The following is a 41,382-nucleotide window of genomic DNA, read 5'->3' on the forward strand; positions in this document are numbered from 1 at the left end:
TACAGTTTGTACAGGATAGGCGGGAGCCATTGAAACCGGAGCGCTAGCTTCGGTGGAGGCGCTGGTGGGATACCGCCCTGACTGTATTGAAATTCTAACCTACGGGTCTTATCGACCCGGGAGACAGTGTCAGGTGGGCAGTTTGACTGGGGCGGTCGCCTCCTAAAGTGTAACGGAGGCGCCCAAAGGTTCCCTCAGAATGGTTGGAAATCATTCGTAGAGTGCAAAGGCATAAGGGAGCTTGACTGCGAGACCTACAAGTCGAGCAGGGACGAAAGTCGGGCTTAGTGATCCGGTGGTTCCGCATGGAAGGGCCATCGCTCAACGGATAAAAGCTACCCCGGGGATAACAGGCTTATCTCCCCCAAGAGTCCACATCGACGGGGAGGTTTGGCACCTCGATGTCGGCTCATCGCATCCTGGGGCTGTAGTCGGTCCCAAGGGTTGGGCTGTTCGCCCATTAAAGCGGTACGCGAGCTGGGTTCAGAACGTCGTGAGACAGTTCGGTCCCTATCCGTCGTGGGCGTAGGAAATTTGAGAGGAGCTGTCCTTAGTACGAGAGGACCGGGATGGACGCACCGCTGGTGTACCAGTTGTTCTGCCAAGGGCATAGCTGGGTAGCTATGTGCGGAAGGGATAAGTGCTGAAAGCATCTAAGCATGAAGCCCCCCTCAAGATGAGATTTCCCATAGCGTAAGCTAGTAAGATCCCTGAAAGATGATCAGGTTGATAGGTTCGAGGTGGAAGCATGGTGACATGTGGAGCTGACGAATACTAATAGATCGAGGACTTAACCATATAATATGTAGCAAATGTTATCTAGTTTTGAAGGAATATGCCTTCATAGTTTGGTGATGATGGCAGAGAGGTCACACCCGTTCCCATACCGAACACGGAAGTTAAGCTCTCTAGCGCCGATGGTAGTTGGGACCTTGTCCCTGTGAGAGTAGGACGTTGCCAGGCTAATATTATTCCGCAGTAGCTCAGTGGTAGAGCTATCGGCTGTTAACCGATCGGTCGTAGGTTCGAGTCCTACCTGCGGAGCCATTATGCTTCCATAGCTCAGCTGGTAGAGCACTTCCATGGTAAGGAAGAGGTCACCGGTTCAAGCCCGGTTGGAAGCTTGGGAATAGGTTTAAAACTTTTTTGGCCCGTTGGTCAAGTGGTTAAGACACCGCCCTTTCACGGCGGTAACACGGGTTCGAATCCCGTACGGGTCACCACTTTTGGAGGATTAGCTCAGCTGGGAGAGCACCTGCCTTACAAGCAGGGGGTCGGCGGTTCGATCCCGTCATCCTCCACCATATATATTTAAAATGTCGGAGGGGTAGCGAAGTGGCTAAACGCGGCGGACTGTAAATCCGCTCCTTCGGGTTCGGCAGTTCGAATCTGCCCCCCTCCACCATTTTCTTTAAAATAACCTGAGAGGGTTTATTTTTTTGAAAAGATAACCATACTAGTAAATATTAATGGGCTATAGCCAAGCGGTAAGGCAACGGACTTTGACTCCGTCATGCGCTGGTTCGAATCCAGCTAGCCCAGCCATTTACGAGCCATTAGCTCAGTTGGTAGAGCATCTGACTTTTAATCAGAGGGTCGAAGGTTCGAGTCCTTCATGGCTCATCATTTTTGCGGAAGTAGTTCAGTGGTAGAATACAACCTTGCCAAGGTTGGGGTCGCGGGTTCGAATCCCGTCTTCCGCTTAATTAATAAGGGGCCTTAGCTCAGCTGGGAGAGCGCCTGCCTTGCACGCAGGAGGTCAGCGGTTCGATCCCGCTAGGCTCCATCTAAATAAAAAAGCTTACATCATACGATGTAAGCTTTTTTTGTGTTTAAAAAGACAACTTTTATACTTGTCGTTTAAAATGAAGAAAACGTAAAAATAAGGGATGGGGAGATAATTGTGAAAGTTGTTATTGCATCTGATTCATATAAAGAAAGCCTAAAAGCTATAGAAGTATGTGGAGCTATTGAAAGAGGTTTTAGAGCAATTTTTCCTAATGCAGAGTATGTGAAAATACCAATTGGAGATGGAGGAGAAGGGACGGTTGAATCACTTGTTGATGCTACAGGGGGGAGAATTATATCAATTAGTGTGACAGGACCGCTTAGAGAAGGTATACAAGCTTTTTATGGCATTTCTAAAGATAAAAAGACAGCGTTTATTGAAATGGCAGCAGCATCAGGATTACAGCACGTTCCAGTTGAAAAGCGCAACCCACTTATTACAACGACAAAAGGAACAGGAGAACTTATATTACATGCGCTAAATCAAGGAGTGGAGTACATAATTTTAGGACTTGGAGGAAGTGCTACAAATGATGGCGGGGCAGGTATGTTAGCGGCTTTAGGAGTAAGGTTTATAAATGGTAAGGGTGAAGTAATAGATCCATCTGGAGGCACATTACACTCGATTGTTACTATTGATTTTTCACGAATGGACCCACGCTTAAAGGGGGTAAAGATAGAAGCGGCATGTGATGTGGATAATCCATTAGTCGGAATGCAGGGAGCATCTTTCGTATTTGGGAGACAAAAGGGTGCAAATATAGAGATGATGAAAGAGCTAGATGAAAATTTACAACATTATGCGAATATGCTTAAACGATATGTATCTTTTGATGTATCTGAAATACCTGGTGCAGGGGCAGCGGGAGGAATGTTAGCGGCTGTTATTTCAGTGTTAAAGGGAGACTTGCGTAGGGGCATTGAAATTGTATTAGATTATACAAATTTCGATAAACATATAGAAGATGCAAATCTTATTATAACTGGTGAAGGTAGAATAGATAAACAAACTGCATATGGAAAGGCTCCTGTGGGTGTTGCGGGGCGTGCAAAACGTTTTTCTGTGCCTGTAATTGCTATTGGAGGGTCTGTATCATCTGATTATTCAGCTGTGTACGAGAAAGGAATAGATGCGGTATTTAGTATTACAACGAGACCGATGACACTAGAAGAAGCATATAAAGTAGCAGAAGAAAATATTGAAATGACAACGAAGAATATTGCAACAGTATGGAAAATAGCATCAGAAAAACACTTCTAAATATAGGAGTGTTTTATTATTATTTAATAATAGTGATTGCGATTGTTTCATTAAGTTAACTTTATACATAGAATAGTCTTAAAATTTGGTTTTCAACGTGAATATAAGTGAATAAATTGTATATCCATACAGAAAAATGTCGAGTTGAGTCAGACTATATAAAAGATTTAAAATATTTAGTGAAGGCATAAAAGGGGGATACTATCTATGAAAAAAGAAATCTCAGTTATTGGAGTTCCAATGGATTTAGGACAGATGCGTCGTGGAGTTGATATGGGACCGAGCGCGATCCGTTATGCAGGGGTAATTGAAAGAATTGAAGAAATTGGATATGACGTTAAAGATATGGGAGATATATGTATAGAGAGAGAAAATGAGATAGATGAAAATACAAAATTAAGAAACCTTACACAAGTTGCAACTGTATGTAATGAATTAGCAAGTAAGGTGGATCATATTATAGAAGAAGGTCGTTTTCCACTTGTATTAGGTGGTGACCATAGTATTGCTATCGGTACATTAGCTGGTGTAGCAAAACATTATAAAAACTTAGGCGTTATTTGGTATGATGCACACGGTGATTTAAATACAGAGGAAACTTCACCATCTGGAAATATTCATGGTATGTCACTTGCAGCAAGTTTAGGTTATGGACATTCTTCACTTGTAGATTTATACGGAGCATATCCAAAGGTGAAAAAAGAGAATGTCGTAATTATCGGTGCGCGTGCATTGGATGAAGGAGAAAAAGATTTCATTCGCAATGAAGGTATTAAAGTGTTCTCAATGCATGAAATTGATCGTATGGGGATGACGGCTGTGATGGAAGAAACAATCGCATATTTATCTCATACCGATGGTGTACACTTATCATTAGATTTAGATGGTCTTGATCCTCATGATGCACCAGGTGTTGGAACACCTGTAATTGGCGGTCTATCTTATCGTGAAAGTCATTTGGCGATGGAAATGTTAGCAGAAGCTGATATTATCACATCTGCTGAATTTGTTGAGGTAAATACGATTTTAGATGAGAGAAATAGAACGGCAACAACAGCAGTTGCTTTAATGGGTTCTTTATTCGGTGAAAAACTAAAATAAATGTAAGAAAAGCAACTGAGAAGTTGCTTTTTTTATTTGAAAATAAGCGTATAATAATGATTTATATTATACTGTACAATAAAAATGTTTGACATCTTACCAATTTGAGCTAAAGGGGGTTGTTTGTAATTGTCGTTTGTTTCATGTATGGTATAATTAACTAGTTGTTGGAAATACATACAGATAGAGCATAAAACAATATTTCAATATATGGATAGAATTGCTCGTAAGTAGGAGGAAGGGATAGCATGCCTTTTGAAGATACGACCATTTTGAAATATCTTAGTACGGCATTAGATATTGCCATTGTATGGTTTATTATATATAAGCTAATTCTTATAATCCGAGGGACGAAAGCTGTTCAACTTTTAAAAGGGATTACAGTTATTATCGTCGTTAAGATGATCAGTATTTTCCTTGAATTGCGTACGCTATCTTGGCTAACTGAACAAGTATTAACGTGGGGATTTTTAGCCGTTATTATTATCTTTCAGCCAGAATTGCGAAGAGCACTTGAGCAGCTAGGGCGCGGGAGTTTATTTTCGCGTGTTGGAACGCATGAGGATGATGAACCTGAAATGGTTGCAACAGCGATAGCAAAAGCAACCGAATATATGGGGAAACGTAGAATTGGTGCATTAATTACTTTGTCAAAAGAGACCGGTATGGGTGATTATGTGGAAACGGGTATTCCGCTTAATGCAAACGTATCATCGGAATTACTTATTAATATTTTTATTCCAAATACACCTCTTCATGACGGAGCGGTAATTATGCAAGGAAGTACAATTAAAGCAGCAGCATGCTATCTTCCATTATCAGAAAGTCCGTTTATTTCTAAAGAATTAGGAACTAGACATCGTGCTGCAATGGGAGTTAGTGAAGTTACTGATAGTATTACAGTAGTTGTGTCTGAAGAAACTGGTCAAATTTCTTTAACGAAAAATGGTAAGTTGCATCGTGATTTGAAGACAGAACAGCTGAAAGATATGTTATTAGCTGAATTTAGTGGAAACGAAAAAACGACTTCTTCGTCTTTATGGAATTGGAGGAGAAAGCGTCATGGATAAGTTAATGGAGAATCATTGGTTTTTAAAAGGGATCTCATTACTATTGGCGTGTATGCTTTTTATGTCAGCGACGTTAACTGAAAAAAATACGACATCAGGTATATTACCTTTTGCAAATGATACGAAAGAAACATTAACTAATTATGCTATTAATCTTAAGTATGATGAGGAAAAATATATTGTAAGTGGTATTCCGGCAGAGGGCGTTAAAGTAAAATTAGAAGGCCCAAAAGCATCAGTTGCTACAGCAAAAGCAAAAAAACAATTTGACATACCGGTTGATTTGCGAGATAGTCCAAAAGGAACTTATGAGATTTCTTTAAAAACGAACGGGCTTCCAGATGATGTGAAAGGAACAGTTCAGCCATCAACAATTAAAGTTACTCTTCATGAAAAGGCGAGAAAATATGTTCATGTAGATCTGAAATTATCAAATGAGGATCAGATGCCAGCGGGGGCTACTCTAGAAAAATCAAGCCTTAAACCGGATACTGTTGAGGTAGTTGGGACGAAAGAAGAAATTGAAAGCATTTCATCTGCCAAAGCGTATGTTGATTTAAAAGGTGTTAATAAAACTGTTACAAAAACTCCCGAAGTTACATTATACAATAAAGAAGGAAAACGTTTAAATGTAAGAACAAGTCCATCTAAGATTAGTGTAACGTTGAATGTGGCAACGCAAACTACAGCCAATAATACTGAAAAAACTGTTCCTGTAACGTATACGAAGAAGGGGAGTTTAGCAGAAGGATTGGCGGTTACAAATATCAGTGTTGAACCGAGAGAAGTAACGATAGCTGGTCCAAAAGATATTTTGGATAATATACAATCTCTAGAGGGGGTCGAAGTAGATCTTAGTCAATTGACAGAGTCTACAACATTCGATGCCGCTGTTTTATTACCCAAGGGTGTAACAAGTGCAAAACCGAATCAAGTGAAGGTTTCGGTGGGAGTGCAAAAAACAAAACAAACGAAAACAAAAACGATTGATGGTATCCCAATCCAGAAAAATGGACTGTCTAAAGATGTTACTGCTCAGCTACTTTCGCCGCAAGATGGAAAGATAAGTGTTGATATTTCAGGAGAAGCAAGTATAGTAGATAAAATAACAGCTGCTCAAATAACAGCGGTAATTAATCTGCAAAATGTATCCTCAGGGACGAAAGATATTTCCATTCAAGTGAGCGGTCCTGGTAATATTTCAATAGAGCCAAAACAAAAAAGTGCTAAAGTTACTATTGTGAAGAAAGAAAAACCAGATAAAGAAGTACAGGGTAACGGTCAACAACCGGATTCAAATACGGATCAAGAAAATCAAAATGAGAAACCAAAAAATCCTGAACCTGATTCAGAAAAAGAACAGGAAAAGAATCAAAACCAAAATCAAAATCAAGATAAAGATAAAGAAACGAGTCAAGAACCAACAGTAGATAATCAAAAAGAGCAAGAAAAAGGAGCGAATCATAATGGGTAAATATTTTGGTACAGATGGAGTACGCGGAGTTGCAAATAAGGAGTTAACACCTGAATTAGCTTTCAAAATTGGACGTTTTGGTGGTTATGTATTAACAAAAGATACAGATCGTCCAAAAGTAATTATCGGTCGTGATACACGTGTATCTGGTCATATGTTAGAAGGAGCTTTAGTAGCAGGCCTATTATCAACTGGAGCAGAAGTAATGCGCCTTGGCGTTATTTCTACACCGGGCGTTGCTTATTTAACAAAAGCACTAGATGCACAAGCGGGTGTTATGATTTCTGCATCTCATAATCCAGTACAAGATAACGGTATTAAATTCTTTGGTTCAGACGGCTTTAAATTAACAGATGAGCAAGAAGCTGAGATTGAAGCTTTATTAGACAAAGAAGTTGATGAACTACCACGTCCGACAGGTACTAATCTTGGACAAGTGAGCGATTACTTTGAAGGTGGACAAAAATATTTACAGTACATTAAACAAACTGTTGAAGAAGATTTCTCTGGCCTACATATCGCTTTAGATTGTGCACATGGTGCAACTTTTTCTCTAGCTCCATACTTATTTGCAGACCTAGAAGCTGATATTTCAACAATGGGAACTTCTCCAAACGGTATGAATATTAATGAGGGTGTAGGATCTACACATCCAGAAGGCTTAGCTGAATTGGTAAAAGAAAAAGGTGCGGATATCGGACTTGCTTTTGATGGCGATGGCGACCGTTTAATTGCTGTAGACGAAAAAGGAAACATCGTTGACGGTGATCAAATTATGTTCATTTGTGCGAAATATATGAAAGAAACTGGTCAATTAAAACATAATACAGTTGTTTCAACTGTTATGAGTAACTTAGGTTTTTACAAGGCACTTGAAGCAAATAATATTACAAGTGATAAAACAGCAGTTGGTGACCGCTACGTAATGGAAGAAATGAAGCGTGGGGGTTACAACCTAGGTGGAGAACAATCAGGCCATATTATCTTACTTGATTACATTACAACTGGTGATGGAATGTTAAGTGCACTTCAACTTGTAAACATCATGAAAATGACGAAAAAGCCATTATCTGAGCTTGCAGGAGAAATGACGAAATTCCCACAATTGTTAGTAAACGTTCGTGTAACAGATAAAAAATTAGCATTAGAAAATGAAAAAATTAAAGAAATTATTCGTGTTGTAGAGGAAGAAATGAACGGTGATGGCCGTATTCTTGTTCGTCCATCTGGAACAGAGCCACTTATTCGTGTAATGGCAGAAGCACCAACACAAGAAGTTTGTGATGCATATGTACATCGCATTGTAGAAGTTGTGAAAGCCGAAGTTGGCGCTGAATAATTAGCTGAATTTATATGAAAAAGGAGCACAAAAAGTGCTCCTTTTTCATATGTTTTATAGACGATGAAAAAAATTTCATTGACGGTTTATCCATGTTTGTTATAAGATGGTCTTGTTCTTTTTCTCAAAGGAAATATTGTAAATTATAAAAGCGCCAGAACTACAAATAGTGTAGTTGACGAGGTGGGGTTTATCGAGATTTCGGCGGATGACTCCCGGTTGTTCATCACAACCGCAAACTTTTACTTAAATCATTAAGGTGACTTAGTGGACAAAGGTGAAAGTGTGATGAGAGAAGAGGAACGGATGAAAACTAGCTGTATAAGTATATACGGACTTAAACCCAATCGAGAGGAAGGTGAAAGCCGTTACAAGCTTACAGGGCTAGCAATATGTAATCCGTTTTTTAGTATAAATAAAAATGGTATCGGACTATGTCGTTACATGTTCGCAGAGCAGTGTAAGCATTTGTAACGGCGACTAAACATGTGTGGAATCGTAGGATTTATTGGAGAGCAAGATGCAAAGGAAATTTTATTAAAAGGTTTAGAAAAGCTAGAATATCGTGGATATGATTCAGCAGGTATTGCAGTACAAGCAGAGAACGGTGTTGTTGTATACAAAGAAAAAGGCCGTATCGCAAAACTTCGTGAAATCGTAGATGAGAACGTAGCAGCAAGCGTAGGTATCGGACACACACGCTGGGCTACACACGGTGTTCCAAGTAAGGTAAACGCGCATCCGCATCAAAGTACATCAAAACGCTTTACATTAGTTCATAACGGTGTAATTGAAAACTATGAATTAGTGAAAAAGGAATATTTACAAGATGTAACGTTCGTAAGTGAAACAGATACAGAGGTTATCGTACAGCTTATGGAACAACAAGTGAGCACAGGATTAAGTGTAGAAGAAGCGTTCCGTAATACGCTATCTCTTTTACATGGCTCTTATGCAATCGGATTACTTGATGCTGAAAATCCAAACATGATTTATGTTGCTAAAAACAAAAGCCCGCTATTAGTAGGTGTTGGTGACAACTTTAATGTTGTGGCAAGCGACGCTATGGCGATGTTACAAGTTACAGATCAATTTATTGAGCTAATGGATAAAGAAATCGTAATCGTAACGAAAGAAAGTATTACAATTAAAAACTTACAAGGTGAAACGATTGAACGTGCACCGTTTACAGCGGAATTAGACGCAAGTGATATTGAAAAGGGAACATATCCTCATTTCATGCTTAAAGAAATCGATGAGCAACCACTTGTAATCCGTAATATAATTCAAAAGTATCAAGATGAAAATGGCGAAATTGAATTAAATCAAGACATCCGCAATGCGATTTTAGATAGCGATCGTATTTACATCATTGCATGTGGAACGAGTTATCATGCAGGTCTTGTTGGAAAACAATTTATCGAGAAGTTTGCAAAAATGCCAGTTGAAGTACACGTGGCAAGTGAATTCTCTTACAACATGCCATTATTAACAGAAAGACCATTCTTCATTTACATTTCACAAAGTGGTGAAACAGCTGATAGCCGTGCAGTACTTGTGCAAACAAATGAAATGGGCCATAAAGCATTAACAATTACAAACGTGCCTGGTTCTACGCTTTCTCGTGAAGCTGATTATACACTTCCGTTATACGCTGGACCAGAAATTGCAGTTGCATCAACGAAAGCTTACACAGCACAGCTTGCAGTACTTTCAATTTTAGCGGCTGATATTGCTAAAGCAAAAGGTGAAGTTCTTGATTTCGATTTAACACACGAACTAGGACTTGTAGCAAATGCAATGATAGAACTTTGTGATCAAAAAGAAGAAATGGACGCATTAGCAAAACAATTTTTAGCGACAACGCGTAACTGTTTCTTCATCGGACGTAGCGTAGACTTCTACGTAGGATTAGAAGGTGCGTTAAAACTAAAAGAAATCTCTTACATCCAAGCAGAAGGATTCGCTGGAGGAGAGTTAAAACACGGTACAATCGCTTTAATCGAAAATGGTACACCAGTTATCGCACTTGCTACACAAGAGCACGTAAACCTTGGAATTCGTGGTAACGTGAAAGAAGTAGTAGCACGCGGGGCTAACCCATGTATCATTTCAATGAAAGGCTTAGAAATGGAAGGTGACAGCTTCGTATTACCAGCTGTACACGAAGCGCTAGCACCGCTAGTAGCAGTTATTCCATTACAACTTATCTCATACTACGCAGCACTTCACCGCGAGTGTGACGTTGATAAGCCACGTAACTTAGCTAAGTCTGTTACTGTTGAGTAGGAGATTGGTAGGTTAATAAGTATAGTTATACGTTTGAAATAAATTAAAACTAAGAAAAAACTCTGTAAAAATCATTTTACAGAGTTTTTTTAGTTATTTATTGTTTTACATAACAAATTGTTACTTGTTCGTCTATGTGGAAAATCTGTAACGCTTTACCATCTAAATTTTTAACCTCATATGATGAATAAATAGGTCTTTCTAATTTCACTTCTTGACCATTTTGAGTTCCTTTTTCCACCATTAGCGTTAACTGATGGGAAGAAACGTCTGCTTGGTATGTTCCTGTTAAGTAATTATCTTTATTTGGATAAGAACCATTTGCATATGTTTCAAATGTCTTATCTGCTTTTAGGACTAACGTAGTTTTGACTCCGTCTCCGTAATCAATACCCCAATTACCTACAAGCTCTGTACCGTCTTTATAGTTGTTCTGTACATTCTTAAACTTAGCGGAATCCTCGTCTGGTGTATCAATTTTTCCTTTGAATATACCAGTTTTATCTTGGGTACTGTATGTTTTAACTGTATTACCACTAGATAAACTCGGTGAGTTAGAAGAACTAGTACCACTTGTTGTAGAAGTAGTTGTTGAACCACCCTTAGCTTCCGCTTTTAACTTATTAAATACAGGTTTCCAAATGCGTTTTGCTTCATCTAATTTATTGTTTGCTTTATCTATGATTGCATCATCCGTATCTTTAAGTGTTTTAGAGTAATCAAATAACTTCGATACTTCTTTGAAAGATTCTTTTAACTTTTGAACAGCTTTTACAATTTCCTTATGATCTTCTTTGTATTTTCCTGGTGCATCTATACGCTCTATTTTATTAAATACTTTATCTAAGTCTTTAATACTATCTCGTACCTCTTCATTTGACTTACTTCCCTTTTTATTATCCCTCACAGAAGCATCATAGTAATCTAGACGTCTTAATAAGTCTTCTTCAATGTCTACCATAAGTTGTGGGTAATCCTCAGGCAAAACCATAATCATCTTAACATCTTTACTTTCTTCTTTTGAGTTAGTTGATTTTTCCTTTGTTTCAGATGATTTACCTTCTGACTTAGTTGGATTTGTTCCTTCTGTCTTAGTTTCTTTACTTTCTTGTTTACCAGATTCAGTATTTGTTTTTTCTTTTTCTCCAAATAAATTTGTTACACTACAAGCTGACATAGAAACTACTAATCCGGATGCTAGTAAAATTTTACCTGTACTCTTTTTGAAATTCTTCATATGATTTTTCAATTCTCCCTTTAAAAACATAAAATAGATGTGCTTTAGCCCCTTTAAAACTAAAAAACATACCCCTTCTATATTTATTTTATAATACCTTTCTACGTATAATATTTTACAATTAATTACAGATACGGTCAAAGTTTATCTTAGTTTAACGATGTTCACAAAAAAGATGCGAAGCTTTATTCCTTCAAGTAAAGATTCTAAGTGAGTTTGGATTAAAATTTTTTTATAAAAATCTCATACTTAGTTAAAAAGAGTGATTCTATTTTGATCAATCGTTTTTTCAAAATGAATTTTTTTGTTGTTAAATAAAGATTTGTGACTTCATTTTTATCAAATTTTATTCTAAACCAACATATAGTTATAGCTTTAAAATAAATTTACAAATTTGTATCTAAAAGGGGTGTTTTTGTGTCGAAAAAGAACATCTAGAATTGGTAAGTGGATAGAACTCCATAGATTAAAGTTTTACTTTATCGACTTCACTTTTATTTATCTGAATTTTCCGTTATCATTTTAAGTATTCGTGAACAATTTCCTTTATTACGGCAAAAAGAGATGAGAGATTTATGGACATTTCAAGGGGGTATATTGATGAAAGTGAATGAAAAAACATATCTAAGTATAGAAGAGATTATTTCATTACCAACCGTATCAAGTACAAACATAAGTGATGATGGTAAAAACGTAGCATTTGTTAAGAAGACGGCTGATTGGAAAGACAATACATATAGGAATCATGTATGGATATATGAAAAAGATAAGAAGCAGAGTTACCCATTATCAAATGGTGATATAGATAGTACACACCCATTATGGTCTCCAGATGCTAGGTGTATCGCATATCTTAGTCCAGTTGGTGATGGGAAAAATCAGATATTTGTTAAGTCACTAGATGGTTATAGAGAGGTTCAAATTACCGATGAGAAAGAAGGAGTCAGTACATTCAAATGGGGTCATACTGGCAAGGGTCTTTATTATGTTACGCAGTCAAAAGAATGTGAGGAGATAAAGAAACGTAAGGACCTATATGGAGATTTTCAACATATAGGTAAGGAACACCAGAATAATTGTTTATATTACATTGAAATAGAGAAGGTGATACAGATGAACACGAGAACAGAGTCGTTTATCAATTAACGGATGGTAAGGATTTTCATATCCATGAATTTGATATTTCAAATGATGGTAAAAAGGTTGTATTTATGGCGACACCAAGCTCAAATATGGCAGATTATATAAATGGAGATCTATACATACTCCATATTAAAACTGGAGAGCTACAAAAGCTGAATGTGGATAAGTTGTTGGGAGGGAGTGTTTGCTTTTCTCCTGACGGCAGTAAAATATGTTACACAGCAAGCATAAGAGAGAAGGATTACTATAGAAACCACATACAAGATAGTACTTTAGAGATATATGATATAAATACCGGAGAGCTAATTCAACCTGTAACAAATTTTGATAGTACGGTTATGCCATTACAGTGGACAGCTAAAGGGGTTTTAATTAGGTGGCAGAATAAAACGAATTATCTTATTGGTTTGCTAGCCGAAGATGGCACTGTGGAAATATTAAGCGAAAAAGTAGATGGCTTTATAATGGATGCTTCTATAACAAAGGATGGCAAACATATATCCTACAATAAGGCAATAACAAATGAAACCTTTGAAATCTATTTAGACGATAAAAAAATAACGGATGAAAATAGCTTTTTCAAAGGGAAACTTAGAAGTAACAGGGAAATCATCTCATGGAAAAGTAGCGATGGTCTTGAAATAGAAGGTGTTTTATCAACGCCAGTAGAGTTTGACACTAATAAAAAATATCCTTTATTAGTAGTAATTCACGGCGGTCCGGCTTGGGCATCTTTTCCGATATTTTCAGACTGCTTCAATGAGAAATATCCGATTGAACAGTTTGTTGAAAAAGGCTTTATCGTTTTAGAGCCAAATTACAGAGGAAGTTCAGGTTATGGTAATGAATTTTTAAAAGCTAACTATAGAAAACAGGGGATTGCTGACTACGGTGATGTTATATCTGGAGTGGATGAACTAGTAGAAAAAGGGATGGTAGACAAGGATAGAGTAGGAGTTATGGGATGGAGCAACGGTGGATATGTATCAGCTTTCTGTTCTACGTTTAGTAGTCGGTTTAAAGCTATTTCAGTTGGCGGTGGAATCACTAACTGGAGTACCCATTATGTAAATACAGATATACCTTACTTTATTAGAATGTATTTAGGAAATACTCCATGGAATGACCCAGAGATATATACGAAGACATCACCTATGACGTATATTAAATCAGCTTGTACGCCTACCTTAATTCAACATGGGGAAAAGGATGCAAGAATTCCAATTACAAATGCATATGATCTATATCAAGGATTAATGGATATGGAAGTTGATACAGAATTAATTATATTTAAAGGAATGGCATATAGTTCTGACCAACCAGGAGTTCATGTGGCTATTATGAAGCAGAACTTGATGTGGTTTTCACACTATATTCTTGGAGAGAGTATGGAGGGTTTTAGGAATTTGTAAGGGATGTTTGTACAAGGCATAAGGTTGAAACGGTCTTCATATTGAGATGATTTATTATAAAATATATACTTAAACTACTATCAGTACATAAATCAGGGAGGACTAATATGACAGGAAATAAAAATGACTTACTAGTAGAAAAACGTGAAGAGTTATTGAAAGTATTGCAAGCTCGTTTTGAGAAAAACATGAACCGCCATGAAGGTCTTGAATGGGCTAAAGTTGAAGCGAAGCTGACTACTAATAATGAAAAAATGTGGTCACTTAACGAAATGGAAGTAACTGGTGGTGAACCGGATGTTGTTGGTTATGATGAAGAAAAGGACGAATATACTTTCTATGATTGTTCAAAGGAGAGTCCTAAAGGCCGCAGAAGTCTTTGTTATGATCTTGAAGCGTTAGAATCAAGAAAAAAACATAAACCAGAAAATAACGTTATTGATGTTGCCAATGCTATGGGCATTGAGTTATTAACGGAAGAACAATATCGAGAGTTACAACAACTTGGAGATTTTGATATGAAATCATCGAGTTGGGTACAAACACCTTCAGATATTAGAGAGCTTGGTGGTGCTCTATTTTGCGATTATCGCTTTGGACATGTTTTCGTGTACCACAATGGAGCAGACTCTTACTATGCTGCCAGAGGTTTTCGTGGTTCGTTAAAAGTTTAAATTAGGATAAATAAGAAAAAGAGCCTATATTCAGGCTCTTTTTCTTATTTATATTTTAAAAGTAAATTGTTACTACGCAGTTTTACTTAATTTATATGTTCTGTGGTTGTTTTTACGGAAAAGTTTAGGGAAAACATAGCCATCTAATCCAATACGTCCAGCGTTCTGCCCTGCAACTAAAATGAACATAGTCAAAATAAGCAGGTTTGGGTTTACACTAACAGTTCCACTTAATAAAAATGAAAGATTCATTATGATTCCGAAAAATGCAGCTGTTTTTGTTAATCCGCCTAAAATCAAACCTAGACCTACTAAAATTTCTCCCCATTGAACTAAAAAGCTAAATAGGTCTGCGTTTGGAAGGACAAAATGTTGAAGAAAATCTGCCCACCAACTTTGTACTGCAGGATGGTCACCTGATGCTTGAGCAATAGCACCCTTTAGAAAACCGCTTGCGTCAAAAGATTGTCCGAAGACTTTGCCTATCCCAGCAGCGAGCCATGTATATCCTATGTAAAGCAGTAAAAGTAATAATATGAAAGTAGCACGTTTATCAGTTCTTAAAAAATTGATAACCATTGAAATCCCTCCAATATTGTATTTACAAGTTTATTATATATCCATTGTGAATAAATTCACAATGGATATAATGTGAACAAGTTTATGATTTTTTATTTGTAAAATTGTACATAAAGCATTTTGAAATTTATTTTTGGAAGGTGAAGAATAAATGTGGTATGGGAGCTATCTATTTTAGTAGAGAGCTCCCATAGTAAACAGATTCATGTAGTTTTTTTAGTGTATCTGGGCATTATGTATTATTTCTCTGGCTTTATATAAGGAACAACTTGCGCAGTCACCCCTACAGAAGCACCGCGAATAAAATCTTGGTTTTCTAATGCTTTAAAGTTTTCCGTTTTTCCTGTTAGCATAACACCTAAAATTTTCACTTGATCAAATGGTTTGTTTTTGTTTGCTTTTAAAAACTTCTGTATATCTTCGTCATGTCCATCGTCATCGTATTGATTAAGTGAATCAATGAACTCTTTGTACGCTTCTTTAGGAGACTTGTCTGGATTGAATCCGTAAACAGGCATACCAGCAGGTCCTTTACTTTCATCTCTGATTGGTGAGGTCATATATAGCCATACGATATTTAAGTTATCTGGTATTTTTGTTTGAACCTCTTTTAATGTATAGGGTTGATTGAAAGAGATGGCAACTTCGGCAACATAGTTGTTCATTTGTGAAACTTCACCTAATTCATTTTGCACACCATCGTGATAATCTTTAATAGCCGGATTATAAAATGTCGCAAATTTATTCTTTGTTTGTTTATCATACTCATAGAAATTCGTATCTGACCAATAAAAGCCAGGTGTTAACTCATTGAAGTCAATATGAGTCAGGAACCAACCATAAGAACTTGTTAATGTGTTCCATGGGACTACATAACCGTTAATGTTTTTGGAACGGTTTGATATAATATTGCCGCCAAACATAGATGAATTACTTGTTACTTGAGAATCAATTTGTACATTCGGTTCTGCAATTGCGTTATGTAAAAAGAGATGTTCGTGAAGTTTCGTAGAGCTTTTCGCTGCGAAGTAATTGCCAACTTTATAAATGATAGGGATAAGCATCATGACAACGATAATAGAGGTAATGATGATTTTAAGCAACTGTTTCCTTTTAGCCTTTTTTAAAGCATCTTTTAAAGAAGTATCCATTAATTTTTCCCTCCTACTTTAGAATGAATTGTCTTACGTGCACGATGTAATTTTTGTTTGACGCTGTTTACTTGAATATCTAGTATTAGAGCGATTTCTTCGTATGTAAAATCGTAATAATATTTTAAAAAGAAGGCTTCTTTATATTCTAATTTTATATCTTTTAATAAATAGAAAATCTCATCTTTATTTAAAACTGTATCCAATTCTCGGTCTGTATATTGAAGTTTTGAATAGATTTCTTCAGTTAAGCAGATGTTTTGCTGTTCTTTTTTGCGTTTTAAATCAATGTATTCATTTAATGCGACTCTGAAAAACCATGGACGTATGTTACTCTCGGTTAGATTATCTAGCAATGTGTATACTTTATAGAAGGTATTTTGGATGATGTCTTCTGCATCTTCTTTTATAGCCCCTTTCGCTAGTAGTAGTTTGAACACTTCCTCCCCTAGATTGATAAGATAGGAGGTAAATATATTTTCTTTTCCCATCACTTTTCCTCCCTACACTTATACAACGAATAGGTAATGATAAATGTATACACTTAAATTTAAATTAGTTATTCACTATGGTTTATAGTACACGATACTTTATAAATAGGAGTGGTTCTTTTATTTTTTGAAATATTAAATCTTTAGTGCTAAAATAAAATTTGGAGATATATGTAAAGGAGACGAAGACTCAATATGTGGATGAACTTGTAATGATTAGAAACTAGATAGATGAATTTTGCTCTCATAAGCGAGGGTTTATTTAGTCATCTGTAAATCATTCAAGGAATGCATATTTGGATTGTACATCCCTTTTATAAGGATAGGTGCCTATTTTATGTATCTGTCTTTTTTGTGGGAAAGTTTATATCTCTTATATAAAATATGCGTCCTTTAAACTTGGAGGAGTATATGATGAACCAATTAAAAAATAAAGTAGCAGTTATTACAGGGGTAAGTCGTCTAGATGGTATAGGCGCAGCGGTTTGTAAAGAATTAGCTGAATTAGGATACGATATATTTTTTACGTATTGGACAGCTTACGATAAAGAGATGCCTTGGGGCGTTGATAAAAATGAACAAATACAATTAAAAGAAGAGTTACTAAAAAACGGTGTTAAAGTCTCAAGTATGGAGTTAGATTTAACTCAGAATGATGCACCGAAAGAGCTTATAAATAAAGTTACTGAACAATTAGGGCACCCTCATATATTAATTAATAATGCAGCATATTCTACGAATAATGATTTCTCTACGTTGACTGCTGAAGAATTAGATAAGCATTATATGGTAAATGTTCGTGCGACTACATTGCTCAGTAGTCAATTTTCCCGGGGATTTGATAAGAAATATGGTGGTAGAATTGTTAATATTACTTCGGGGCAATTTCAAGGTCCTATGGCAGGAGAACTAGCTTATGCGACAACGAAGGGAGCTATTGATGCTCTTACTAGTACGTTGTCAGCAGAGGTAGCTCATTTAGGAATAACAGTGAATGCAATTAATCCAGGACCAACCGATACAGGATGGATGACTGAAGAGATAAAACAAGGGTTAAAGCCGATGTTTCCTTTTGGCAGAATTGGTGAGCCAAGGGATGCAGCTAGACTCATTAAATTTCTAGTAAGTGAAGAAGCTGAGTGGATTACTGGGCAAGTTATTCATTCAGAAGGTGGATTTAAAAGATAAAAAAGAAGGTATCTCACCTTGGTGAGATACCTTCTTTTTTAATCTTTCTTCAATCTTCGTGCAACATCATTCCCTAAAGACTGTAATCCTTGAACGAGGATAATTAAAATAAAGACAGTTGCATACATTACTTCAGGCTCGTAGCGTAAATGTCCGAAGCGGTATGCTAAATCCCCTAGCCCGCCAGCACCTACAAGGCCAGCCATTGCTGTTGCGCCGATTAATCCGATCGTTGCGATTGTTAATCCGAGTACAAGGGAGGGACGTGCTTCTTTCACCATAACGTGCCAAATGATTTTTATAGTAGAAACGCCCATCGCTTGGTAGGCTTCAATGACACCGCGATCGACTTCTAGTAAAGCTGTCTCCATTAAACGTGCGATATAAGGGGCTGTGAAGACGACAAGCGGTACGATAACACCTTGCACGCCAATGGACGTTCCCATTAGAAACTTTGTAAAAGGCAAAATAAAGAATAATAGAATGATAAATGGAAGAGAGCGAATAACATTAATAACCGTATTAAGAATAGGATAGATGATTTTATTTTCATGCTGTCCACCAGGTCTCGTTAAAACAAGTGTAACACCAAGTGGCAGTGCAATAAGGATCGAGATGAGTAATGAAATAGATGTCATTTGAAAGGTTTGGATCGTAGCTTCCCATATGACTTTACCCCATTCATCCAAAAAGGACTTGTTTCCCATAGTCTGTTCTACCTCCTTCTACGATGATTCCTTGCTCTTGTAAAAATGATAAAGCACGGTGGATTTCATTTTGTTCCCCTTGCATATGAACGACTAGTTTCCCATATGCTTCATGTTTTAACTGCGTAATATTACCGGATAAAATATTCGGATACACTTGGAAACGTTTTGTGGCAACGGCTAAGGCAGGTTCCCCTGAAGTAGTGCCAATAAATGAAAGTGTTACAATTTCTCCAGTACTTTGTAGTTCTTTCTGTACCTCTTCTGGAATTTTCGCTGCAAATGCGCTATTTACAAATTTCTTCGTTGTTACATGTTGTGGGTTTGTGAAAATATCTTTTACAGTCCCACTTTCGACTACAGATCCATGTTCCATAACAGCAACGCGGTCACATATACGCTGGATGACATTCATTTCATGTGTAATGAGTAAAATCGTAATTCCGATTTCTTCGTTAATCTTTAATAGCAAATCAAGGATAGAATCGGTTGTTTCGGGATCTAATGCGCTCGTTGCTTCATCACTTAATAACACTTCAGGTTCATGTGATAGCGCACGAGCAATTGCAACACGCTGTTTTTGACCACCAGAAAGTTCGCTTGGATACGCATCTTTTCTATTAAAAAGATCGACAATGCGTAAATACTTTTCTACTCTTTTTTCAATTTCTGCTTTTGGAATGCCAGCAAGCCGTAACGGTAATGCGATATTTTCATAAACGGTAACAGTTTTAAGTAAATTGAATCCTTGAAAGATCATTCCGATTCTTTGTCTCGCTTTTGCTAGTTCTTTTGTCGATAACGTTGTTAAGTCTTGTTCGTTTACAATGATATTTCCTGTCGTTGGTTTTTCTAATAAATTTACACATCGAATCAATGTACTTTTACCAGCGCCACTATACCCAATGATTCCAAATACCTCGCCTTTTTCTACTTTAAGGGAAGTAGACTTAAGAGCCTCAACATTCCCTTTTTTTGTTGTAAATACTTTGGATATGTTTTTTAATTCAATCATTATCGTCAGCTCCTACCAAGATGGTAAAACTGAACCATCAAATTTTTTCTCGATAAACTCTTTTACTTCTTTAGATTGATAAGCTTTCTTTAATTTATTTACAACGGCATCATCTTTATTTTCAGTACGAACAACAACCCAGTTCACATAGGGTGAATCTTTTCCTTCGCGGAAAATAGAATCTTTCGCTGGACTTAATTTTGCACCTAATGCAAAGTTTGTGTTAATTGCAGCTGCTTTCACTTCACTTAGTTGCGTTGGTAATTGAGATGCCTCTAATTCGACAATCTTTAATTTTTTTGGATTTTCAATTACATCTTTTGCAGTCGCTTTTTCTGTAGCCTTTGGATCAACTTTTAAAACCCCTGCTTTTTCAAATAATTTTAAAGCTCGAAGTTCATTCGTTGGGTCATTTGGTACAGCAATTGCATCGCCCTCTTTTAAGTCTTTTACATCTTTTATATCTTTAGAATATACGCCCATAGGGAATGTTACTGTTGAAAATACTTCAGCTAATTTCATATTGCGTTCAGCTTTAAATACATCTAAATACGATTTCGTTTGGTAACTATTTACATCAAGGCTTTTTTCATCTAATGATACGTTTGGCGCTACATAATCATTAAATACTTTTATATCAATTTCGAGACCATCTTTTGCTGCAACTTCTTTTACCTTTTCAAAAATTTGTTCATGTGGTCCACCTGTTACACCGACAGTAATCTTTTTCTCGTCTAATGCTTTTACCTCTTTATTTGAACTCACGCTACATGCGCCTAATAATAATACTGCTCCGCTTACAATGCTTAATAATACCTTTTTCATCTATAAATCCCCCTTCATATACGTTCCAAAATAAAAAGCACCTCTCAAAAATAAGAGAGGTGCCGAATAGACGAAATAGATTCCTCTCTTATCTTCCAAAACGAAAACTCGTTTTGCAGGAATTAGCACCTTAGCTTATACGTCATAAGCTCGGTTGCCGGGCATCATCGGGCCAGTCCCTCCGCCACTCTTGATAAGAGTATGTGTATGTAGTTTTGAATATGGTACTAATAGTAAATCGTACAAAAAGAATTGTCAATGATATTTTCAGAATATATTTTATTTTAAGGTAATCGAAACGTTCCCCTTTTTATGTCCTTTTTCTACATATATATGAGCTTCAGCAATTTCTTCTAATCGGTAAGTTCTATCAATAACAGGCTTTAGCTTTTCTGTTTCAGCTAGTTGTTTTAGTAGGTTCATATCTTCTTTACTGACCTTTGCCATCATTCCGTTCACAGATACATATTTTCCATTAGGCATTAATGCATCTGTACAAAGAGACTTTTTATATTTTCCAACTGCATCAAATATAATATCATAGTGCTCGCCCCGCTTAGTAAAATCTTCTTTCATATAATCAATTACGTTGTCTGCCCCTAAAGCTGTTACTAAATCTAAATTCGAACTACTACAAATGGCTGTGACAGTCGCCCCGAAGTATTTCGCAAGTTGTACGGCAGCTGTCCCTACTGACCCAGAGGCGCCGTATATAAGTACTCGTTGCCCTTTTTTTATCTGTCCTTTTCTAAGGAAGTGCAATGCTGAAGTTCCGCCAAAAGGAATAACGGCAGCTTCTTCATATGTCACATTGGTAGGTTTTAATGCTATTAATCCACTTTCATGCACGCATGTGTATTCCGCATAACCACCAAGGTTTAGTTCTGTTAATGCAAAAACTTGATCTCCTTTTTTAAATTGTGTTACATCTGTTCCAATGTCTTCGATTTCACCGGATAACTCTACGCCAAGTATAGGTTTTCTCGGTTTTCTGAAACCTAATATGATCCGCATAGGAATCCAAAATAAGAGGGGGCTATTAAAGCCACGTATTCTACAATCTCCAGTTGATACACTTGTTGCGTGAATTTTAACTAATACTTCATTTTTTTTAGGTTTAGGCTTTTCTACATTTTGAAGCTGGAGAACATTAGGTGGTCCATACTTTGTGCAAATAATCGCTTTCATCCTGACCTCCTGAAATGAGTTGTTATTATTTACATCATATTTAAACTTTTTCTCAAACATGTTGTTATATAGGAAATAAATTTAAAGATAAATATTACGAATTATATAGATTTCATAGGAAAAGAGATGATATTATTTTTGGGAAGGAGGGGACGTTATGAAAAAATTTATTTTAATTTCAAGTTTAGTACTTGCAGTCGGTCTAGGAGTAGGGTGTAGTAATGAGAAAACAAAAAAGACTGATGAACCGAAAAAAGAAGCTGTGCAGAAAGAAAAGGAATTAACAGCGAAGGATGTTTTTAATAAAGCGAATGAAGCTTTTAAAAACGAAGAAAATGTAACGATGACATATGATGTGGGAATAAAGGCTGAAGGAACAGAGATGAATGTAATAAAGGCCAAAATGCAACTAGAGCCAAAGAAAAAAAATTCTCGTTCTGAAATGAATGTTTCTGGTACAGAGGTTGTTGTTTATGATGTGGGTGGCAAAATTGCTGGTCAGTTGAAAAATCCTAATACGGGTGAAGTTATGTCTGTACCAGAGGAACAATTAAATGCTAACGGAATGAACGCGACTCAAGGAATGGTAGATAATTTAGAGATTCCATCGGAAATTTTAAATAAAGTGAAGATGGAGAAAAGTGGAGATAATTATAAGCTGAAGTTTGCATTAAAAGGGCAAGAGACAGAGAGTATGTTAGCTAGTATGGATGAAAAGCAGAAACAAATGCTACAAGGCCAAAATGCAAAGATAGAAGAAATAGATGGGGAATATATTATTACAAAAGATTTTAAATATGAATCAGCAAAGATAGATATGGTTATGAGTAGCAATGGTGAGGATAAAGCGCATATTATTACGGATGCAAAGTTTACATCGTATGATAAATTTGATCCAATACAATTGCCAGCAGCAAAGTAATCACTGTCAAGAGAGGTACCTGAAAGAACGGGTATCTCTTTTTGTTGCTAATAAGGAGAGTGTCCTTTGAAAAAAGAAAGATAGCAGTGGTCATTGTCGCATATACGGTTTTGCTTGCAACGTCTGTACATACGTATAAAAAACAAATTGATCATCCCATTATGAGTGATGTAGGTAAATTGCTTCCGACGAAAATAAAACGTGTTGAAAGTGCTACGGAAGAGCACTCGTTAATAAAATTAGTGCGAGATGCAAAAGTTTCAGGAGAGAAAATTTCCATTGCAGGCATGCAACATAGCCAAGGAGGACAGACATATTATCCGAATGGCACGATGCTCGATATGAAAGGATATAATAAAATATTAGAATTTGATCCAGAGAAGAAGCGGATTACAGTTCAAAGTGGTGTCACCTGGAATGATATTCAGAAGAAAATAAATCCTTATGGCCTTGCGGTACAGGTCATGCAGTCTCAAAATATTTTTACTGTTGGTGGTTCATTAAGTGTAAATGTACACGGGCGTGATATTCGTCATGAGGCACTAATTGATACAGTAGAGTCATTCAGATTGTTAATGGCAGATGGCACGGTACGTAATGTAAGTAGAGAAGAAAATGCAGAGTTATTTCCATATGTCATTGGGGGTTACGGTTTATTTGGAGTTATTTTAGATATGACGCTGAAGTTAACAGAAGATGAATTATATGAAATGCACACGAGAATGATAGATTATAAAGAATACGCATCTTATTTCAAAGAGAAAGTGAAAAGAGATGAGAATGTTCGTATGCACTTAGCACGTATTTCTGTTGCTCCAAATTCATTTTTAAAAGAGATGTATGTGACGGATTATACTTTGGCACAAAATCAAAATATGAGAGAAGAGTACAGTGAATTAAAGGAAGAAAATATTATAGCTGCACCGAAATTTTTACTTGGGTTATCACGTTATAGTGATTGGGGAAAGAATACATTTTGGGATATACAAAGAGGTTATTTTGAACGTACAGATGGAAAGTATGAGACGCGTAATAATGTTATGAGATCAGATAGTGCTTTTATGGAATATGAAAATCCAAATAGGACCGAAGTGTTACAAGAATACTTTGTGCCTATAGATGCTTTCACAGAGTATATAGATGATTTACGTAACGTATTAAATGAAGAAGAGTTTAATTTACTCAACATTACGATTCGTTACGTGGAAAAGAATGAAAATGCAGTTTTGTCCTATGCGAAAGATGATATGTTTGCGCTGGTTCTTTTGATTAACCAGGGACGCTCAGAGAGTGAGATAAAGAAAACAGAGGATGTCATTCGAAAGATGATTGATGTTACTTTAAAGCATAATGGTAGTTACTATTTGCCGTATTATTCTTATCCAACGAAAGAGCAGTTAAAGAGGGCATATCCTCGCATTGAAGAATTTCTCAAGAAAAAGAAGGAAGTAGATTCAGAAGAGAGATTTGTGAATTTATTTTATAGGGAGTATACGAAATGACATATAGAAGATTTGTGGCTTCGCAAAGTATCATCATGATGGCAGGAAGTATGGTATTTCCTTTTTATATATTATTGCTTCGAAACGTTGGAAATAGCTTCTCGCAATTTGGCTGGGCGTATGGCTTATTTGCTTTAACATCAGCGCTTGTATATCCACTAGTGGGAAAGGTATCTGATCAAGTAGGTGATAAAAAATTATTAATCATATACGCTTGGTCCATGGCAATTTTAATGCTTTGCTTTCCAATTGCCACGGAAGTTTGGCATGTGTATATTCTTCAAATTGTAATGGGCGTTTTAGGTGCTGTGCAGCGTAATACTGAGAAGACTTCGTTAGCACGAAAGGTTGCGCAGGAAAAGGCTGGTTATGAGATTGGAAAATACCATGTGTGGACATCCATTGGCGGAGCAGTAGCGGTTATTGCCACGGGATATTTAGTAGATTTCTTTACGATTGGTACAATTTTTTATATTGCATCTATTCTATATGTAGTGAGCGGGATTGTATTAAGTAGTAAAAAAATATAACTATTCCTATTTTCACCTTAATACCCTTTATTTGTTATACTAAAAGGGAATACAAAAGAAAAGGGGACAGTGCCTTTGATGAAATTTGTAGTTTTAGCTATTCTTACTTTGTTTTTGATTCCATGGACAAGAAGTAGTAGTAAGCTTCGAGCAGTGGATAAGAAGGGAGATAAGAAGGTTGTAAAGGGTAAGAAATCATCTATTTTAGTTATTCCTGTTTTATTTTGGATAGGTATTGCAATCTATGAATACTTTTGGCTAATTGATGATCGAGTAGACTCGATTCTTACTCATTATTCTGTTGCAGTAGCAATTTTAATTGGGCTTGTTTTATTTTCACAAGATCAAATAGGGAAATTAGAAGGTACATTAAAAGGACTTCTAATGTTTATTTTACTCGCAAGTTACGGCTACTTTGGTTATTTGCACGATATAGTAATCTCGCAAAAGAAATATGATTCTGTTGTTAAGGTAGAGAAAGATATTTCAGAGCCATTTACTGAAAATGACCAGCCGTTTACAGTGCCGCCAAAGACAGCGGAGAATAAGATGAAAAAAGTATTTGGTGATATTCCAAAAGTAGCTTATTTTGAGCTAGGAGAATTAACGCCACAAATGGTAAACGGCGAGGCTTTATATGTAGCGCCGATTGAAGTTTCAGGATTTTTTAAAGCGCGTAAAGCTGAGACAATTCCAGGGTATGTAACGATGTCAGGTACGAATCCTGATGCGGAAGCGAAACTGCACCTCGGTTATAAAATGAAATATGTGCCAAGCATGTTTTTTGGTAATAATTTAGAGCGTGTGGTAAGGCAAGCAGAACCAAATTTAATCTTTAAAGGAAAACCTAAATTTGAGGTTGATGATAAAGGAAAACCATATTATACAATGACGTATGGTGAATTTATTTCAGGAAGATCTGGATTTGAGGTAGAAGGTGTTGTCGTAGTAGATGCACAAACAGGTGAAGTGAAAAGATATGATAAAGGAAAGGCACCTAAATTTGTTGATGGTGTATTAAATCATGAGACTGCATCTACGTTAAATACGTACTTTGGTAAATATATTCACGGATTTTGGAATACGAAATTCTCGCAAACAGATATGAAAATTCCGACTGAGTGGGGAACGAAAGAAGGGGTGACCCCGATCTTTGGTAAAGATGGAACACTGTATTATTTTACAGACTTTACTTCTCCAAAAGAAGGAGTAGATTCAGCCCTAGGCTATTCATTAGTAGATGCACGTACAGGCAAGCTATATTACTATAATGGAAAAGAAGTAAAGGGGATTATGGATGGTTCAGCAGCTACAGAAGTAGTGGATAATTCCTTTAAGAGAGAGAAATGGCATGGGACAATGCCTGTCATTTATAACGTATACGGTAAACCAGCTTGGATTATTCCGGTTGTTGATGATGGAGGCCTAGTACGTGCACATACAGTTGTATATGCTGCTAATGCAAAAATATTTGCGACAGGTTCTTCGCAGAAAGAAGCGCTTGAGAATTATAAAAACGTAATGAGCGGTAATGGTGATACATTTAGACCAACCTCAACAGGAAAAGAAGCGCAAAAAGAAGGTATTGTACAACGTGTATATAAAGAGAAATCAGGTGAAAATACAATCGTGTACGTACTTTTAGAGAATGAACAAAAGGTATTTATGATACCGGTGAAGAAATTCCCATATGCTATGTTTACAGAAGTAGGAGACCCAATTCAAATTACATATTTAGATACGGGAGAGACGATGGCCTCAGTATCTAAATTTACGAATAGCAATGTAAAAAAGTAAAGCGATAGAATTTCTATCGCTTTTTTTACATTATGAAAGAGGAAAATGCACTGTACTTGACGTATGTTTATGATGTAACTATAATTGTTACGATTCGGTTTGTATAGGAAAGGGTGAATTGAAAAAGTGAATGAAGTTAATCATGAAATATATAAACCTGTAAAGGCAAACAGGTTATGGATGATTCTTGTATTAGGAACACTTACGGCGATTGGGCCATTATCTATTGATATGTATTTGCCTTCATTACCGAAGTTAACGGATGACTTGCAAACAGGTGCATCCCTAGCGCAGCTTACATTAACAGCTTGTTTGCTTGGGCTGTCAGTAGGACAATTATTTGTTGGCTCAATTAGTGATATTTACGGAAGACGCAAACCGCTTATTATTGCTCTTATTATTTATGTTGCTTCTTCTTTACTTTGTGCTGTCGCGCCATCTATTTGGACATTAGTGTTATTGCGCTTTCTACAAGGAGCTTCAGGATCAGCCGGTATTGTTATATCACGTGCCATGGTACGTGATATGTACTCAGGTTCTGAAATGACGAAGTTTTTCTCACTGCTTATGTTAGTAAACGGAGCAGCACCTATTTTGGCACCGATTATTGGGGGGCAATTATTACAGTTTACAACGTGGCGCGGTGTTTTCATCGTCCTTGGGGCAATTAGCGTATTTATGTTAATCTCAGCTACTTTCGTATTGCGCGAAACATTACCTCCTGAAGAAAGAGAAACGGGTGGTTTGTCAGGGACTTTGGCGACGTACGGGAAACTATTAAAGGACCGTCTGTTTATGGGATATGCATTGTCACAAGGATTAGTAACAGCGGCAATGTTTGCATACATTTCGGGCTCACCATTTGTGTTGCAGAACATATACGGAGCATCACCACAGCAATTTAGTTTATTCTTTGCGATTAACGGCATCGGTATTATTATTGCTAGTCAGGTAACGGGTCGTTTAGCGGGGAAAGTGAATGAGAAGACATTATTTGTTGCTGGTATTATTATCGCAGCTGTTGGTGGCCTATCTTTACTACTTACAATCGTACTAGGAATAGGTTTAATCGGTGTTTTATGTTCGTTATTCCTTGTCGTATCAAGTGTCGGGGTTGTATCAACAACTGGGTTTTCATTAGCGATGAGAAATCAGAAACAAGCTGCAGGAACAGCATCAGCTTTATTAGGCTTATTACAGTTCATTTCAGGAGCTCTTGTTGCGCCGCTAGTAGGTATCGGTGGAAGTAATACAGCATTACCGATGGGTATTGTTATTGCGCTTTGTGAAGTAGGAGCAGTATTATGTTATCTATTTATGGCCAGAAGAAGTGAGAAGCAGTTTGAACTGCAACAAAGACAAAATTTAGAGGCTTAATAAAAAAGAACTGATTCAAAGGGAATGTTTGAATCAGTTCTTTTTTCATTTCTTTGAAATACCTCATACAGTTTTGTAAGGTGATGTAGTAAAGCATTGCAAAAGTTATTTGTATAAAGTGACGATACTGTGACAAACATGTTGGTATATATATTACGATGTCGTCTTAAGTGTAAAAAGTAGGGCGTTCTCGGTATAATAACAAGTGGAGATAAAAGAAACTATAATGAGTAATAGCTGTAGATAAAAGGAGAAGAAGAGATGAAGAAGGTTTTGGGTATTGCTGTAATGGGAAGTATGCTCCTTCTAGCAGGGTGTAATGGAAATAAAGATACGAAAGAAACGAAAGAAAAGGTAGAGCAATCTACAGAACAAACAGAAGAAATGAAAGAATACCGTGCAGTACATGAAAAATACGATTTGAAAATGAATAAAGAAATTAATAACGCACTGCAGTTATTTGAAGTGGCAAAAGAAAAGGGCGGTAAGGAAATAACGAATGCTACATATAAAGAAGATGTGCAAAAGGTAACAACGAGCATGTTAGAAGATATTGATCATATACGTAAAGAAATTCGTGTTCCAAAATCGAAAGAGCAAGAACATGAGGTATATGTTGGTTTCTTGAATGAATCAGAACAAGCGATGAAAAAATTACAGAAGTTAGCGAAAGAAGAAGATTCATCGTTGATTCGTGATATAGAAATTAACTTTGCAACAGCATCGACATACTATAAACGTTTTCAAGCAGAAACGAAAAAATAACCTTGCCTGTGCAAGGTTATTTTTTCTTCTTACCATCTCCGTCTTCATCCTCGGATACTAATACCTTCTGTTCTTCGTGAAATTCGGAAATAGTTTGCCCGGTAATATTATCGAAAGGAGTATAAAAAGAAGTAATACGTTTCTTTTTAATAAAGAGTTTATAGAAGCCGATGATGACAAGTATAACGATTGTTAAGGGTAATCCTATAGTAGCAAGAAGTAAGGGGTCCATCTTATAACTCCTTTAATATCATTTCTTTTTATTATAAGCCGAAAACTGTAATTTCGATAAAAGAATTAAAAACTGACTTTTCTAAATTTATCCAATTAGATTGACTTTTCAATTTTTCAGAATTATAATTCGAGATATACAATTTGAACTAAATAATAATATAGCAATTTACTTATCCAGAGAGGTAGAGGGACTGGCCCTATGACACCTCAGCAGCGGGTTCTGTAATAAGAACACCGTGCTAATTCCAGCAAGCAAGTCTTGAAAGATAAGTGATGGGCCTTTGTTTATTAAGCCTTGATCTTATTTTTTAAGATCAAGGCTTTTTGTATTCTAAAAAGAGAAAAGGGAGTAATGGAAAAAGTACGTTTATAAAACTAAGTAAATATATGTGTTTAGGGGGTTATTAGGGTGTATGTAATTAAAAAATTATCAGTTATGGTGTTCACGCTATGGGTTATTACGACGGTGACATTTCTAATTATGCATATTATTCCGGGGGATCCATTTTCATCAGATGCAAAAATCTTTCCTGAAGAAGTGATCCAAAACATGAGAGCGAAGTATCACCTTGATGAACCGTTATGGAATCAATATGTTGCTTATTTAGACGGCGTAGTTCATTTTGATTTTGGTGAATCTGTTCAATCAACCGGGCAAGGTGTATCAGAAATTATAACAACTGGTTTTGGTCCATCAGCAATTATTGGTTTACAAGCACTTATTATTTCATTGCTAGTCGGAATTGCTGCAGGTACATTTGCTGCTCTCTATCATGGGAAGGTAATTGATTACGGTGTAAGTTTACTTGCCATCCTCGGTATTTCTATTCCGAGCTTTATTTTAGCACCACTATTTATACAAGTATTCGCTATTCAATTCGAGCTCTTACCAGTAGCCTCTTGGGGAACATTCGAACATACAGTATTGCCATCCTTTGCATTAGCGTTAGGGCCAATCGCAGTTATTACAAGGTTTGTTCGTTCTAATATGATCGAAGTACTGCAGAGTGATTATATTAAGCTAGCAAGAGCAAAAGGCATACCAATTAAGAAGGAGGGTGTTGCAAAACTCATAAATATCCAAAAATGAATGCATAAAGAAACCCGTTTTCCTGGAAGAATGATAGTATCCTAAAACTATCTCCAGAAAGGACGGATTTACTAGTATGATAACCAATTTTGATCAAAATCAATCCATTTTACAAATTTTATTTGCCTACGTAGACAGTTTAACCATTGGAGGCGTTCCGCCTATGACAGGCCGCCCACCCATCTGTAGAAAAGCTTTACTCAAATGTTTTTTTATAAAAACGGTATTCCAGATCAATTCATTACGTAAGTTAACTCGTTTTTTACATCAATATCCTTCATTTCGTGTATCTTGTGGCCTTTCGCTTGTTCCTCATATATCTACTTTTTCACGTGTAGGCACTTGGTTTCGCAACGAAGAAATTCCGTTGCTTCATAAACAAATTCTTCAAGAAAAGAATTTAGGGTTAATTCCGTGCGTTTTAATTGATAGTACAGCCTTACGGAGTAGTTTATATGATTCTCAAGCGAAATGGGGAAAATCTACTCGCTATGGTTGGTATAAGGGATATAAAACTCATGTCTGTTCTACACCAGAAGGTGTTATATTGTCGTATGCATTTACAACCGCAAATGTACATGATAGTAAAATAGCTCCTGCATTGCTTCGGGATATACAAAACCAAAATGTGTTATTTTCCGTTGCAGATGCCGCTTATGATAGTCAGCACATTCATGAAATTGCCGGAGCATGTGATATCTTTGCGATCAATCCAATTAACCCGCGTAATAGCGGACCAATCAAAAGTACACATCGTCGTGTAGTGTCTCATTTTCTACAAACTACCTTTGGCAAACAGTTGATGAAAGAGCGTGGAAAAATTGAACAACAGTTTAGTCATCTCAAAGATAAAGGGCTGGAACAGCCACGTTGGTATGGTCAAAATCGCTATCTATTGCATGTTCAGCTAGTTTTTCTGATTCATAACATTGCATATTTATTTTAGTTTTGCAACACCCTCAAGAAGATTATTATAAGACATGCTCTTCGAAATGCGATTGTTCCAGTACTTACATTTGTGGGACCGTTAATGGCTGGACTTTTAACAGGGACTTTCGTTATTGAAAAAATCTTTTCAATTCTTGGCCTAGGAAAATATTTTGTAGATAGTATTTTTAACCGAGACTATCCGGTGATTATGGGAACAACGATTTTTTATAGTGCATTATTAATTGCTTGTATTTTCATTACAGATATTATTCACCGCATTGTTGATCCGCGTATTCGTTCTATTACATAAGGAGGGGGGATATTAAAATGGGAGCTTATGAAATTAATGAACAGTTATTAACGAAAGAAGAGAAAAAAGAATTAACGATAAATAAAAATCAGCAAACGATTAGCAGAAAGAAAGAAGTGTTTCGTAAGTTTATATCGAATCCAATCGCAGTTTTAGGAACAGTGACGTTATTGCTAATTATTGTTTTCTCGCTTATTGGCGAAAGTTTAACTTCATTTACTGCGAGTGAACAAGTAAAAGAGGCAACAAATTTACCGCCGAGTAGTGAACATTGGTTTGGAACAGATGATTTAGGGAGAGATATTTGGGCACGTACTTGGGCTGGTGGGAAGATTTCACTAACAGTGGGATTAGTAGCAGCTGCCCTCGATATAGGGCTTGGTGTACTGATTGGTGGATTTAGTGGATACGTGAGAGGGCGTAATCGCCTTGGAACGTTAATTGATGAGTGGATTATAAGAGGAATTGAAGTATTATACGGCATCCCATATTTATTAATTGTTATTTTACTATTAATTGTTATGAAACCAGGTCTTTTCACCATTATTATCGCCCTTGCATTAACGGGATGGATTGGAATGGCTCGTCTCATTCGAGCACAAGTATTGTCTTTAAAACAACGAGAGTTTGTTATTGCAGCAGAGCGATTAGGTACATCACATATGAAAATTATATATGGGCATTTAATTCCGAATTTAACAGGCATTATTATCGTCAATTTATCATTTACAATTCCGGCAGCTATTTTTTCAGAATCATTTTTAAGCTTTATAGGACTTGGGGTACAATCACCAGCGGCAAGTTGGGGGACGATGACGAATGACGCACTTGGGACATTATTGAGCGGAGAATGGTGGCAACTATTTTTCCCAGCAATCATGATTGCGCTCATTATGTTCGCATTTAATGCGATTGGTGATGGTTTACAAGATGCAATTGATCCAAAAATCGTAAAACGGAATCGAAAGGAGAAAAAACATGGGACAGCTCTTATCTTTAGAAAACGTAACGTTAGCCGTTGAAAAAGAGAATAGTAACCAAGCAATTGTGAAGCATGTTTCCTTTTCTATTAGCGAAGGTGAAATAGTTGCACTTGTAGGAGAAAGTGGTTCAGGGAAAAGTGTTACAGCACAATCTATTATCGGCTTAAATCAAGAATCAATTCATATTGATGATGGAAATATATCTTTTGAATCAAAGGAATTAACGAATCTACAAGAATCAGAATGGAATCAAATTCGAGGGAAAGATATTTCGTTTATCTTTCAAGACCCACTTTCATCTTTAAATCCGACGATGAGGGTAGGAAGGCAAATTACAGAGGTGATTTTGCAACATGGGAACAAATCGAAAAGAGAAGCAAAGGAAATTGCGATTAACTTGTTAACAGATTTAGGGATACATGAAGCAGAGAAACGCTTTGAACAGTACCCGCATCAATTAAGCGGAGGTATGAGGCAGCGTATTTGTTTAGCAATTGCGTTTGCTTGTCACCCAAAGCTTGTAATTGCAGATGAGCCGACAACAGCGTTAGATGTAACGATTCAGAAACAAATTATGGGGCTATTAAAAGAAAGAAAAGAAAAACAAAATACGAGTATTTTATTAATTACACATGATTTGGCACTTGTACGTGAAGTTGCTGATCGAGTAGTTGTTATGTACGGGGGACGTGTCGTTGAAAAAGGAACGATACAGGAGGTAATAGATTCTCCTAAACATCCATATACGAAAAGTTTATTACAAGCAATTCCGAATATGGATGATTCCGAAAAGGTATTACGTGCTATAGAAGGAACGACACCTTCCATTGAAACATTAAATAGCTTTGGTTGTCCTTTTGTAAATCGTTGTCCAGTAGCGATAAAAGAATGTATTCATCGTTTCCCAGAGAGAACAACGTATTCTAAGGAGCATAGTTCACATTGCTGGCAACATGTTCTAGAGCATAATAAAGCGAAATCAAAAGAGAAGGTGAATGCTTCATGACGACAGATTTAATTACTGTAAAGCAAGTAACAAAAACGTATGGAAGTAAAAGTAAAGAAATCACAGCGTTAAAAGACATATCACTTTCTATTCCGAAAGGAACAACACTTGGCATTATTGGTGAAAGTGGTTCAGGAAAAACAACACTTGGAAAGCTCATAGCAGGGATTGAGAGTCCAACGTCTGGTGAAATTGATTATAACGGTCAAGTCGTTCACAAGCTGAAATCAGCTCATAGGCGAGATTTTTTACAGAAAGTACAGTTCATTTTTCAAGATTCCACAGCAGCATTAAATCCGCGCTGGAAAGTACGCGATAGCGTAACGGAAGGTTATATTTCATTCGGTTTAGGTGATAAAGGATTAAAGGATAAAGTAGCGGGTGATGCGCTAGAGCGTGTTGGATTAGATAGAAGATATATTGATCGATATCCGCATGAATTTAGCGGAGGACAACGTCAACGTATCGCTATTGCAAGAGCGTTATTGTGTGAGCCAGAAGTATTGATTCTTGATGAACCAATTTCAGCATTAGACGTTTCATTGCAAATTCAAATTGTACATCTGCTGCAAAAAATCCAAAAAGAACAAGGTTATACATATTTATTCATCGCTCACGATTTACCGATGGTTCACTATTTATGTGAAAAAGTAGCTGTCTTATACAAAGGAGAACTTGTTGAATTTGGAAATACGGACGAAGTATTCCGTAATCCACAACATTCTTATACAAAAACATTATTAGCATCAACACCAAAAATTTCAGGTTAAAGGAGAATGTAGGATGAAGAAGTTTTTACTGTTTGTCATTATGACTGTTTTAGCGATTACTTCTGTCGCTTGCGGTAAGAAAGAGACGCAAAAGGCGAGTGCTGGTAAGGGAGAAGGAGATCGATTAGTAACGAATATTAGTAGTGATCCATATACACTTGATTCTGCTATTGCAACAGATAGCACGTCAGGTTATATAATTGGGCAGTTGTTTTCAAGTTTATATACGCAAGATAGTAATGGGAAATATCAAAATGAATTAGCGGAGAAAGAAGAAGTAAATGCTGATGGAACTGAATATACAATCCATTTGAAGAAAGATATTAAATGGTCAGATGGTTCTCCTATTACAGCAAATGATTTTGAATTTGCATGGAAGCGATTATTAAATCCGAAAACGGGTTCTATGAATGCGACAGAAATGTATTTTATTAAAGGGGCAGAGGCGTATAATACTGGAAAAGGTGAAGAGGGACAAGTTGGTATTCAAGTTGTTGATCCTCAAACATTAAAGGTAACCCTTGAACACCCAGTTGCTTCTATTAAACAAAAACTAGCAAGCTCACTATTTATTCCATTAGCTAAAAAGTCGATTGATGATAATAATAAATTAAAAACAGATCCAAAAGAGTTAATTACGAATGGGCCATTCACGTTAAAAGAGTGGAAGCATAACCAAGCTATTACAGTACAAAAAAATAAAGAATTCTATGATAAAAAGGTAACTCTAGAAGAAATTGAGTTTCGTATTATTCCAGACTCTAAAACAGCGTATCAATTATTTAAATCCAAAGAATTAGATTTACTAAGTGGTTTACCACAAGAGATGATCGAAAAAGAAAAAGGAAATAAAGAATATAAGCGTGTTGCAGGGTTCTCTTCTTATATTTATTCGTTTAACGTAGAAAAAGAGCCGTTTACAAATGCGAAGGTACGTAAAGCATTTTCATTAGCGGTTGATCGTAAATTTATCGTTGAAAAATTGTATAAAAATAATGCGCAAGAAGCATATGCATTCGTTCCAGAAGGAGCAAAAACACAAAGTGGCCGTGATTTCCGTAAAGAAAAAGGTGATTACGTTAAATTTGATCCAGCGGAAGCGAAAAAGTTATTAGAAGAAGGCATGAAAGAACAAGGCTGGTCTACATTACCTGAAGTAACATTAAAATTCACTACAGATACACAACATAAAAAAGTAGCAGAAGCAATGCAAGAAATGTTTAAGAAAAATCTTGGCGTAGATATTAAATTAGAAAATAAAGAGTGGAAGAGTTACATCGACACATACAAGCAAAGTGATTTCCAATTAGCTTATATGGGATGGGGCGGCTCTTTATTAGATCCAATTACTAAACTAGATTTATATGCGGGTGATGGTCCAAATAACTATGCAAAATGGCATAATAAAGAATTTGACGCTTTAATAAAAGAAGCAAAAGTTGAACAAAACGAGGATAAGCGTTTTGAATTATTGCATAAAGCGGAAGATATTATGTTTACAGATTCACCATTAATCCCAATTATTTTCCCAAGTGCTTCCTATTTACAAAAATCATCAGTATCCGGTGTCCAATTCATTATTGGTTCTAGTCCAGAATTAAGATACGCAAAAATTAAAAAATAAAGAAGTAGGCAACGGCCTACTTCTTTATTTTATTTCTCTTTTATATTCTTTTTTCGTTCCATCAGAGAAGACAACTTCTAAATCGAATTTTTGATAGTCTTTATCAAGTTTGAACACGTTCACTACTTGATCGATTACTTCTTGGTCAGGAGTATCTTTATCAAATTTTAATTCTTGTAGAAGTGGGCTTAATTTTGTGATAGCCTCGTCTCCTGTTAATTTTACATCTGCTTTATGATCTTCAATTTTTGCTTCCATTTTCTTGTCAGCTGCTACATTTTTATAGTCTGCTTCGTAGTCTTTCTTTGTATCTTGGTAGTCTGCCTTTAAATCGAATTCATTGAAGTTTAGTTTTAAATCTGCAGGAGCCTCATTTTTTGCTTCTTCAGTCGTCTTTTTATTAGAAGTTGTGTCTTCTTTGGCAGGAGCTTTACATCCTGTTAATGCAGGTACTAGCATAAGAGCTAATAAAACTGATAGTAGAATTCTCATTATAAATTCCTCCTTATGTAAATTCGTTCTATACAAGTTTTTCCCAAAAACATGTAATTATGTATGTGTTGAAAATAAATTATTATTCTGCAGTCACAAGGGCTAATCCGCAATTTAAATCAAAAACGATTTGTATGTATATGGTAAATTGAAGTTGTGAGGGAGGAGCTAAAATGCATGAAGAATATAAAGAGATAATAAAAAAATCAATTGAATATATAGAGAATCACTTACATGAGGAGCTTACAACAGAAAGAGTGGCATCTCACAGTGCAGTATCGATGTACCATTTTCATCGCATCTTTCAAAGATATGTTGGGATGAGTGTAACAGATTATATTCGAAAGAGAAGGTTAACTCATGCTGCGCAAGTTTTAGTGTCAACGGAGAGAGCTGTTATTGATATTGCAGTGCAATACGGTTTTTCCTCACAAGAGGCATTTACGAGAGCTTTTAAAAGAATGTTTCAATTGCCACCAAAGAAATATCGAAAGTACTTTCAGTCATTTTATATAGAAAGAGAGGGTGTTTCAATGCAAAAAGGTATACCGAAAGGATGGATCTTAAGTGGAAGTCATCCTGCTGAATATGAGATGGGTTTAGATTATGAAGTTGTCCATCAAGGAAAAGTATCTGCATACATAAAAGCAAAAGAGAATGTTACGCACGGAGGATTTTCAACATTAATGCAAATGTTCCGAGCGGATAAATATGTAGGGAAGAGATTACGTTTTACAGCATTTATTAAGAGTGAAAATGTAAGAGATTGGGCAGGATTGTGGATGCGAGTAGATGGAAAAGATACAGAACCGCTCGCTATGGATAATATGCAAAATCGCCCCATTAAAAATACGAATAACTGGCAATCGTACTCGGTTGTATTAGATATAAAAGAAGAAGCACTTGGTATTGCATTTGGTGTTTTATTATCAGGAGAAGGTTGTGTGTGGCTAGATAGTATTCGATTTGATGAAGTAGATGAAAAAATCCCTTCAACAGATTTGGCAGAGAACTTTTATGAAACACTTTTAGAAGATCCGGTGAATCTACAGTTTGAAGAAGTAGAAAAATAAAAACAAGGAGAAAAGATATGCTCAAATATGTAAAACTAATAAGTATTAGTTTAGTAATATCGTCTTGTATTATGGGAATTAATTATTTAGTTAGCTATCTTTGGTCGGGGCATATACCTTCTTTGACGTGGAGAACATATTTGATGTTTGTGTTTATATTTATGATGAGTTTTGGTTCAATGCAAAAAGAAGGAAAAGAGGATTATTGACAATAGTCTTTTTCGCCTTTCTTTCATTAACACAAATGGTTGTAACTGTGCCACATGAAATGCTTTCTAAAACATATCAAACAATCAGTGAATTATTTCCTGCAACATATGCAGCGAATGGCTATTATACAATAATATTTGGAGGAGTTAGTTTAGAGAGAAATATTATTTCATTATTAGTTATTGTATTGGTTACACAATCAGTAGCAGTGATGACTTTAGCTATAAAAGGAATGGTAAAGGGAAGAAGAAGCTCTGTAGTTGAAGAAGTATAAAATAAAAAGGTATCCTCAATGGATACCTTTTTATTAGCACTTATTATTTTGTAACTTCTGTCCACTTGTAGTTAAACTCACCACCGAAGTCAGTTGTTACAAGTCCTTTAATGAAAGAGCGTTGTAAGTAAGAACGGCCTTGTTGGTATAAAGGAGCGACAGCGCCGTCTTGTAATAGAATTTTTTCAGCTTGCTTCATTGCTTCAAAGCGTGCTTTTTCATCGCCAGCTAAATCTGTTTTCACTTTATGAATTAGCTCATCGTACTCTTTGTTAGAGTATTTATCGAAGTTATAAGCACTATCTGTTGTAAATAAATCTAAGAATGTAATTGGATCAGCGAAGTCAGGGCCCCAGCCGTCAATACCAATTTCATAGTCACCACTTAATAGTAGTTTTAGCTGTTGTTTACGTGGTTGTGGTTTTAAATTCACTGTTAATCCATCTAGGTTCTTTTCTAATTCACCTTTTAAATATTCACCAGTCTTTTTAGCTAAAGCATTGTCACTTGTTAATAGTTCGATTGTTACTTTGTCAGTACCAAGTTCTTGTTTTGCTTTTTTCCAGTTTTCTTTCGCTGTTTTCACATCATCCTTGACTAGATTTCCATTTTCTTTACGGAAGTCATTGCCTTCTGGGCTCTTTGCAAATTTCGCAGGAACCATTCCTTCAGCTGGAACAGCGCCGTTATTTAAGATTGTTTCTACGTAAGCTTTTTTATTCATTGCGCCGTTAATAGCAAGGCGTGCATGTTGATTTTTTAATGTTTCATTTTTCTGATTTAATCGTAAGAATTGAATGCCGACTTCAGCGCGTTCTTTGAAGTTTGGATCGCTCTTATATTTATCAACAAACTCTGCAGTTAAAGCAACACGATCAATTTGTCCTGAATCATATAAGTTCACTTCTGTAGACTTATCTTTAACGACATTGAAGTTGATTTCTTCTAATTTTACAGTTTTAGCATCCCAATAGTTAGGATTTTTCTTCAATTGGAAGCTTTGTTCATGTTTCCAGTTATCTAATGTGAAAGCACCGTTATAAATTAAATGATTTGTTTCTAAACCATATTTATCGCCTTGAGACTTTAAGTACTCTTCATTAATTGGTAAGAATGTTGAGAATGTAGTTAAGCTTAAGAAGTAGGGAACAGGACGGTCTAGTTGTACTTCTAACGTTTTATCATCAACAGCTTTGACCCCTAGTTGATCAATTGGCAATTGTTTTTGGTTTATTTGTTTCGCATTCTTTATATCGAAGAATAAGAATGCGTATTCAGCTGCTGTATCAGGATTTACGGCACGTTGCCAAGCGAAGGCAAAGTCCTTTGCTGTAACAGGAGTACCGTTTGACCATTTTGAATCACGGAGATGGAATGTATATTTTGTTTTATCGGGACTAATGTCAACCGACTCAGCGACACCAGGAACCGGTTTATTATCTTCTCCCATTGCATATAGCCCTTCAAAAACATTACGCATTACGTTCATGGATTCCCCATCCGTTGCTTTTGCAACATCCATTGTTGGAATTTCTGAAGCGAATGATAAGTTAATTGCCTGTTTATCAGGTGCTTTATCGTTTGCTTTCGCTCCGCTTGCATTATCTTTATTTCCCCCGCAAGCAGTTAGTAATAGACTTGCCCCTAAAACAGATGCAACAACAGGTACAACTTTTTTCTTCATTGTTCGTTCCTCCCTAAATGTGTTGTTCGTAACGTCATAATGTCCGTGTCTTGAAGTAGCTATAGAAGGAGATAAAACCTATTATAAATATTTGTTTATAGGTAATCAGGTGTTCTATATGTATATACATGTTGAACTATAATCTATCGTTATATGTTTCAACGTAGTAGACATTATATTTTGATGGTTAAATATTTTGTTTCTTTGATTATTTAGAATATTAACACTGAAAAGAACTATATGTCAATAATAAAAATAGATTGTTAATTTCTTAGAATAATATATTAAAAAAGCAGATTCTCATGTGTGAGAGAACCTATTTTTAATATATTTTGCTAAAAAAACAATTGGTGTGGGCTAATAATAAGTGGGGATGAAGAAACCCCCACTTATTAAAGTTTCACTTTATTTTTCAATTTTTGCCCACTTGAAGTTTAATTGACCTGCAAAGTCTACTTGCACAATTCCTTTCACATAAGAACGTTCTAAATAAGATTCGCCTTTTTGGTAAAGAGGAGCGATAACAGAGTCTTTAAATAATATTTTCTCGGATGCTAGTAATGCTTCCCAGCGAGCTTTTTCATCACCAGCTAAAGTTGTTTTCACTTTTGCTATTGTTTCATCGAATTCCTTATTAGAGTAATGATCTAAGTTATAAGGGTTATTCGTTGTAAATAGCTCAAGGAATGTAATTGGATCCGCAAAGTCAGGGCTCCAGCCATCAATTCCGATTTCGTAGTCACCTTTTAATAAAAGCGAAACTTGTTGCTTACGCGGCTGAGGTTTTATATTTACTGTTAATCCATCTAGATTCTTTTCTAGTTGTCCTTTTAAGAATTCACCAGTTTTCTTATCAAGGTCAGCATCACTCGTTAATAATTCTAATGAGGGTGTTGCAAAACTCATAAATATCCAAAAATGAATGCATAAAGAAACCCGTTTTCCTGGAAGAATGATAGTATCCTAAAACTATCTCCAGAAAGGACGGATTTACTAGTATGATAACCAATTTTGATCAAAATCAATCCATTTTACAAATTTTATTTGCCTACGTAGACAGTTTAACCATTGGAGGCGTTCCGCCTATGACAGGCCGCCCACCCATCTGTAGAAAAGCTTTACTCAAATGTTTTTTTATAAAAACGGTATTCCAGATCAATTCATTACGTAAGTTAACTCGTTTTTTACATCAATATCCTTCATTTCGTGTATCTTGTGGCCTTTCGCTTGTTCCTCATATATCTACTTTTTCACGTGTAGGCACTTGGTTTCGCAACGAAGAAATTCCGTTGCTTCATAAACAAATTCTTCAAGAAAAGAATTTAGGGTTAATTCCGTGCGTTTTAATTGATAGTACAGCCTTACGGAGTAGTTTATATGATTCTCAAGCGAAATGGGGAAAATCTACTCGCTATGGTTGGTATAAGGGATATAAAACTCATGTCTGTTCTACACCAGAAGGTGTTATATTGTCGTATGCATTTACAACCGCAAATGTACATGATAGTAAAATAGCTCCTGCATTGCTTCGGGATATACAAAACCAAAATGTGTTATTTTCCGTTGCAGATGCCGCTTATGATAGTCAGCACATTCATGAAATTGCCGGAGCATGTGATATCTTTGCGATCAATCCAATTAACCCGCGTAATAGCGGACCAATCAAAAGTACACATCGTCGTGTAGTGTCTCATTTTCTACAAACTACCTTTGGCAAACAGTTGATGAAAGAGCGTGGAAAAATTGAACAACAGTTTAGTCATCTCAAAGATAAAGGGCTGGAACAGCCACGTTGGTATGGTCAAAATCGCTATCTATTGCATGTTCAGCTAGTTTTTCTGATTCATAACATTGCATATTTATTTTAGTTTTGCAAC

At 36.2% G+C, this 41,382-nt stretch carries 35 protein-coding genes, 9 tRNA genes, 1 rRNA gene, 4 pseudogenes, 2 riboswitches and 1 other annotated feature (1 of these 52 cut by a window edge); of the genes and pseudogenes, 37 read left to right on the forward strand and 12 right to left on the reverse strand.

Annotated elements, in window-relative coordinates:
• Positions 1–798, forward strand: a sequence feature (most likely nonfunctional fraction of RNA operon) (it extends 3,473 nt beyond the left edge of the window).
• A gap of 49 nt (positions 799–847) precedes the next feature.
• From rrf to glmS, 17 genes are all read left to right on the forward strand, one after another.
• Positions 848–963 (forward strand): 5S ribosomal RNA (gene rrf / locus V6946_RS00805).
• Positions 964–972: 9 nt separating this feature from the next.
• A tRNA-Asn gene (locus V6946_RS00810) sits at positions 973–1,047 on the forward strand.
• 4 nt (positions 1,048–1,051) lie between these two features.
• A tRNA-Thr gene (locus tag V6946_RS00815) sits at positions 1,052–1,124 on the forward strand.
• Positions 1,125–1,148: 24 nt separating this feature from the next.
• Positions 1,149–1,223: transfer RNA gene (locus V6946_RS00820), tRNA-Glu, on the forward strand.
• 5 nt (positions 1,224–1,228) lie between these two features.
• Positions 1,229–1,304: transfer RNA gene (locus V6946_RS00825), tRNA-Val, on the forward strand.
• Positions 1,305–1,321: 17 nt separating this feature from the next.
• Positions 1,322–1,405 (forward strand) — tRNA-Tyr (locus tag V6946_RS00830).
• Between the two features lie 65 nt (positions 1,406–1,470).
• Positions 1,471–1,545: transfer RNA gene (locus V6946_RS00835), tRNA-Gln, on the forward strand.
• A 5-nt stretch (positions 1,546–1,550) separates the two neighbouring features.
• Positions 1,551–1,623 (forward strand) — tRNA-Lys (locus V6946_RS00840).
• An 8-nt stretch (positions 1,624–1,631) separates the two neighbouring features.
• Positions 1,632–1,703: transfer RNA gene (locus tag V6946_RS00845), tRNA-Gly, on the forward strand.
• A gap of 10 nt (positions 1,704–1,713) precedes the next feature.
• Positions 1,714–1,786, forward strand: a tRNA-Ala gene (locus V6946_RS00850).
• 117 nt (positions 1,787–1,903) lie between these two features.
• Entirely contained in the window at positions 1,904–3,049 is a 1,146-nt protein-coding gene (locus tag V6946_RS00855) for a glycerate kinase (RefSeq protein ID WP_366982046.1), read from the forward strand.
• 207 nt (positions 3,050–3,256) lie between these two features.
• A complete protein-coding gene (rocF, locus tag V6946_RS00860) occupies positions 3,257–4,150 on the forward strand; it encodes an arginase (RefSeq protein WP_006915727.1) in 894 nt (297 codons plus the stop codon).
• A gap of 248 nt (positions 4,151–4,398) precedes the next feature.
• Complete coding sequence (cdaA, locus tag V6946_RS00865; RefSeq protein WP_001115697.1) at positions 4,399–5,220, forward strand: diadenylate cyclase CdaA; 822 nt, start codon at positions 4,399–4,401, stop codon at positions 5,218–5,220.
• Positions 5,213–6,694, forward strand: coding sequence for a CdaR family protein (locus V6946_RS00870; protein WP_366982045.1), 1,482 nt, complete (start codon positions 5,213–5,215; stop codon positions 6,692–6,694). Before cdaA ends, V6946_RS00870 begins: the two co-directional genes overlap by 8 nt.
• Positions 6,687–8,033: a phosphoglucosamine mutase gene (gene glmM / locus V6946_RS00875; protein WP_366982044.1), complete on the forward strand. Its 1,347-nt coding sequence runs from the start codon at positions 6,687–6,689 to the stop codon at positions 8,031–8,033. Before V6946_RS00870 ends, glmM begins: the two co-directional genes overlap by 8 nt.
• Positions 8,034–8,321: 288 nt before the next feature.
• Positions 8,322–8,507, forward strand: a complete 186-nt coding sequence (locus tag V6946_RS00880) for a hypothetical protein (RefSeq protein WP_001206405.1) — start codon at positions 8,322–8,324, stop codon at positions 8,505–8,507.
• 12 nt (positions 8,508–8,519) lie between these two features.
• Complete coding sequence (glmS, locus tag V6946_RS00885) at positions 8,520–10,322, forward strand: glutamine--fructose-6-phosphate transaminase (isomerizing) (RefSeq protein WP_000334163.1); 1,803 nt, start codon at positions 8,520–8,522, stop codon at positions 10,320–10,322.
• A 97-nt stretch (positions 10,323–10,419) separates the two neighbouring features.
• Here the strand turns inward: glmS and V6946_RS00890 are convergent, their stop codons facing one another.
• Positions 10,420–11,571, reverse strand: coding sequence for a DUF3994 domain-containing protein (locus V6946_RS00890; protein WP_076876317.1), 1,152 nt, complete (start codon positions 11,569–11,571; stop codon positions 10,420–10,422).
• A 588-nt stretch (positions 11,572–12,159) separates the two neighbouring features.
• On the opposite strand from V6946_RS00890, the pseudogene V6946_RS00895 reads away from it, so the two are divergent.
• Positions 12,160–14,114, forward strand: a pseudogene (locus tag V6946_RS00895) (prolyl oligopeptidase family serine peptidase).
• A gap of 107 nt (positions 14,115–14,221) precedes the next feature.
• Positions 14,222–14,788 carry a DUF4256 domain-containing protein gene (locus tag V6946_RS00900; RefSeq protein WP_000147394.1) on the forward strand — a complete coding sequence of 189 codons (567 nt, stop codon included), beginning with the start codon at positions 14,222–14,224 and terminating at the stop codon, positions 14,786–14,788.
• A gap of 72 nt (positions 14,789–14,860) precedes the next feature.
• Here V6946_RS00900 and V6946_RS00905 read toward each other — a convergent pair whose 3' ends face one another.
• The 3 genes from V6946_RS00905 to V6946_RS00915 form a co-directional block, all read right to left on the reverse strand.
• The gene (locus V6946_RS00905) at positions 14,861–15,367 is read right to left on the reverse strand and encodes a DoxX family membrane protein (RefSeq protein WP_366982043.1); all 507 of its coding nucleotides are present in this window, start codon (positions 15,365–15,367) and stop codon (positions 14,861–14,863) included.
• Between the two features lie 239 nt (positions 15,368–15,606).
• Complete coding sequence (locus V6946_RS00910; RefSeq protein WP_006920121.1) at positions 15,607–16,518, reverse strand: sigma factor regulator N-terminal domain-containing protein; 912 nt, start codon at positions 16,516–16,518, stop codon at positions 15,607–15,609.
• A complete protein-coding gene (locus tag V6946_RS00915) occupies positions 16,518–17,009 on the reverse strand; it encodes an RNA polymerase sigma factor (RefSeq protein ID WP_006920110.1) in 492 nt (163 codons plus the stop codon). The genes V6946_RS00910 and V6946_RS00915 overlap by 1 nt, the downstream gene beginning before the upstream one ends.
• A gap of 411 nt (positions 17,010–17,420) precedes the next feature.
• Between V6946_RS00915 and V6946_RS00920 the strand changes: the two genes are divergently transcribed.
• Complete coding sequence (locus V6946_RS00920; RefSeq protein WP_006920109.1) at positions 17,421–18,197, forward strand: SDR family oxidoreductase; 777 nt, start codon at positions 17,421–17,423, stop codon at positions 18,195–18,197.
• A 38-nt stretch (positions 18,198–18,235) separates the two neighbouring features.
• Here the strand turns inward: V6946_RS00920 and V6946_RS00925 are convergent, their stop codons facing one another.
• From V6946_RS00925 to V6946_RS00940, 4 genes are all read right to left on the reverse strand, one after another.
• Positions 18,236–18,904 carry a methionine ABC transporter permease gene (locus V6946_RS00925; protein ID WP_006920106.1) on the reverse strand — a complete coding sequence of 223 codons (669 nt, stop codon included), beginning with the start codon at positions 18,902–18,904 and terminating at the stop codon, positions 18,236–18,238.
• Positions 18,879–19,919, reverse strand: coding sequence for a methionine ABC transporter ATP-binding protein (locus V6946_RS00930; RefSeq protein ID WP_000571317.1), 1,041 nt, complete (start codon positions 19,917–19,919; stop codon positions 18,879–18,881). The genes V6946_RS00925 and V6946_RS00930 overlap by 26 nt, the downstream gene beginning before the upstream one ends.
• Before the next feature lie 12 nt (positions 19,920–19,931).
• A complete protein-coding gene (locus V6946_RS00935; protein WP_000756997.1) occupies positions 19,932–20,744 on the reverse strand; it encodes a MetQ/NlpA family ABC transporter substrate-binding protein in 813 nt (270 codons plus the stop codon).
• Positions 20,745–20,829: 85 nt separating this feature from the next.
• Positions 20,830–20,944: riboswitch (SAM riboswitch) on the reverse strand.
• A gap of 79 nt (positions 20,945–21,023) precedes the next feature.
• Positions 21,024–21,932 (reverse strand): NAD(P)-dependent alcohol dehydrogenase, encoded by a 909-nt coding sequence (locus V6946_RS00940; RefSeq protein WP_006920103.1) that lies wholly within the window; start codon positions 21,930–21,932, stop codon positions 21,024–21,026.
• 157 nt (positions 21,933–22,089) lie between these two features.
• Here V6946_RS00940 and V6946_RS00945 point away from each other — a divergent pair, with 157 nt between their 5' ends.
• The 6 genes from V6946_RS00945 (at position 22,090) to V6946_RS00970 (ending at position 28,825) form a co-directional block, all read left to right on the forward strand.
• Positions 22,090–22,854: a DUF6612 family protein gene (locus V6946_RS00945; RefSeq protein WP_000713522.1), complete on the forward strand. Its 765-nt coding sequence runs from the start codon at positions 22,090–22,092 to the stop codon at positions 22,852–22,854.
• A gap of 86 nt (positions 22,855–22,940) precedes the next feature.
• Positions 22,941–24,356, forward strand: coding sequence for an FAD-binding oxidoreductase (locus V6946_RS00950; protein WP_081631320.1), 1,416 nt, complete (start codon positions 22,941–22,943; stop codon positions 24,354–24,356).
• Complete coding sequence (locus V6946_RS00955; protein WP_000222367.1) at positions 24,353–24,886, forward strand: MFS transporter; 534 nt, start codon at positions 24,353–24,355, stop codon at positions 24,884–24,886. Before V6946_RS00950 ends, V6946_RS00955 begins: the two co-directional genes overlap by 4 nt.
• A 78-nt stretch (positions 24,887–24,964) precedes the next feature.
• Complete coding sequence (locus tag V6946_RS00960) at positions 24,965–26,683, forward strand: DUF3981 domain-containing protein (RefSeq protein WP_000674048.1); 1,719 nt, start codon at positions 24,965–24,967, stop codon at positions 26,681–26,683.
• A 117-nt stretch (positions 26,684–26,800) separates the two neighbouring features.
• Positions 26,801–28,060: a multidrug effflux MFS transporter gene (locus V6946_RS00965; protein WP_231009439.1), complete on the forward strand. Its 1,260-nt coding sequence runs from the start codon at positions 26,801–26,803 to the stop codon at positions 28,058–28,060.
• A gap of 261 nt (positions 28,061–28,321) precedes the next feature.
• Entirely contained in the window at positions 28,322–28,825 is a 504-nt protein-coding gene (locus V6946_RS00970; RefSeq protein ID WP_006920100.1) for a lipoprotein, read from the forward strand.
• A gap of 16 nt (positions 28,826–28,841) precedes the next feature.
• Here V6946_RS00970 and V6946_RS00975 read toward each other — a convergent pair whose 3' ends face one another.
• On the reverse strand, positions 28,842–29,057 hold the full coding sequence (locus tag V6946_RS00975) for a DUF3951 domain-containing protein (RefSeq protein ID WP_000371386.1): 216 nt from the start codon (positions 29,055–29,057) through the stop codon (positions 28,842–28,844).
• 169 nt (positions 29,058–29,226) lie between these two features.
• A riboswitch (SAM riboswitch) is annotated at positions 29,227–29,332 on the forward strand.
• Between the two features lie 136 nt (positions 29,333–29,468).
• Here V6946_RS00975 and V6946_RS00980 point away from each other — a divergent pair.
• From V6946_RS00980 to V6946_RS01010, 7 genes and pseudogenes are all read left to right on the forward strand, one after another.
• A pseudogene (locus tag V6946_RS00980) lies at positions 29,469–30,113 on the forward strand (ABC transporter permease); the annotation flags it as partial.
• Positions 30,114–30,225: 112 nt separating this feature from the next.
• Complete coding sequence (locus tag V6946_RS00985) at positions 30,226–31,095, forward strand: ISNCY family transposase (RefSeq protein ID WP_023520903.1); 870 nt, start codon at positions 30,226–30,228, stop codon at positions 31,093–31,095.
• A 12-nt stretch (positions 31,096–31,107) separates the two neighbouring features.
• Positions 31,108–31,389: pseudogene (locus V6946_RS00990) on the forward strand (ABC transporter permease subunit); the annotation flags it as partial.
• A gap of 17 nt (positions 31,390–31,406) precedes the next feature.
• Positions 31,407–32,411, forward strand: a complete 1,005-nt coding sequence (locus tag V6946_RS00995; protein ID WP_000501538.1) for an ABC transporter permease — start codon at positions 31,407–31,409, stop codon at positions 32,409–32,411.
• Positions 32,368–33,378 carry an ABC transporter ATP-binding protein gene (locus V6946_RS01000; RefSeq protein WP_366982466.1) on the forward strand — a complete coding sequence of 337 codons (1,011 nt, stop codon included), beginning with the start codon at positions 32,368–32,370 and terminating at the stop codon, positions 33,376–33,378. The genes V6946_RS00995 and V6946_RS01000 overlap by 44 nt, the downstream gene beginning before the upstream one ends.
• Positions 33,375–34,148 carry an ABC transporter ATP-binding protein gene (locus tag V6946_RS01005; protein WP_000205682.1) on the forward strand — a complete coding sequence of 258 codons (774 nt, stop codon included), beginning with the start codon at positions 33,375–33,377 and terminating at the stop codon, positions 34,146–34,148. Before V6946_RS01000 ends, V6946_RS01005 begins: the two co-directional genes overlap by 4 nt.
• A gap of 13 nt (positions 34,149–34,161) precedes the next feature.
• Positions 34,162–35,772 (forward strand): peptide ABC transporter substrate-binding protein, encoded by a 1,611-nt coding sequence (locus tag V6946_RS01010; RefSeq protein WP_406622189.1) that lies wholly within the window; start codon positions 34,162–34,164, stop codon positions 35,770–35,772.
• A gap of 24 nt (positions 35,773–35,796) precedes the next feature.
• On the opposite strand, the gene V6946_RS01015 is transcribed toward V6946_RS01010, so the two are convergent.
• Positions 35,797–36,264, reverse strand: coding sequence for a YusW family protein (locus V6946_RS01015; protein WP_001221552.1), 468 nt, complete (start codon positions 36,262–36,264; stop codon positions 35,797–35,799).
• Between the two features lie 173 nt (positions 36,265–36,437).
• Between V6946_RS01015 and V6946_RS01020 the strand changes: the two genes are divergently transcribed.
• From V6946_RS01020 to V6946_RS01030, 3 genes are read left to right on the forward strand one after another with little or no spacing between them, the layout of a single operon-like run.
• Positions 36,438–37,337: a helix-turn-helix transcriptional regulator gene (locus tag V6946_RS01020; protein ID WP_000544202.1), complete on the forward strand. Its 900-nt coding sequence runs from the start codon at positions 36,438–36,440 to the stop codon at positions 37,335–37,337.
• Between the two features lie 17 nt (positions 37,338–37,354).
• Positions 37,355–37,546, forward strand: coding sequence for a hypothetical protein (locus tag V6946_RS01025; protein WP_000922547.1), 192 nt, complete (start codon positions 37,355–37,357; stop codon positions 37,544–37,546).
• Positions 37,543–37,821, forward strand: a complete 279-nt coding sequence (locus V6946_RS01030; protein ID WP_366982426.1) for a hypothetical protein — start codon at positions 37,543–37,545, stop codon at positions 37,819–37,821. Before V6946_RS01025 ends, V6946_RS01030 begins: the two co-directional genes overlap by 4 nt.
• Before the next feature lie 43 nt (positions 37,822–37,864).
• Here the strand turns inward: V6946_RS01030 and V6946_RS01035 are convergent, their stop codons facing one another.
• Both V6946_RS01035 and V6946_RS01040 read right to left on the reverse strand, forming a co-directional pair.
• Complete coding sequence (locus tag V6946_RS01035) at positions 37,865–39,505, reverse strand: peptide ABC transporter substrate-binding protein (RefSeq protein ID WP_000731086.1); 1,641 nt, start codon at positions 39,503–39,505, stop codon at positions 37,865–37,867.
• A gap of 405 nt (positions 39,506–39,910) precedes the next feature.
• Positions 39,911–40,393 (reverse strand): annotated as a pseudogene (locus V6946_RS01040) (ABC transporter substrate-binding protein); the annotation flags it as partial.
• Positions 40,394–40,503: 110 nt separating this feature from the next.
• Between V6946_RS01040 and V6946_RS01045 the strand changes: the two are divergent.
• Positions 40,504–41,373 carry an ISNCY family transposase gene (locus V6946_RS01045; protein WP_023520903.1) on the forward strand — a complete coding sequence of 290 codons (870 nt, stop codon included), beginning with the start codon at positions 40,504–40,506 and terminating at the stop codon, positions 41,371–41,373.
• Positions 41,374–41,382 lie beyond the last annotated feature (9 nt).

This window comes from Bacillus sp. PPSBB_2 (assembly GCF_045291115.1).
GTDB classification, from domain to species: domain Bacteria; phylum Bacillota; class Bacilli; order Bacillales; family Bacillaceae_G; genus Bacillus_A; species Bacillus_A cereus.

What these genes read in the sequence shown, in the direction of transcription:
- rocF (WP_006915727.1), top strand. Translation starts at nt 3,257, where the DNA reads ATGAAAAAAGAAATCTCAGTTATTGGAGTTCCAATGGATTTAGGACAG.
- cdaA (WP_001115697.1), top strand. Translation starts at nt 4,399, where the DNA reads ATGCCTTTTGAAGATACGACCATTTTGAAATATCTTAGTACGGCATTA.
- V6946_RS00870 (WP_366982045.1), top strand. Translation starts at nt 5,213, where the DNA reads ATGGATAAGTTAATGGAGAATCATTGGTTTTTAAAAGGGATCTCATTA.
- glmM (WP_366982044.1), top strand. Translation starts at nt 6,687, where the DNA reads ATGGGTAAATATTTTGGTACAGATGGAGTACGCGGAGTTGCAAATAAG.
- V6946_RS00880 (WP_001206405.1), top strand. Translation starts at nt 8,322, where the DNA reads ATGAGAGAAGAGGAACGGATGAAAACTAGCTGTATAAGTATATACGGA.
- glmS (WP_000334163.1), top strand. Translation starts at nt 8,520, where the DNA reads ATGTGTGGAATCGTAGGATTTATTGGAGAGCAAGATGCAAAGGAAATT.
- V6946_RS00900 (WP_000147394.1), top strand. Translation starts at nt 14,222, where the DNA reads ATGACAGGAAATAAAAATGACTTACTAGTAGAAAAACGTGAAGAGTTA.
- V6946_RS00905 (WP_366982043.1), bottom strand. Translation starts at nt 15,367, where the DNA reads ATGGTTATCAATTTTTTAAGAACTGATAAACGTGCTACTTTCATATTA.
- V6946_RS00910 (WP_006920121.1), bottom strand. Translation starts at nt 16,518, where the DNA reads ATGGATACTTCTTTAAAAGATGCTTTAAAAAAGGCTAAAAGGAAACAG.
- V6946_RS00915 (WP_006920110.1), bottom strand. Translation starts at nt 17,009, where the DNA reads ATGGGAAAAGAAAATATATTTACCTCCTATCTTATCAATCTAGGGGAG.
- V6946_RS00920 (WP_006920109.1), top strand. Translation starts at nt 17,421, where the DNA reads ATGATGAACCAATTAAAAAATAAAGTAGCAGTTATTACAGGGGTAAGT.
- V6946_RS00925 (WP_006920106.1), bottom strand. Translation starts at nt 18,904, where the DNA reads ATGGGAAACAAGTCCTTTTTGGATGAATGGGGTAAAGTCATATGGGAA.
- V6946_RS00930 (WP_000571317.1), bottom strand. Translation starts at nt 19,919, where the DNA reads ATGATTGAATTAAAAAACATATCCAAAGTATTTACAACAAAAAAAGGG.
- V6946_RS00935 (WP_000756997.1), bottom strand. Translation starts at nt 20,744, where the DNA reads ATGAAAAAGGTATTATTAAGCATTGTAAGCGGAGCAGTATTATTATTA.
- V6946_RS00940 (WP_006920103.1), bottom strand. Translation starts at nt 21,932, where the DNA reads ATGAAAGCGATTATTTGCACAAAGTATGGACCACCTAATGTTCTCCAG.
- V6946_RS00945 (WP_000713522.1), top strand. Translation starts at nt 22,090, where the DNA reads ATGAAAAAATTTATTTTAATTTCAAGTTTAGTACTTGCAGTCGGTCTA.
- V6946_RS00955 (WP_000222367.1), top strand. Translation starts at nt 24,353, where the DNA reads ATGACATATAGAAGATTTGTGGCTTCGCAAAGTATCATCATGATGGCA.
- V6946_RS00960 (WP_000674048.1), top strand. Translation starts at nt 24,965, where the DNA reads ATGAAATTTGTAGTTTTAGCTATTCTTACTTTGTTTTTGATTCCATGG.
- V6946_RS00970 (WP_006920100.1), top strand. Translation starts at nt 28,322, where the DNA reads ATGAAGAAGGTTTTGGGTATTGCTGTAATGGGAAGTATGCTCCTTCTA.
- V6946_RS00975 (WP_000371386.1), bottom strand. Translation starts at nt 29,057, where the DNA reads ATGGACCCCTTACTTCTTGCTACTATAGGATTACCCTTAACAATCGTT.
- V6946_RS00985 (WP_023520903.1), top strand. Translation starts at nt 30,226, where the DNA reads ATGATAACCAATTTTGATCAAAATCAATCCATTTTACAAATTTTATTT.
- V6946_RS00995 (WP_000501538.1), top strand. Translation starts at nt 31,407, where the DNA reads ATGGGAGCTTATGAAATTAATGAACAGTTATTAACGAAAGAAGAGAAA.
- V6946_RS01000 (WP_366982466.1), top strand. Translation starts at nt 32,368, where the DNA reads ATGGGACAGCTCTTATCTTTAGAAAACGTAACGTTAGCCGTTGAAAAA.
- V6946_RS01005 (WP_000205682.1), top strand. Translation starts at nt 33,375, where the DNA reads ATGACGACAGATTTAATTACTGTAAAGCAAGTAACAAAAACGTATGGA.
- V6946_RS01010 (WP_406622189.1), top strand. Translation starts at nt 34,162, where the DNA reads ATGAAGAAGTTTTTACTGTTTGTCATTATGACTGTTTTAGCGATTACT.
- V6946_RS01015 (WP_001221552.1), bottom strand. Translation starts at nt 36,264, where the DNA reads ATGAGAATTCTACTATCAGTTTTATTAGCTCTTATGCTAGTACCTGCA.
- V6946_RS01020 (WP_000544202.1), top strand. Translation starts at nt 36,438, where the DNA reads ATGCATGAAGAATATAAAGAGATAATAAAAAAATCAATTGAATATATA.
- V6946_RS01025 (WP_000922547.1), top strand. Translation starts at nt 37,355, where the DNA reads ATGCTCAAATATGTAAAACTAATAAGTATTAGTTTAGTAATATCGTCT.
- V6946_RS01035 (WP_000731086.1), bottom strand. Translation starts at nt 39,505, where the DNA reads ATGAAGAAAAAAGTTGTACCTGTTGTTGCATCTGTTTTAGGGGCAAGT.
- V6946_RS01045 (WP_023520903.1), top strand. Translation starts at nt 40,504, where the DNA reads ATGATAACCAATTTTGATCAAAATCAATCCATTTTACAAATTTTATTT.